This window comes from Billgrantia bachuensis, assembly GCF_011742165.1.
Lineage (GTDB): Bacteria > Pseudomonadota > Gammaproteobacteria > Pseudomonadales > Halomonadaceae > Halomonas > Halomonas bachuensis.
On sequence record NZ_JAAQTO010000054.1, the window covers coordinates 1 to 57671 of the forward strand.

A 57671-nucleotide genomic window follows, 5' to 3' on the forward strand; every position below is an offset into this window, starting at 1 on the left:
AATAGCTCAGTGGTAGAGCATCGCCTTGCCAAGGCGAGGGTCGGGAGTTCGAATCTCCTTTCCCGCTCCAAATTCTTACGTATCTCGAAGATGCCAAGGCTCGGGCCGGGAGCCGGGGCGCCGGACCGTCGAATCTCCTTTCCCGCTCCAATTTTCCTCCCCCCAAGCTTTCGATTGCCTTGCCCGTGGGCGAGGCATGCTGCGTTTTTCCTGGGCCAGGCTTGAAAAATTCCTTCGCGCCCTAATCTCTTGAACTCATTTTCGCTTCGCAAGGATGTCCCATGGCCGAACCGGCGCTGTCGATCCGTGGCCTGACCAAGGTCTACGGCAACGGCTTTCACGCCCTGAAGGGGATCGACCTCGACGTCGAGCAGGGCGACTTCTTCGCCCTGCTGGGGCCCAACGGGGCCGGCAAGTCCACCACCCTGGGCGTGGTCTGCTCGCTGGTTCAGAAGACCGCCGGCAAGGTCTCGATCTTCGGTATCGACATCGACCGCGACTTCGCGCGTGCCAAGTATCATCTGGGCGTGGTGCCCCAGGAGTTCAACTTCAACCAGTTCGAGAAGGTGCTCGACATCGTGCTGGCCCAGGCGGGCTACTACGGCATGCCGCGTCGCGAGGCGCTGCCGCGTGCCGAGCGACTGTTGAAGGATCTCGGCCTGTGGGACAAGCGCAACGGCAGCGCGCGCATGCTCTCCGGCGGCATGAAGCGCCGCCTGATGATCGCTCGAGCGCTGATGCATCGGCCCAAGCTGCTGATCCTCGACGAGCCTACCGCCGGCGTCGACATCGAACTGCGCCGCAGCATGTGGGAGTACATGCGCCGCATCAATCGCGAGGAGGGCACCACCATCATCCTCACCACCCACTATCTCGAGGAGGCCGAGAGCCTCTGTCGCAACGTGGCGATCATCAACCACGGCGAGATCGTGCGGAATACCAGCGTTCGTGGCCTGTTGGCCGAGCTCGACACCGAGACCTTCCTGCTCGACCTGGCGCATCCCGTGGAGCAGGCCCCTTATATCGAGGGTTTCGAGGTGAACAAAGTGGAGGGCGCCCAGCTAGCCGTGGTCGTGCACCGCGGGCAGCGCCTGAACGATGTGTTCACTGCCTTGGGTGAACAGGACATCGAGGTGGTCTCGATGCGCAACCGCGCCAATCGGCTGGAGGAAATGTTCGTATCGATGGTAGAGCAGGGCAACGATGAGCGTCGTGAGGCCGAACGGGTGGAGGTGGGTAAATGAGCGCCAGCCAGATCGCCATCGCACTCTGGACCCTGGTCTTCAAGGAGATCAAGCGCTTCACGCGGATCTGGCCGCAGACATTGCTGCCGCCTTCGATCACCATGGCGATGTACTTCATCATCTTCGGCAGCCTGATCGGCTCGCGCATCGGCGAGATGGATGGCTTCAGCTACATGGACTTCATCGTTCCCGGGCTGATCATGATGGCGGTGATCACCAACAGCTACTCCAACGTGGCCTCGAGCTTCTTCTCCAACAAGTTCCAGCGCAGCGTGGAGGAGATGATGGTATCGCCCATGCCCAACTGGGTGATCCTCACCGGCTTCGTGCTCGGCGGCATGGCGCGCGGGCTGGGCGTTGGCCTGATCGTGACGCTAGTGTCGCTGTTCTTTACCCGCATCAGCGTGGCTCATCCGCTGCTGACCATCGGCGTGGTGGTGCTCACAGCGGCGCTGTTCTCCATCGGCGGCTTCATCAACGCGCTGCTGGCCAACAAGTTCGACGACGTTTCCATCGTGCCGACCTTCGTGCTCACGCCGTTGACCTACCTGGGCGGAGTGTTCTACTCGATCTCCCTGCTGCCGACCTTCTGGCAGAATGCCTCGCTGCTGAACCCGATCCTGTACATGGTCAACGTGTTCCGTCACGGTTTTCTCGGTGTCTCCGACATTCCCGTGGGCTGGGCGCTGGCCGCCATCGTCGCTTTCATCGTCGTGCTCTTCACCGTCGCGCTATGGATGCTGGAGCGCGGCAAAGGTATTCGTTCATGAGCCACAGACCCGATACGCTTGAGCATGCCCCGCTGGGGCGCGAGTCCGCCTACCCCGAGCACTACGACGCCGGGCTACTCTATCCCATTCCCCGCGAGGCCAATCGCGCGCCACTGGGCATCGAGGAGGGTAGCCTGCCCTTCGTCGGCGAGGACGAGTGGCACGCCTTCGAGGTCAGCTGGCTCAACGCCCGCGGCAAGCCGCTGGTGGCCGTGGCGCGCTTCCGCCTGCCGGCCGAGTCGCCCAACCTGATCGAGTCGAAGTCGTGGAAGCTCTACCTCAACAGCTTCAACCAGACCCGCTTCGAAAGCCGCGAGCAGGTGATCGACGTACTCGAGCGCGACCTGGCCAAGGCGGCCGGGGCGCACGTCGCGGTGGAGCTGTTCGGTGTCGATGACACGGCGCTTGCCGCCTGCCGGCTGCCCGGCGAGTGCCTCGATGAGCTCGATATCGAGGTCGACGATTACACGCCGAGCGCTGAGCACCTGCAGGTCGGCGAGGAGATCGTCGAGGAAACGCTCTACTCGCATCTGCTCAAGTCCAACTGTCCGGTCACCGGCCAGCCCGACTGGGGCAGCGTGCTGATCCGCTATCGTGGCCCCAGGCTCGACCGCGAGGGCCTGCTGCGCTACCTGATCGGTTATCGCCAACATCAGGACTTCCACGAGCACTGTGTCGAGCACATCTTCACCGACCTGATGGCCCGTGCTCGCCCCGAGCGGCTGCTGGTGCTGGCACGCTACGTGCGCCGCGGTGGGCTCGATATCAGCCCCTGGCGCGCCACGCCGGGCGAACGCCCTCCGGAGCCCCTGCGCTTGGCAAGACAGTAGGCCTGGCGCGCAGGTCTATCGCAGTTAGCAATTTCACTCGGGGCTGATCCGTCGACAGGGCTACGAGGAGGCGCTGTGAACCCGTCCTTGGGCGCTACTTTTGCCATCCATGGCAAAAGACCTCCTCTTCGACCTATCCCCGGCGCCCCTCTTCATGTCCAGCTGCGATAGCCCTAGCCTGGCGCGCCAGTAGCGCCTTGGGTAGAGTGCCGAGAAAGACTCAAGAGGAGAGCAACATGGATGCGATGACCCTGCTGCACGAACGCAGCTCCATGGGCAAGTTGACCGGCCCGGCGCCCAGCCCCGAGCAGATGGAAGCGATCTACCGCGCCGCGCTACGAGCCCCCGATCACAAGGAGCTGCGCCCGTGGCGCTTCATCGAGTTTTCCGGTGAAGGGCTCGAGCGGTTGGGGGAACTCTTCGCCGAAGCCGAGTACCGCGAGGACCCGAGCATCGAGGACGCCGCCCTGGACGCCGCGCGCAAGAAGCCGCTGCGCGCGCCGATGATAGTGGCTGTCGTCGCCAAGGTCACGCCCGACGTGGAGAAGGTGCCCAAGATCGAGCAGGTGATCTCGGCCGGCTGCGCCGCCCATGGCATCCTGCTGGCCGCACACGCCCTCGGGCTGGGCGCCATGTGGCGCAGCGGCAAGTACGCCTTCGACCCCACCGTACGCAAGGGGCTCGGCCTGGAGGGGGAGGACGAACTGATCGCCTTCATCTACCTTGGCCAGCTCGCCGGGCGCCACAAGCCCATTGCCGAGCATCGCCTCAGTGACTTCGTCGAACGCTGGACCTGACGCCATGCGTGAAATCGGCGTTCCCCACCCGCGCCTGCCGCTGCCCGCATCCGGCGAGCGCGACGATCCGCGGGCCTTTCTTGCCTGGCTGAGTGACGCCATCCCCATGGTCGAGCACCTGGGCATCCGCGAGATGCGCCGGGAAGGGGAGAGCCTGGTGTGGGAGCTTTCGCTGGCGCCCAACCTCAACGACAAGGGCACGGGCTTCGGCGGTGGGCTCACCGCGCAGACCACCCTGCTGGGCTGGTGCTGGACCACCCTGTGGCTGCGCGAGCGCGGCCATGCCCGCGACGTCGTCGTGGCCGAGGCCAGCCAGCGCTTCCTGGCGCCGGTCACCGGTGATTACCGCTTGACCTGCACGCCTGAGCGCGCGCACGGCTCCGAAACGCTGGCGGAGCGCTTGGCGAGCCGCGGGCGCGGTCGTATCGCTCTCACGCAGCAGCTCTGGTGCGGCGATACTCTATGCTTGGAAGCCTGCGGCGACTACGCCGTGCTGCCCGCCAGCTGACGGTGCTAGAGCCGAAAACCGGCTTGCAAACGCGTACTTAAGCCGTTAGACTTTGCGCCGTTCTGACGCACAAGGCACGGCCAAAAGGCGTGAGGACCACAATGTGGAGGGGTGTCCGAGTGGTCGAAGGAGCACGCCTGGAAAGTGTGTAAGTCGCAAGGCTTCGAGGGTTCGAATCCCTCCCCCTCCGCCACAGATACCGAGAAACCCGGCTCAGCGAGCCGGGTTTTTTGTGCGCGTTCACTTGTCCGACTAGCGCATCGACTTGCGATGCTTCGAATCGCATCACACGAACGCAGGGGCGCGGCTCAACCGGTCGTCTCCCTGGTCATGCCTCATCACACCTACCACACTGGGAACCAGCATGCCGCTGCGGCGGCTTCTCCTTGCTCAAACCCTGGGAGGCCAGATGAAGAAGCGTTCCGTAGCCTCGGTTCACCCCGCGTATCGCGACGACATCGGTGACTTGCAGACGCGCCGACCCTTGCCGGGGCCGGGCGTGCCGCAGGTCGATCCGTTCCTGTTCCTCAATCATCACGGCCCGCAGGTCTACCCGCCCAACAATGCCGGTCTGCCCTTCGGTCCGCACCCGCACCGTGGCTTCGAGACGGTGACCTTCATTCTCGAGGGCAGCCTGGCGCACCATGATTCGGGCGGCCATGCGAGCGTGATCGAGGCGGGCGGCGTGCAGTGGATGACGGCGGGCTCGGGGCTCGTGCATGCCGAGATCTCGCCACCCGAATTCAAGAAGCGGGGCGGCGCGCTGGAGATCCTGCAACTGTGGGTCAACCTACCTTCACGGCTGAAGATGGTGTCGCCGCACTATGTGGGGGTGCAGCGCGATGCGATACCCACCGTGACTCTCGATGAGGGGCGCGGTTCGCTCGAGCTGATCGCGGGAAAGTACGGCGACGAGGTGGGGTCGGTCGAATCGCTGACGCAGGTATTCATGTCAGTGGTTCGCCTCGAGGCCGGCGGACGTGTCGAACTACCGGCCCCGGCGGGGCGCAACGTATTTCTCTATACGGTATCCGGCCAGGCCCGCGTCGCGGGCGAAAGGGTCGAGCCTTGGCACTTGGTCGAGTTGAGCGACGACGGGGACACGGTTCTCCTCGAGGCTGTGACGCCGTGCTGCTATCTCTTCGGCCATGCCGAACCTATCGGCGAGCCGGTCGTCGCCCATGGCCCCTTCGTCATGAACACGCAGGAAGAAATCTCCCAGGCGGTACGCGACTACCAGTCCGGAAAGTTCGGCTCGGGGTTGACAATGTGAGCGGTTCACGATGTCAGCCATGGGAGGTCACCTCGTCATCGATACCGTGGCGCAGGCGGGCAGGGCGCGGGCGGCATCCAGCAGGAACTGCAGGGCGAGCATCGTGAATCCGATGGGCAGCAGGGCGTAGGGGAAGATCATGGGCGTGCCTAGCGAACTCGAGACGCGCTCGCTGTACTCGAAGGCCTGCAAGGCCATTATACCGCCACGCCACACCATGATGCCGCAGAACACCGCACCGAGCAGGCCGGTGACGACGTCGATCGCGGCGCGGCTGCGTGGCGGCAGCTTGTCCTTGAAGAAGGTGATGCGGATGTGAGCGTCGTGGCGCTGGGCTTCGGCGGCACCGATAACGGCCAGATAGACCAGCAGGAAAGAGTTGATCTCCAGGCTCCAACTGGTCGGGGCGGCGAAGGCGTAGCGCATGATGGCGTCATAGCAGATCGACACCATCATGAACACCAGCACCGCCATAGACGTCCAGCGCAGGACGGCCAGCAGGCCGTCCCAACTGCGTGTGGTTGAAGCGCTCATGTGGCGCTCCTCATGCCTCGCCCAGGGCCAGTGCGATGGCACGGTTGCCGACTTCTTCGCCGACCTCGTCCTTCCAGTGGTCCCAGACCGCCTGGACGCCGGCGTTGAACGTCTCGATATCCTCCTCGCTGGGCTCGATGATCTCGATTCCGGCTTCCTCGACTTGCGGCCAGTACTCGTTGGGATAGATGTCGTTGTTGCAGTGCTCGATGAAGTTCTCGTCGTACCAGTCGGCGGCCTGTTGCAGCACACCGCGCACGTCTTCGTCGAGGTTGTCCCAGGTGTCGCGCAGCATGAAGGGTGCCACCGAGAAGCCGGTGATCGGCAGCTTGTAGCAGTATTTGAGCTGCTCCTGGAGGCTGCGCCCGATGATCGTCGATATGTTGAAGATGCCGGCATCCACGGTGCCGCGCTGCAGCGCCATGTAGGTTTCCGAGGAGGGGATGCGGGTCGCCCCCACGTTGTAGGGTTCGAAGGCCTGGGTGGCCTCGAAACCGACGATGCGAACCTTCTTGCCGCGTACCTCGTCGAGGCTGCGGATGGGGCTCTCCTCGGTGCTCCACAGGTACTCCGGCTCGAGGATGCCGCCGCCGGAAGTGAGCAGGTAGAGGTTCTCCTCGGCCAGCACCTCGTTGATCAGTTCCATGAGCGGGCTGCCCTGGCGCAATCGCTCCGGGTGCCGATAGAGTTCACCCACCACACCGGGCAGGCCGGTCACGCCGAGAATGGGAATCGAGCGGGTGATATAGGAGAAGGTGTGGAACATGAAATCGATACTGCGTGCGCGCAGCGCCGGCAGTTGTTCGTCCACCTTGAGCAGTTGGCCGGAGTCGTAGAATTCCACCGACAGTGCGTCACCGCCGTTCTCCTGGAGCATTTCCACGAAGCGGTTGGAGCCGTAGGTCAGTGCCTTGTAGGAGTCGGGCAGGTAGGTGACCCCGGTGAGGGTGGTGGCGGCATGGCTGCGTGGCGCCAGCAGGCTATGCGTGCCGAACAGAGTGGCGCCGGCGGTGGCGAAGGTGCCGTACTTGAGGACTTGGCGACGGGACAGAGTCATGGCGAATCTCCCTTTGTTGTTGTAGCGGTTTACTTCTTTGACGGTGCTGCCCCGGGGTTACATCAGCCCCGGTAACCACAGGCTGAGGCTGGGCATGAAGACGAACAGCATCAGCACGAGGAACTGCACGGCGACGAAGGGCAGGGCGCTCTTGATGATTTCCTCCACGGAGAGTTCGGGGCAGACCCCGCGCAGGGCGTAGAGGTTGAGGCCCACCGGTGGGGTAACCACGGCGATCTCCAAATTGAGCACCATGACGATGCCGAACCACAGCGGGTCATAGCCCAGGGCGATGACCAGCGGCAGCAGCACCGGGGTGGTCACCACGATCAACGAGACGGCATCGACGATCATGCCGAGCAGGATCAGCAGCAGCATGACCGCCAACAGGATCGCCCAGGCGGGCAGGCCGGTAGCGGTAAGCGCCTCGGTGAGCAACTGGGGCACACGCACCATGTTGAGGTAGTCGCCGAAGATCTTGGCGCAGCCGATGATCAGCAGGATGGCACCGCTGATCCGGGCGGTGGTGCCGAGGATCTCCAGGAACTTGGCCCAGCTGAGGCTGCGAAACACCAGGGTGGCGATCAGGAAGGCGCCGGCCGCGCCGATGCCGGCGGCCTCGCTTGGGGTGGCCAGGCCCGAGTAGATGGAGCCCAGCACGGCGACAACCAGCAGGGCGGCATGCCAGATGTTGGCCAGGCTTGCCCAGCGCTGTTTCCAGGTGAAGCGCTCCTCGCTGGCCGGCGCCTCGGCCGGGTTGAGGCGCACGCGAACGTAAATGAACAGCGACAGGGCCAGTGCCAGCACGATACCGGGCACGATGCCACCGATGAAGAGGTCGGCCACCGAGACGCTGGATACCGCACCGTAGATGATGAAGGGCACGCTGGGTGGAATCAGCATGGCCAGTGCGCCGGCACTGACCACGGCGCCTGCGGCCAGCGAGCGGCTGTAGCCGCGCTGAAGCATCTGCGGCACGGCGATCGAGCCCACGGCGGCGACACCGGCGAGGCTCACCCCGGAGACGGCGCCGAACATGGCCGAGGCGCCCACCGAAGAGATCGCCAGGCTGCCGCGTAACCAGTTGAGCCAGCGCACCGCGGCGGTGAACAGGCTGGAACCTACCGGTGTCGCTCCCAGGAAATTGCCCATCAGGATGAACAGCGGCAGGGCGATCAACTCGAAGGCGTTGAGCTGACCGAACAGCGACGACGGGGCGAAGAAGAAGGCCAGCGAGCCGCGGGCCATGTAGAGGCCGATCAGGCCCGATAATCCCAGGGCGAGGAAGATCGGAAAACCGATGACGATCAGTCCCACGAGCACGATCAGAACGATGACGGGATCCATGGCGACTTCCTCAGATCACACCGTCGGCGCGCAGTGCGTCGATGGCTTCGGCGGTGAGCCCGATCCAGTCGGAAAGCACGGCTTCGGTGTGCTCGCCCAGCGCCGGGCCCGCGTGATTCACTCGTCCCGGTGTTTCGGAAAGGCGCGGAAAAACGTTCTGCATGGGAAGCGGTTGGCCCTGGCGGTCGAGGACCTCGACGATCGACTCGCGGGCCTGGAAGTGGGGGTCGTCGAGCATGTCGGGGGCGCGATAGACGAGGCCTGCCGGTACCCCGGCATCGGCGAGGATATCGACGACCTGCTGGGCATCGTGCTGCCGGGTCCAGGCGGCGATCAGGTCGTCGATGGCCTGCTGGTTGTCGCCGCGCGCCCGGTGGGTGGCGTAGTCGGGATGATCGGCCAGGCGCGACTGGCCCATGGCCTCGCACAGGCGCCGGAAGACGCTGTCCTGGTTGGCGCCGATGATCACGTCACGCCCGTCGCGGGCCGGGTAGGCGTTCGACGGGGCGATCTTGGGCAGGAAGCTGCCGCTGCGCTCACGCACCTTGCCGGCGCGGGCATAGTCGGGGACCAGACTCTCCATCATCGCCAGCACCGACTCGAAGATCGAGCTGTCGACCACCTGGCCGCGGCCGCTGCGGTCACGCTGGTGCAGCGCCATCATGGCGCCCAGCGCGGCGTGCAGGCCGGCCAGCGTATCGCCCAGGGAGATGCCCACGCGCACAGGGGGGCGATCCGGATAGCCGCTCACATAGCGCAGCCCACCCATGGCCTCGCATACCGAGGCGAAGCCGGCGCGCGAGGCGTAGGGACCGTCCTGGCCGAAGCCGGTGACGCGCACCATCACCAGGCGAGGATTGCGACGTGAGAGCTCATCAAAGCCCAGCCCCCAGTGCTCCATGGTACCGGGACGAAAGTTCTCTATGACGACATCGGCCTGGCTGGCCAGTTCGCGCAGGAGTTCCTGCCCGCGCGGTTGGCGAAGGTCGAGGGTAACGGACTGCTTGTTGCGGCCGATGACGTTCCACCACAGGGGCTCGCCGCTGGTGGGGTCCGCCTCGCCCCACTGTCGCATGGCGTCGCCCTTGCCGGGCGGCTCGACCTTGATCACTTGGGCACCGAAGTCGGCCAGTACCTGGCCGCAGTAGGGGCCGGCGATCAACTGGCCCAGTTCGAGCACCTTGATGTCGTCAAGAGGTAGCGGGGATATGCTGTCATGCGCAGTCATTGTTGTTGTGTGCCTCTCTTGGAGTCCCTGGATCAGCCAGGAGATGTCTGTGGCTCGTCGGGCGAATCCGGAAAGCGTACATGCAAGGCCTGAGCGGCCAACAGATGAGAGCGCATCACGTTTTCCGCCCAGGTGGAGCTACCGGCGCTAATCGCCTCCAGGATTTCGCGATGGTGGCGCATGCTGCGGCGCAGGTTGGCGAGATCGTAGTTGCCGAAGTTGCGCCGGATCACCGAGGTCCGCACCACACCGTCCAGCACCGCGGCCAGGCGCTGGTTGTCGCTCGCGGCGATCAGCTCGCGGTGGAACTCATGATTGAGGAGGGCAATTTCGTTACGCACCTCCGGTTCACGCTCGATGCGCTCGACGAGTTCCTCCATGCGGCTGGCCAGTTCCTCGAGATGCGCCAGGTGTGTCCGATTCATGCGCTCGCTGGCAAGCCGTACGGCCATGGGCTCGAGTACCAGGCGCAGCTCGAAGACTTCGCGGGCGTCTCTCTCCGTCCAGGCCACTACCCGCGCACCATGATGTGGAATCGCTTCCAGCCAGCCTTCGGAGACCAGCTCCCGCAGCGCCTCGCGCACCGGGGTACGGCTCACGCCGAGTTCGCGGGCGATGCTCGCCTCGCGAACGTATTCCTGGGCCCGGTAGTGACCGTCGAGAATCCGCTGCTTGATCACGTTGTGGACTTCAGCGGTAGCGGTTCTCGCTATCCGGGGGAGTTCGGATATGGAGGGTTGATTCATCGGTGTCTCAAAGAATTGCATGCAATATGGACTATAGGTGCAGGTTCTCGTGGCTTCTAACTCGACCTTGGTCGAAAATTGCATGCAATGCGTTATACGATGCTCACCGGGCCGACCAAGTCTCCCAGGGGTTCACCTACGTAAGGAGTCACCTACGTTTTTTGTAGTGAATCTCTTACAAGTCTTTCTAACTTGGGTTAACTCACGACTTCTCTTCCTATGCCATGGTGTGGATATCGGGCATGGATAGCCCAACACGGAAGGCCGAGCGACGGAATGCTCATACCCAGGGATGCTTGGGCAGGAAGCCCAAGGTTGGTTGGATGGGAAGCGTCGACAGGAAGCCCGGCCCCAGTGGCCGGGCTTCTCTTTTGGCAGGCTTGGTTTGACGCTGTGCCGACACTGTTTTTGTCGTCTTGAACGTTCGAAACGACAAGGCCCGTTGCGAGAGATGCCTGCTCTTGCGTTCTCTTCGGGTTCGCCAAAATATCGCATCTCATCGCACCTGACCCCGGCAGTTGGTCGGGGTCTCTGTTGTCTTGCTTGTCTACACGCACTGGAGCCGAGCCGCTCGGGGTTTCTGGATGCCGGCAATCAGCGAGCTCGGTATTCGCATTGCAAGGATAATAGCGTTAGAAAACTCATGCTGCCGTCGTAGGAGATTTAACTACACCGCTTGTCAGCAATTTCCTACAGCGGTGCATATCCCACGTTAACAGCAATTTGCTGCACTACTGCCATGCTTGTCAGCAAGAGCAAGGAAGCTCCGCAAGGAAGCCGAGTCAGGACGACTCAACGACCATGGATACCCGGCCAGGATGACCGGGATAGGAGCAAGGAAGCATGAGTTAGCCCGGCCGCAAGGCCGGGCTCTTGCTTTGTGTGTCCCTCCTGTTGCGTACCCAGGCCCTCCTGAATCATCGGCCGTCGACTCACCGTATTCCAAGCCTGGAAAAGCCACCATATAAGGGCGGATTCTTTGCTTTCGCTTCATTACAACAGAGGTGATGATGGAAGGTCGGCTGCCATGGGAGCGAAGGGGCGGCGCCGGTAGAGCAGAGGAGCAACGATCAGCGACAGCGCTGGCATAGCCGGTTGCGCTTGATCAATTATTTTAGAATTATCTGCTATAGATAAGCGTATCCTTCAATGGGTGACGGGATGTCCAAATCTGACTGGCTGGTCAAGGCTCGTCGTTCCACATTCGCCGGGCTGTGGGCCGGCCTGTCGTCGGTTGCGTCTGCCTCCGCTGGAGCGGCCGTCATGCCTGCTGCTGGCTGGGGCGTGGTGCTGCTGGTCGTGGTGTCGGTTCTGGTCCTGGCAGGACTGGCCTATAGGCGCCGGCTTTTGAGCGATGTCGAAAGGTTGCGGGCCAGCCACGAAGAGCTGACGACCATCCTCGACAGCGTCGACGCCTGTATCTACGTCAAGTCGAGCGACTTTCGCTACCAGTATGTCAACCGCAAGGGCTGCGAGATCGTAGGCCTGCCGGCCGAGGCGGTCCTGGGCAAGACCGACAGTGATATCTTCGATTCGGTCACGGCAGCGGAGCTGCGCTTCAACGACCGGCGAGTCATGGAGCAAGGCGAGAAAGTCGTGGTGGAAGAGGGATATGTGAAGGCCCAGGACGAGACCGCCTTCACCTTTCTGTCGATCAAGCTGCCGCTGCTCAGAGCCGATGGCTCGATTCGTGCGCTCTGTGGCATCTCCACCGACGTCACCGAATATCGCGATATCCAGGAGAGCAAGCATCGGCTGACGTTCTACGATTCGTTGACGGGGCTGCCCAACCGGCGCCTGCTGCTCGATCGGTTGGAAATGGTGGTCAAGGGCACTCGTCGCTCAGAGCGCTATGCGGCCCTGCTGTTCATCGACCTGGACGACTTCAAGGTCGTCAACGAGACCCAGGGGTTGCAGCGGGGGGACCGTTTTCTGCGCCAGGTGGCACAGAAACTGGAAGAGGTAGTGCGCGAGAGCGATACCCTGGCGCGGCTGGGAGCCGATGAGTTCGTGCTGATGATTCACGACCTCGGCCTCGACGTGGAGCAGGCGGCTCATGCCGCTGAACGCGTGGCCGAGAAGCTGTTGGGGCAGATTGCGAGTGCCCAGACCGATGACGACCAGGCGCTGACCCTGCCCATCTCGGCGAGTATCGGCATCTCCTTGTTTGCCAACGGCCAGGCGAACGTCGACAGTGCCATGCAACAGGCGGACATCGCCCTGCAGCAGGCCAAGGCCGCGGGCGGCAACACCCTACGCTTCTTCAATGCCGACATGCAGGCCGACGTGATGGAGCGGGTGCATCTCGAGGCCGACCTGCATCAGGCGTTGGCGCGCGACGAGCTGCGCCTGCATTACCAGATCCAGGTGGACGATCACGCGAAAGTGACGGGCGTCGAGGCTTTGATACGCTGGGAACATCCGCGGCGTGGCTTGGTGTCTCCTGCGCTTTTCATTCCGCTCGCCGAGAAGAACCGGCTGATCCTGCCGATCGGCTACTGGGTGCTCGAGACCGCTTGCCGCCAATTGGCCGCATGGGCGCAGGAGAGCGGCAAGGAGAGACTGACGATCGCCGTCAACGTCAGCTCGGTGCAGTTCCACCAGCCCGACTTCGTGGCCCGTGTCCAGCATACACTGGAAGGAACGGGCGCCAATCCTGGCCGGCTGGTGCTGGAAGTCACCGAGAGCCTGCTGATGGAGGAGCCGGAGCGTGTGCGCAACATCATGCTGCGCCTGAGCAAGCTCGGCATACGTTTTTCCCTGGATGACTTCGGTACCGGCTATTCATCGCTGAACTACCTGAAGCGGCTCCCCTTGGATGAGCTCAAGATCGACAAGTCGTTCATCGATGGCGTGCTCGACGACCCGGTTGATGCCGCCATCGTCACCACCACCATCACCTTGGCGAACAGCTTGGGGCTCGAGGTCACGGCCGAGGGAGTCGAGACGGAGGCGCAGCACCGCTGGCTGCTGGAACATGGCTGCGAGGCCTTCCAGGGCTATCTGTTCGGCCGTCCGCTGGCCCTGGAAGAACTGGCATTGCCCGAGCAGGCTTGCTCCATTTCCTCCTGATAAAGGGAGTTCGTGCCGAGCTTCCTCCTTTTCCTGGCGTCGCTGGGGTAAGCTGAGCGTGTCATGTCGCCGAGAAGCTCGCTTCTCTGTCATGTTTACCACTACAACGGAGCCTTTCATGCCATTTCGTTCCTTGCTTGCCGCCGCCGTGCTGATCCTTCCGCTTACGGCCATGGCCGAGTCGCCCAACATCGTGCCGGGTCAGTGGCAGTTTTCCAGCACTACGTCCGTCAAGGGCGATGTGCCGATTCCCGATCAGTCCGACAGCTACCAGGAGTGCATCGTCCAGGGCGATCTGGACGACGCCGATTTCCAATTTCTCGAAGTGGAAGAAGGCTGTGAGCTGCTCGAGCACAACGTCTCGGCGGATGGTGTCGATTACAAGATGGTCTGTCATGCCGAGGGTGGCGAAGCCAATATCGACGGGCGCATGGGGTTCCTGGGTGAACGCGTCGAGGGTAACGTGAACATCGATACCGAATCGCCGATGGGGCAGATGCAACTGGAAACTACCATCGAGGGTGAACGTCTCGGCGACTGTTGAGGGTATTCCGGACAGGAACGTCACGAGGGCCACCCTTTGGGGTGGCCCTCATTGTATGGCCTCGTCGGATCGGGACGATGCGAGCTAGTAAGTTCACTGCGTTGGCTGGGTGGATGCGCTCAGTTCATGAATGAGAAAAATCTCCTCGGCATGGCGCGCGGCGCCCTCATAGTCGGGAAACAGCGTGGCCGCAGAATGCCCATGGCGGTCGCACTCGCGCATCAGCGCGGGAATGTCGCGTACCGACAGGCTGTGTCGGGTCAGGAAGTGCGCCGCTTCGGGCTGCTCCTCCAGGCATAAGTTGGGCACTCTGCGACCCTTGATCAGGGTGAAGATGCCGCGCTGGGCGGGCAGGTGGGCGCTCACGCTGCCAGGAGCCCGCTTGATCTCGAAGTCACTTCGATAGCGTGCCGATGCGTCGATATCGAGCTCCCAGATGGCCAGCTTGCGCGAGAGCGGGTCGTCGTAGAGCCCCTCCCCCTTCTCAGTGCAGCCGCGGCGGCAAAGTAGGCGGCGATGAGCGGAGCCGTGGTCCAGTCGAGCAGGCGCGTGGGAACTCCGTAGTGCTGGGCTTGAGCCATCAGCGAAAGCATCTCGTTGCTATCGCCCGGCCATTGGCTGGCCTGCGCAGAAGAGACGTTTCTCTGATCCCTGTCGACAAGACTCGGGTCGTCCAGGAAATTGCGCAGCTTTTCGCTATCGCCGGAAACGGGCAGGCCGGCTTTGTCGCAGGCATTGACGAAGAGCAGCAAGAAGTGATTCTCCAGGCGCATGGAGTCGTGCTCGGTATCCAGCCCGCTCAGTCGGGTCTGCGCCTGATAACGTCGATTGCGCACGATGGAGGGCTCGAGCCGCCAGGTCGAATTGCCATGCCCCCGGTAAGCCCTGGCGCCTGGTGCGGTGTCGGTCAGCGCACGTATCAAGCTGTCGACGTCTTCGTGTTCGATTTCGCGGGGTTCCATCATTGCTCCTCCTCGTACCGCTTGGCTTGCCGAAGCAGTGGCGCAATCGCTGCCGGGAGCCCAACGGATGACGATGGTGTCGTTTCGATCTCGACCATGGCGTTTCTCCACTTCCTTGTCGCTCGTTGGGTGGCCTTGGCTCAACGCCCTTCGTCGCTGCGTTCCTGTGCCGGCCCCTTGTGGTCCGGCATATCCTTGCTGAGGTTGTGGGCGCTGTTGATCAGCCCTACGTGGGAGAAAGCCTGCGGGAAATTGCCCAGCTGGCAACGCGCAATGGGATGATACTCCTCGGCGAGAAGACCGAGATCGTTGCGTACGCTGAGCAGCTTGTCGAAGAGATCGCGCGCCTCGTCGTGGCGACCGAGCAGCTCAAGCGTATCCACCAGCCAGAAGCTGCAGACCAGAAAGGCGCCTTCTCCCTCCGTCAGATGACGATCCTCGTCGCCGTGGGAGTAGCGGTAGACGAAGCCGTCATGCACCAGCTCGGCCTGTATGGCTTCGATCGTGCCGAGAATGCGCGGATCCTCGATGGGAAGAAAGCCGACCTGCGGCAGCAGCAACAGCGAGGCGTCCAACGCGTCCGCGCCATAAGACTGGACGAAGCTGTTGCGCTCGCGATTGAAGCCGTGAGTACAGACGTCGTCATGGATGCGCTGGCGCAGCGCTCGCCAGCGCTGAACGTCGCCATCGAGGCCGAAATGCTCGGCGCCCTTGATGACGCGATCCACCGCGACCCAGGCCATGACCTTGGAGTGGGTGTAGTGACGTGGGGGCTCGCGACTCTCCCACAGGCCGGCTCCTTTCTCGCTCCAATGCTGTTCGAGAAAATCGATCATCTTGCACTGGATGTCCCACATGTTGTGGGAGGGCTCGATATGGTGGACGCGAGCGAGGTGCAGACCATCCATCACTTCGCCATAGACGTCGAGCTGGTTTTGCCGGAAGGCATCGTTGCCGATGCGCACCGGTCGGCAGCCATTGAAGCCCTCCAGCCATTCGATCTCATGCTCGTAGAGTCGCCGCTCCCCGGCCAGGCCGTACAGCGGCTGTAGCTTGCCGGGGTCACCGGCCACCGCACGCAGCAGCCATTCACGCCAGGCGTAAGCCTCATCCCGGTAGCCCGAGGAGAGCAGGGCATAGAGCGTGAACGTGGCATCGCGCAGCCAAGTATAGCGATAGTCCCAGTTGAGGCCGGCACCGGGTTGCTCGGGCAGGGATGTGGTAGGGGCGCCCACCATGCCGCCGGTTTCGATGTGAGTGAGCGCCTTGAGCGTGATCAAGGATCTCACCACCGGCTCACGGTAGCGATCGGCAACCTGACAGCGTGAACTCCATTCGCGCCACCAGCATTCGGTTTCTTCGAGCGAGCGCAGCGCATCCCGATGGCTGGGGACGTTGCGAAAAGGGGTGTACCAGGTCAGTACGAACGGGACTTGCTCACCGGCACGAACCTCAAAGGAGGCAATGATGTCGCTGCCTCGAGTTTCCAGTCCGATGGGGGCTGCCATACGCAACCCATCGGGGCCCGCCACGGCGGAAATACAGTCTTCATCCTGGCTTAGCCAGGGCATCAAGCGACCGTATCCGAAACGAAAGGCAGCATGGCAACGCATTGGCACGCAACCGCTACGGCCTTCGACGATACGCATCACGTCCTCTTCGTTGTCGCCCTTGCTGGCAACCGGCATGAAGTCGATCACGGCGACACTGCCTTGGGCCGTCTCGAAGAGCGTCTCGAGCACAAGCGTCTCGCCGCGGTAGCGACGCGAGCGGCTCCTTACCGCTTCGGAGGGCTGGATACACCAATGGCCATTGTTCTCATCCCCAAGCAGCGCCGCGCAGCAGGCATCCGAATCGAACCGTGGCAGGCACAGCCAACTGATCGAGGCGTCGCGATCGATGAGCGCGGCCGTACGCATGTTGCCGATGAATCCGTAGTCCTCGATCTTCCGTGTCGCTTGATCCACTTCGATTCCCTCCTGTGCGCTTCCCTGTCGTTATGAACTACGACGTCTTGAGTGGTACGAGTCGAGCCATGATGGCAAAAAAGAACAAAAAACCGCTTTTCTTTACATCGCGGAGAGGCGATTAAATAGCTTTTTCATTCTCTTCCTCTGCACGTTTTGTCCCGTTAGAGGATCGCTGTGTAACGCCTTCTTGTCGAAAGAGAAGTAAGGCCCGTATTTGCTTTAACTAACTGCTATTAAAGTAAGTTCTAGAATTATCGGCACGGGCAAGCGAAGCGAAACCGTTATTGTCGAGTCACATTGACCATCCTAATACAGATGACTATAGCTCTAGTGATTTCCATGGAAAGAGTGTGCTTGGGAGCGTCGAATCCGAGCACTGACGAATGCTATGGGAGAGCAAACATGAGCGAGCAAGTCGGCGACTTCATCATCAGGCGCCTGGGCGAATGGGGCGTCAAGCGTATCTACGGCTACCCGGGCGATGGCAGCAACGGCATCATGGGGGCCTTGAACCGTGCGGACGATCGCTTCGAGTTCATCCAGACGCGTCACGAGGAGATGGCGGCCTTCATGGCCTGTGCCCATGCCAAGTTCACCGGTGAGGTGGGGGTCTGTACCGCCACTTCGGGGCCTGGCGCCATCCACCTGCTCAATGGGCTCTATGATGCCAAGAAGGATCATCAGCCCGTCGTGGCCATCGTCGGTCAGCAGGCGCGAGCTGCCATGGGCGGCGAGTATCAGCAGGAGGTGGATCTCGTCTCGCTGTTCAAGGACGTCGCTCACGAATTCGTCCACATGGCGACCAGCCCCGCTCAGGTTCGCCACTTGATCGACCGTGCGATCCGCATTGCGCTTTCCGAGCGCACCGTGACCGCCGTGATCGTGCCCAACGACCTGCAGAGTCAGCCGGCGGTGGAAAAACCGCCTCACGCCCACGGTACGGTTCACTCGGGGGTCGGCTATGCGCGTCCGCGGGTGGTGCCCCATGAAGAGGAGCTGCGCCGGGCCGCCGCCGTGCTCAACGAGGGTGAGCGAGTCGCAATCCTGGTCGGCGCCGGGGCGCTGGGTGCGGCCGATGAGGTGATCCAGGTTGCCGAACGACTCGGCGCGGGTGTGGCCAAGGCACTGCTCGGACGCGCGGTGCTGCCCGACGACTTGCCTTTCGTGACCGGTTCGATCGGCCTGCTGGGCACCAACGCGAGCTGGGAGCTGATGGCAAACTGCGACACGTTGCTGATGATCGGTTCGGGGTTCCCTTATTCCGAGTTCCTGCCCGAGGAGGGGCAGGCTCGCGGCGTGCAGATCGATATCGACCCGCGCATGCTCAGCATCCGCTATCCGATGGAGGTGAGCCTGGTCGGGGATAGTGCAGGCACGCTGCAGGCGCTTCTGCCTCATCTCAAGCAGAAGGCCGACCATGACTGGCGCGAGCACATCGAGAAAAGCATTGCCCAATGGTGGAAAGTTCTCGAGGAGCGCGCCATGGCCGATGCCGATCCGGTCAACCCGCAACGCGTGTTCTGGGAGCTGTCGCCGAAGCTGCCCGACAACTGCATTCTGACCAGCGATTCCGGCTCCGCCGCCAACTGGTATGCGCGCGACCTCAAGCTGCGCCGCGGCATGATGGCTTCGCTCTCCGGTGGGTTGGCCACCATGGGCAACGGTGTGCCCTACGCCATCGCCGCCAAGTTCGCCCACCCGGAGCGAGTCGCCATCGCCCTGGTGGGCGACGGCGCCATGCAGATGAACGGCAACGCCGAGCTTGTGACCATTGCCAAGTATTGGCAGCGCTGGACCGACCCACGCCTGATCATCATGGTGCTCAATAACCAGGATCTCAATCAGGTGACCTGGGAAATGCGCGTGATGGAAGGCGACCCAAAGTACGAGGCATCGCAGAATATTCCCGACTTTCCATACGCGGACTATGCCGAGCTGATCGGGCTCAAGGGCATCAAGGTCACCGAGCCCGAGGCGCTGGCAGGGGCCTGGGATCGAGCCCTGACGGCTGATCGCCCGGTGGTACTGGAGGTCGTCGCCGACCCGGACGTTCCGCCCATACCGCCGCACATCAAGCGCGAGCAGGCGCAGGCCTATATGTCGGCGCTACTGCATGGCGACCCGGATGCGCTGGGCACCATCAAGGCCTCCTTCAAGCAGTTCGCTCGGGAGTTCGTGCCCAAGGTGCGCAAGCACTGAGCCTCGTTCGGGAGAGGAGGAGCTGCGATGTTGGAGCCATACATCCCCATCGAAGCCCTGGAAGTCTCGGCTTACGAGATTTCCACCGATGCGCCGGAGTCCGACGGCACGCTGCAGTGGGATTCCACCACCTTGGTGCTGGTCGAACTACGTGCGGCTGGCAAGAGCGGGCTCGGCTACACCTACGGGCACCGGGCCTGCGCCACGCTGATCCGCGACAAGCTGGCCGGCATAATCGAAGGGCATGATGCACTTGCGGTGCGGGGAGGGTGGCTGAAGATGGTGGATGCGATCCGCAATTTCGGTCGGCCGGGAGTCAGCTCGATGGCGATCGCTGCCGTCGACGTGGCGATGTGGGATCTCAAGGCGCGCCTGCTCGATATTCCGCTGGTGACGCTGCTGGGCGCGGTACGTCAGGCAGTACCGGTGTATGGCAGCGGTGGTTTCACCTCCTATCCCCACGAGCGGCTTCAGGAGCAACTGTCCGGCTGGGTCGAAGCGGGCATGCGACGGGTCAAGATGAAGATCGGTCGCCAGCCCGAATGCGACCTGGAGCGTATCCGCCTGGCACGCGAGGCGATCGGGCCCTTAGCCGAACTGTACGTCGATGCCAACGGGGCGTATGACCGCAAGCAGGCACTGGCCATGGCCGAAGCCTTCCACATCCATGGGGTCAGCTGGTATGAGGAGCCGGTAACCTCGGACGATTTGGCGGGGCTGCGTCTGCTGCGCGATCGCGCGCCTGCTGGGATAGAGATCTCTGCTGGCGAGTATGGCTATGACCTGCCTTATTTCCGGCGCATGCTCGAGGCTGAGGCAGTGGACGTGCTGCAGGCCGACCTGACGCGCTGCGCCGGAATTACCGGCTTCCTCGATGTCGCCGCGCTGTGCGAGGCCCACCAGCTTCCTCTCTCCTCCCATACCGCACCGGCGCTGCATCTGCATCCCGCCTGCAGTACGGCGCCGCTACGTCATCTTGAATACTTCCACGATCACGCACGGATCGAAGCGATGCTGTTCGAGGGGGGCGTCGTTCCTGATGGCAAGGGAAACCTGCAACCGGACCTCACGCAGCCCGGCCTGGGGCTGAAGTTCAAGCACAAGGAGGCGGAGCGCTACCGTTTGGGCTGACCTCTTTGGCTCTTATCCCCACAATGCGCAGGGATTGGCAATGAACGACATGATCAGTACATCTCGCTCGCAATACCGTGACGAGGCAGGGGCGTACCGCCAACTGGCTCGGGAGCTAGCCGAGGCGATCGAAGGGGAAGTGCGCTTCGACGATGGCAGCCGGGCGCTCTACGCCAACGACGCCTCGAACTATCGTCAGCCGCCGATCGGCGTCACCATCCCCCGCTCGGTGGACGACATCGTTGCCATTCACCGCATTTGTCACGCGCATGGCGTGCCCATCCTGTCGCGCGGTGCCGGTACCAGCCTGTCGGGGGAAACCGTCAACCATGCGGTGGTGATCGACCACTCCAAGTACCTGGATCGCATCGTCGATATCGATACCGTGAATCAGCGGGTCAGGGTGGAGGCGGGGGCGATCAACGACAAGGTCAACCAGGCGCTGGGTCCCTATAACCTGGTATTTCCGCCCGATCCCTCCACCCACGAGTGGTGCACCATCGGCGGCAATGTCGGCAACAACTCCTGTGGGGTGCATTCGGTCCAGGCGCAGTGCTACGGCCACGGGCCTCGCACCTGCGACAACGTGCATTCGCTGGACATTCTCACCTATGACGGTGAGCGCATGACGCTCAAGGATGGCTACAGCGAGGAGGAGATCGACGCCATCATCGCCGCAGGCGGACGCCGAGGTGAAATCTTCCTCAGGCTCAAGAAGCTTCGCGATCGCTACAGCGAACAAATTCGCCAGTGCTACCCGCAGATCGAGCACATGCCGCGTCGTGTCTCCGGCTACAACCTCGACGATCTGTTGCCGGAGCGCGGCTTCAACCTGGCAAGCGCCCTGTGCGGCACCGAGGGCACCTGCATGACGGTACTGCATGCCACGCTCAAGCTGACCGTCAATACCCGGCACCGGACACTGATGGTGGTGGGCTTCGACAGCATCGAGATCGCCGGCGATTATGTACCGACTATCATCGACGCAGCACCGATCGCGCTGGAGGCCATCGACAGGCGGCTGTTTCAGCACGAAGTCGATCAGCATATGCACGAGGAGACCCTCGCCAGGATGCCGGAGGGCAGTGCTTTCCTACTGGTCGAGTTCGGCGGGGAAGATGCCGAGGACACCTGTGCCCAGGCGAGGCGCTTGGTCGAAAAGCTGCAGCGCTCCGATAGCGCGCCGACGGCTTACCGCATCGTCGACGACGGGGACGAAGCCAACCACATCTGGGAAGTGCGCAAGGCCGGGTTGGGGGCGACGGCGTTCCCGCCGCCCAAGAAAGCGCCGCATTGGCCCGGCTGGGAAGACTCGGCAGTACCTCCGGAGCGCGTCGGCGACTACGTGCGCGACCTCAAGGCGCTGTACAGGAAGCACGGCTATGTCGGGGCCATGTACGGTCACTTCGGGCAGGGCTGTATCCACTCACGTATCGACTTCGACCTGCAGAGCGAGGAGGGGGTACGCCAGTATCGCGTCTTCGTGAAGGAGGCCGCCGACCTGGTGGTCGCCTACGGCGGTTCGCTCTCGGGAGAGCATGGCGACGGTCAGGCGCGCGGCGAACTGCTGGAGAGAATGTACGGCCCCGAACTGATCGAGGCGTTTCGTGAGTTCAAGCGCATCTGGGATCCGCAGTGGAAGATGAATCCCGGCAAGGTCATCGATCCCTATCGGCTCGACGAGAACCTGCGTCTGGTCAACTACCGGCCGGAGCCGGTCGCGACTCACTTTCGCTTTCCCGAGGACGAGCGTAGTTTCGGGCGGGTCGCCTTTCGCTGCGTCGGGGTCGGTAAATGTCGCAGCGACAATGGCACCATGTGTCCGAGCTACATGGTGACCCGCGAAGAGAAACACACCACGCGCGGTCGGGCGCGCCTGCTGTTCGAGATGATGAACGGCGAGGTGATTCGCGATGGCTGGCAGTCGGAAGCGGTGCGCGAGTCGCTCGACCTGTGCCTGGCCTGCAAGGGCTGCGTCCACGACTGTCCGGTCAACGTCGACATGGCCACCTACAAGGCCGAGTTCCTGTCGCATTACTATGAAGAGCATCGGCGCCCGCTCAACCACTACGCCTTCGGCTTCATCGACCGCTGGTCGCGGCTGGCGTCGAAGATGCCTGCGCTGGTCAACTTCGTTACTCAAACGTCGCCGGTGAGCAACGTTGTCAAGGCCGTCACCACCATGCCTCAGCAGCGCCAGGCGCCGGTCTATGCTCCCGAAACCTTCAAGGCCTGGTTCGCCAAGCGCCCCATCGTCAACGAACGCGCCCAGCCGGTGATGCTGTGGGCGGACACCTTTACCAATCACTTCTATCCCGACACTGCCCAGGCTGCCACCGAGGTGCTCGAGGCGGCGGGTTATCGCGTCGTGATACCTCCAGAAGGGCTGTGCTGCGGGCGGCCGTTGTACGATTTCGGCATGCTCGACGACGCCAAGGCATACCTTCGGCGAGTGATGGCTACGCTGGGCTCGGCCATCGAGATGAACATGCCGATTATCGGCCTGGAGCCGTCGTGCATTGCGGTGTTTCGCGACGAGCTGATCAACCTCTTTCCGGACGAAGCCCGGGCGCGGCGTTTGAGTGCAAACAGCCTGATGCTCAGCGAGTTCCTGGTGCAGCGTGCCGAGCACTATCAACCTCCACGCTTCGCACGCAAGGCGCTGGTTCATGGCCACTGTCATCACAAGGCCATCATGCACCTGGATGCCGAGAAGACGCTGATGGCGAGGATGGGACTGGAGTACGAAATTCCCGATTCCGGCTGCTGCGGCATGTCCGGCTCGTTCGGCTTCGAGCGCGACAAATACGATGTATCGATTGCCGCCGGGGAACGGGTTTTGCTACCGCAGGTGCGCGAAGCCGAGGCGAGCACCCTGATCATCACCAACGGATTCAGCTGCCGCCAGCAGATTGCCGATACCACCGATAGGCACGCTTTGCATATCGCCGACGTGCTGCGCATGGCCATGGACACTCGGCAGGAATCGCCCAGCGAACTAGCGGAACAGCGCATTGTACGGCGCCGTGCCCTGGCTCAGCGTCGGGCCAATCGGCGTACCGCCGCCGTGGCTGGCGCTCTGGTCGCGGGCGGCTTGGCGGCTTGGGGTTGGCAGCGCCGAGCCAGACGATAGGCAACGATGCCGAAGCAGGCAAGGCAAAGGAGGTGCATATGCAAGACCATCAGGAAGTGGTCGTCGTCACCGGCGCAGGCGCCGGGTTGGGGCGTGCCGTGGCGCGGGAATTCGCTCGTCATGGGGCCGCAGTGGGGCTGATCTCGCGCAGCCCGGGCCGGCTGGAGGCCGTGAAGAGCGAGATCGAGGCGCTCGGGGCACGTGCCGTGACGATGAGCGTCGACGTGGCCGATGCGACCCAGGTCGAACGTGCCGCCGAGCGCATCGAGGCCGAGCTCGGCCCCATCGACATCTGGATCAACGGTGTCATGACCACCGTATTCTCACCTTTGCACGAGATGAGTCCGGACGAGTTTCGCCGCGTGACCGAGGTCACCTACCTGGGCTACGTGCATGGCACGATGGCAGCGCTCAAGCGCATGCCTCGGCGCAACCGCGGCACCATCGTGCAGGTCGGCTCGGCCCTGGCCTATCGTTCGATTCCGTTGCAAAGCGCCTACTGCGGTGCCAAGCACGCCATCAAGGGAATGACCGAGGCGCTGCGCTGCGAACTGATGCATGAGGGCAGTAGCGTACATGTCACCTTGGTCGAGATGCCGGCGCTCAATACGCCCCAGTTCGACTGGTGTCGCAATCGCATGCCCCGGCGCGCCCGTCCCATGGCACCCGTGTTTCAGCCCGAGGTGGGGGCAAGAGCCGTCTACTGGGCCGCGCACGAGCGTCGGCGCGAGCTCCATGTCGGGCTATCGACCGCGGTCACGATCTGGGGGAATCGCCTTTTTCCTGCGCTCATGGACCGGTGGCTGGCGCGCTCTGCCGTCGACGGACAGCAGACCGCCGAGAAGGAGGACCCTGAGCGCCCCGACAACCTGTGGCAGCCGGTCAGGGGCGACATGGGGGCCCGCGGCCGCTTTGGCCGCGAGTCGAAGAGCCGCAGCGAACAGTTCTGGCTGACGACGCACCGTGACCAGGTTGGGCTGATTGCCGGGTCACTGCTGTTGGCCGGGGCCGCTATGCTGTGCACCGCCAAACGGCAACAGCGCCCGACGACGTCACGGCTGCCGGCGCCGCGTTAGCGATCGGCTCCCGTGGACGTCGATTCGCTGTTCGCCTGTGCCATTTCGTCCTCCAGGCGTCGGCGAACGTCGCCGGGCGAGCCGGTGTGGCGCGCCAGCAGATCGTAGGCCACCGGCACCACGAACAGGGTGAAGAGAGTGGCGGCAGCGACCCCGGCGAGAATCACGGTGCCGATCACCATGCGCGATTCGGCGCCGGCGCCGGTCGAGACGATCAGCGGGATGGAGCCGGCCATGGTGGTGACCGCCGTCATCAGGATCGGCCGCAGGCGCGTCACGGAGGCCTCCAGCAGGGCATCGCGGAAGGCGATGCCCTCGTCGCGCAGCTGGTTGGTATACTCCACGATCAGGATGCCGTTCTTCGACGCCAGGCCCATCAACATCACCAGGCCCACCTGACTGTAGATATTGAGCGACTGCCCGGTGAGGTAGAGCCCCAACATGGCGCCGCTCATGGCCAGGGGCACGGTGAGCATGATCACGAAGGGATGAACGAAGCTCTCGAACTGGGCCGCCAAGACCAGGAAGACCACCAGGCCGCCCAGGATCAGCAGGTACAGGGTGGCGCCGCTGGCACGATCGTAGTCGCGTGAAGCGCCGCTGACGTCGGTCTGGGCCTGGCCCGGCAGGACCTCGTCGGCTGCCGCTTCCAGATACTCCAGCGCATCGCCCAGCGCGTAGCCGTCGGCCAGGTTGGCCTCGATGGTGATGGCGCGCAGGCGATTGAAGCGATTGAGCGTGCTGGCGCCGGCCTCGTCGGAGAAGCTCACCAGGCTGGCCAGCGGAATCAGTTCCCCGGTACGCGCCGAGCGTACCTGGATGTTGTCCAGGGCGCGCGGACTCGACTGGTTGGCGCGGTCGCCCTCGAGGATCACGTCATACTCCTGGCCATTGTCGAGGTAGCGGGTCACGTTGCGCCCGCCCAGCATGACCTCGAGGGTCCGGCCGATCTCGGTCACGGTGACGCCCAGGTCGGCGGCCCGCGTATAATCGATCTCGACGCGCAACTGCGGCTGGGTCTCCTTGTAGTTGCTGTCCAGGCCGATCAGGCGCGGATTGTCCTCGCGAATATGCGTCACCAACAGGTCGCGCCACTCGGCGAGTTCTTCATAGGTGCCGCCGCCCAGCACGAATTCAACTGGCTTGCTGATGCGCTGGCCGAAACCCTGGCGCATCACCGGGAAGGCCTGCACACCGGGAAGATCGGCGAGCATGCGCCGCACGTCGTTCATGATCGACCAGGCGTCGCGACGCTCTCCCCAGTCGGCCATGCTGACGATCACGAAGCCGTTGTTGAAGTTCTCGATATTGCCGAATCCTCGTGGTGCCCGGATCACGACCCGCTGCAGATCACCGCTGTCGATCAGCGAGGAGAGGCGCGTCTCGATCTCGTCCATGTAATCCATGGTGTAGTCGAACGTCGCCCCCTCCGGCCCGTTGACCAGAACGATGAAACTGCCGCGGTCCTCCTGCGGGGTGTATTCGCTGGGTAGACGGTCGGCGAGCCATGCGGTGGCGGCGATCAGTCCGATGAATACCGCCAGCACCAGCAACCGGGCCTTGAGCACGCCGACCAGCAGCGTGCGGTAGAGGCGCTGCGAGAACTCCAGCAGCCACTGCACGCCGTGGGCGATATGGCCATCGTGCATGGAGGGCTTGAGGATCTTCGATGCCATCATCGGCGTCAGCGACAGGGCCAGCACGCTGGAGATCACCACCGCAGCGGCCATGGTCAGGGCGAACTCGGAGAACAGGCGGCCTACGTTGCCCTGCAGGAAGCCCAGCGGTACGAATACCGCGACCAACACCAGGGTGGTGGCAATGACGGCGAAGGCGATCTGACGGCTGCCGCGAAAGGCTGCGACCAGCGGCGTCTCGCCATAGTCGTGCATGCGCCGATGAATGTTCTCGAGCACCACGATGGCGTCGTCGACGATCAGGCCGATCGCCAGTACCAGGGCCAGCAGGGTGAGCAGATTGATCGAGAAGCCCATCAGCGCCAGTGCCATGAAAGAGCCGATGATGGCGATCGGTACGGTAACGGCGGGAATCAGCGTGGTGCGCACGTTGCCGAGGAACAGGAAGATCACCACCACGACCAATCCCATGGCGATGAACAGGGTGAGCACGACCTGTTCGATGGCGCCCGAGACGAACACCGAGGCATCATAGTTGAGGCGCAGCGACATGCCGTCGGGCAGGCTGTTCTGTACTCGCTCAAGCTCCGCCTGGACTCCCTGCGATACCTCGAGTACGTTCGCGGTGGATTGCTTCATGATGCCCAGGCCCACCATCGGCACACCGTTGGCGCGGAAGATCGAGCGATCCTCCACCGAGCCGATCTCCACCCGTGCCACATCGCCCAGGCGCACCAGGTAGCCGTCGCCGCCGCGGGCCAGGGCCAGGCGCTCGAAGTCCCCTGGCTCGGCGAAACTGCGCGGCAGGCGTACCACGAACTGCCGATCATTTGATTCGATGGCGCCCGCGGGAAGTTCGACGTTCTCGGCGCGCAGGGCGCTCTCCACATCCCCGACGGTCAGATCGCGGGCGGCCAAAGCGTTGCGGTCGAGCCACACACGCATGGCGTATTCACTACCGCCGCCCACGCGCACGCGCGCCACTCCGGGTTGCACGGAGAAGCCATCCACCAAGTAACGCTCGGCGTAATCGGTCAGTTCGGAAATGGTATAGCCGGCGCCGGAGAGGGACAGCCACAGCACCACCTCTTCGCTCGAATCGGTTTTCTGCACCTCCGGCGGGTCGGCTTCGTCGGGCAGGTTGCGCAGCGCCCCCGAGATGCGGTCACGCACGTCGTTGGCCGCCGCATCGATATCCATGTCGAGGCGAAACTCGATGTCGATGCGCGACTGGCCATCCTCGCTGGTCGAGGTGATCAGTTCGATGCCCTCGACCCCGGCGATGCGATCCTCCAGCACCTGGGTAATGCGGGTCTCCACCACGCTGGCCGAGGCGCCGGGGTAGCGAGTCTCGATGCTGACCACCGGCGGGTCGATGGAGGGGTATTCCTGCAGCGGCAGTCGCTGCAGGGCCAGCAGGCCGAAGGCGACGATCAACAGGGCCAGTACGGTAGCGAGCACCGGGCGCTGGACGGAGATATCCGAGAGCCGCATCAGGCGTCTTCCTCGTGACGGTTGGCCTCGAGGATCTCGCGGACCGAGGTGTCGTCGTCGGCAATGCCTAGAATCCGCACCCGATCGCCTTCGTGGGCACGCTGCAGGCCGTGGCTGACCAGCAGCTCACCGCCTGCGAGCCCTTCGAGAATCTCGGCCTGACCGGTACGGCGTTCGCCGACTCTCACCTGACGTCGCACCAGGCGATTATCGTCGCCTTCGTCGATCACCAGCACGTACTGCCTGTCGCCGCTGGGAACCAGCACCGACTCGGGCACCACCACCGCCTGGCGCGGATTGCGCCGCAGCACCACCTCCATCAGCATGCCGGGGCGCAGGCGCAGCTCGGGGTTGTCGAGCTTCGCCCGCACCGCGACGCTGCGACTGACCGGATCGACCCGAGAACCGATGCTGGCCACCTCGCCCTCGAAGCGCTCGTCGGGAAAGGCCGCACTGCGGGCAGTCAGTGGCAAGCCAGGTTCGAGAATCGACAGGAAGGACTCCGGCACGCTGAAATCGAGCTTCATCTCGTCGAGCTTGTCCAGCGTGACCAGTTCCGTGCCGGGCGTGACCAGGCTGCCCAGGCTGATGTTGCGAAACCCCACCCGGCCGGCGAACGGCGCGCGAATCCGGTAGTTGGTCAGCCGTGCCTCCAGAGCCTGAACCTCGGCCTCGACCTGGCGCAGCTGCGCCTGGCTGTCCTCGACGTCGGCGCGCGGCGCCATGTTGCGGCTCTGCAACTGGCTCAAGCGGTCGACCGTGCCGCGGCGCTCGTCGCGCAGCGCCTGGGTGGCACGCAACTGGGCGCGTTCCTCGCTGTCATCCAGGCGGATCAGCAGCTGCCCCGCTTCCACCATCTCACCATCCTGAAAGTTCAGTTCCGCCACCAGCTCGGTGACCGTGGCCGAGAGCGTCACGCTCTCGTCGGCACGTAGCGTCCCCAATGCCTCCAACGGGTCGGACCAGGGCTCGACGCTGGCGCGGGCGCCGATTACCGCCGGATGCTCCTGGGCGGCAACGAGCGTGTGGGGGGCAAGCACGAGGCCTGCGATCAGGGCAAGGGCCAGACAGAGCGGGCCGGTCAGCGTGGCCAGGCATCGGGCCAGCGCGAGGGGGTAGGGGCGCGTTGGTTTCATGAGGGCTCGTTATCGTGGTTCGGCAGGCGCGAGAGGGCGCCACGTCCCTGGGCGCTTCCTTGACAGCCTACTCATCTTGTCGGCATCGAATGTGACAATAAATTAGCAATATCCATTCTACCTCGGGTTTTCAACTGTATAGCTCTTGTATAGGGAAATCAATTTGTGCCCTAGCGCGCACCTCATTCCTCTCTTTTGCAAGATCCTTCCATTGCTTTGCAAGATTCTCCAAGCGTAACCGTTTTGTAACGGCGATGATCAAGTCGTGAGCCGGGGCCAGAGGCACCGGTTCCCGACAGCAGCAAGCTTGAATAAAAACCTGATTGGGAGAAAGACCATGAGCAAGCTGATGCAGGGTATCGAGCGCTTCTGGCGCGAAGAAGAGGGTACAGAGGTGGTGGAGTGGGCCTTGGTTGGAGGGCTCGTTGTGGCAATTGGTGCAGCTGTTTTTGTCACTATCGGAACAGATGCGAAAACTCAACTTGATAAGATTGCTGCGGCAATTCCAGACACCTGATTAGTGTAGAGAGTGCTAAGGCGCCGGTAGAAATGCCGGCGCCATTTAAAAGTTAAATGAATAAAAAAGCTGGAGAGGAAGAGAATGAATCAATACGTTTCAATAATTCTTCTTTCGCTGCTTCTTGTATGGTGCGCAGCAGCTTGGGACATACGCACGCACCGTATCCCCAACCTTCTCGTTCTGGCCGGGGCCGCCGTGGGTTTTCTGCTGCAGGGATGGGCAGCAGGAATCGGTGGTGTCCTGGCCGCCATCTACGGACTTCTGGTTGGGTTGGCCATCCTGCTTCCCGGCTACTTGATGGGATTTACCGGTGCCGGCGATGTCAAGTTTATGGCGGCAATAGGCACCTTTCTGGGTCCGATGGGAGTGTTCCATGCTGCCATTGTTAGCGTGTTTATTGGTGGAATTATTGCCCTTGGGTTTGCCTTGAGTGCATTCGTATTTCGCCATTCTATTTCTCCCTGGGGGCGCTATGGATTGATGTTTCGCACCCTGGTGATTACCGGTCGTCCGCTCTATATCCCACCTGAAGAGGGTGAGGTCATGAGTCGTAAATTCCCCTTTGCCATTTCTATTGCTCTGGGAACCACTGCCTGGATCACCTGGCAGTGGCAACTGGCATAGGTCGAAAAAGTTTTGGGAGGTGGCGGCGTGGATACAAAAAATAACACCAAATACATCGGTGGCCCTGAGCAGCGGAATCTGCCGGAGAATGCTCGCGCCGAGGCCTTGCCGCCGCGTCCCACCAGCGTCGAGGAGACCGGCCTCTCGCCGCTCTATCTCGCCGACCTGCTTTCGAAGCAGCTGTTCGAGCAGGGTGTACTCGACCTGCGTCAGTTGAGCCGCAGCGCGGCCTTGGCCGGCAGCGTGGTGGAAGCCATCTGCCATCAGCTGCGCCGCGAGGGGCGCGCCGAGGTGCGCGGCCAGGCCGACAGCGGCGCGCTGCGCTTCGGCCTCACCGAGCTGGGCCGCGCCGCCGCCCTGGAGGCGCTGGCCCGCGACGGCTACGCCGGGCCCGCGCCGGTGCCGCTGGAAGCCTATACCGCCCGGGTGCGAGCCCAGGCCCTGAGCGATGCCGGCATCAGCCGCGACCGGGTGATGTCGGCCTTCGCCGATACCGTGATCGACTCGATGCTGCTCGACCAGCTCGGCCCCGGGCTGCACTCGGGGCGGGCCATGTTCATTCATGGCGAGCCGGGCACCGGCAAGAGCTATGTCGCCCGCCGCCTGGCGCGCCTGCTGCCCGGCGAGGTACTCATCCCCTACGCCGTCCTGGCGGGGGGCAAGGCCGTGCGCTGCTTCGACCCCGCGGTACACAGCCCGCTGGCACCGCTGGACGAGCCGGCCGAGGCCGCCTCGACGCTACTGCTGGCCGAGGGCCACGACCCGCGCTTCGTGCGCTGCCGGCGCCCCTGCGTGGCCGCCGGCGGTGAGCTGACCATGGAGCGCCTGGAGATCCAGTACGATGCTGCCACCCACATCCACCAGGCGCCGGTCCAGCTGCTGGCCAACAACGGCATGCTGATCATCGACGACCTGGGCCGGCAGCGGATGCCGCCGATGGAGCTGTTCAATCGCTGGATCGTGCCGCTCGAGGAGCGCCGCGATTTCCTGGCGCTGGCCAGCGGCTACCACTTCAGCGTGCCCTTCGACGTGGCACTGGTGTTCTCCACCAACCTCGACCCGCTGTCGCTGGCCGATGCCGCCTTCCTGCGCCGCATCGGCTACAAGATTCGCTTCGCACCGCTGGATCCGGACGCCTACCGGCGGATCTGGGCCCTGCAGTGTCGCGAGAACGGCATTCCCTTCGATCCCGCCCTGGTCGACTTCGTGATCTATGAGCTGCATGCGCGCTTCGGCGCGCCGCTGCTGGCCTGCCACCCACGCGACCTGCTGGGGCTGGCGGCGGATCACCTGCGTTACTGGGGCGGCGAGGCACCCGACCGGGAGGTGCTCGCCTGGGCCTGGCAGACCTATTTCGGCGATTTCTCGGATGGCGACCGCGCAGGCGGTGACGGCAATACGAGCGGGAGGAACGCATCATGAAGAAGAAAGGCGTTGTCACGATGTTCGGTGTCTCGCTGCTGATGGCCGGCGGTGCGGCGCTGATCGCCATGAGCTGGATGCAGGAGCAGAACCGGGAGCACGACTCCCTGGCCGAGGCTGGCCAGGTGGTGGTGGCGGCCCTGCAGATTCCCTTCGGCACCACGGTGCAGGCCAGCGACTTGAAGATGCTGCGGCTGCCACCGGACTCGGTGCCGCCCGGCAGCTTCAACGACATCGAGAACGTGGTGGGGCGGGTCAGCAATCAGGTGATCTATGCCGGCGAGATCCTCCATGAGGGCCGCGTGGCCGAACACCTCGGCGGCAGCGCCCTGGCCGCGCTGCTCGACCAGGGCAAGCGGGCCATGAGCGTGCGCGTCGACGACGTGGTCGGGGTAGCCGGCTTCCTGCTGCCGGGCAATCGCGTCGACGTGGTGTCCAGCAAGCGCAACGGCAGCCGCGACAGCGTCGAGTCGAAGACGGTCTTGCGCAACCTCAAGGTGCTGGCAGTGGACCAGATCGCCTCCCAGGAGCGTGACGGGCCGGTAATCGTGCGGGCCGTGACGCTGGAGGTTGACCCCACCCAGGCGGAAACCCTGGTCAAGGCTACCCAGGAGGGCAAGGTACAGCTGACCCTGCGCAATCCGCTGGATGACGAGGTGCCCGACCTGCTTGCCACCCAGCGCGAACTGCTCAACGTTGAGCCGCCCCGCGTGCGCAGCGAGCCGACGCCACAGCGAACCACCGTCGCCCAGGTACAGCGCCGCGTGACGGTCATTCGCGGCACCGAGGCCAGCACAGTGAACGTACGCAACTGAAGCTCGAGCGAGAGTCGGATTGCGGCATCAGGGCTGACTGCCGGGGCGGTTCGGCCAAATAGAACAGGGGCAGGGGAGAAGCGTCATGAGCATTCAAGGTGCGCAGTGGAAGGGGCTGATGTTGGCCGGGTTCGCCGCCCTGGCCCTGGGCTGGGCGGCCACGCTGGAAGCGCAGGAGAGCACTCGCAGCGTGGCCATGCCGGTGGAGGGCCGGGCGGTGTCGGTAGCGGTGGAGCTGAACAAGGCCCAGGTGCTGCAATTCCCGAGGGCGGTACGGGTGGTGTCGGTGGGCAACCCCGAGATCGCCGACCTGGTGGTGATGGGCTCGCGCCAGCTCTACGTGCTGGGCAAGTCCACCGGCACCACCAACGTGGTGCTGTGGGACCAGTCGGAGAACATCCAGGGCACGCTCAACGTCACCGTGACCCATGATCTCGAGGCGCTCAAGGGCCACCTGCACGCGCTGCTGCCGGACGAGAATATCCAGGTGCGTTCGGCCCAGGACAGCATCGTGCTCAGCGGCGAGGTTTCCAGCGCCGAGCGGCTCGATACCGCGCTGCGACTGGCGACTCGCTTCGCCGGCGGCGGCGAGGATGCGGTACTCAACCTGATGCAGGTGGGTGGGGCCAACCAGGTGATGCTCGACGTGCGCGTGGCGGAGGTCTCGCGCTCGTTGGTCAAGCGGCTGGAAGCCAACTTCAACGTCTTCCACATTGGCTCGTCGGCGCTGCGTGGCGGGGCGGTCAGCGGCGGGGCGACCTTCCCCGATGCGATCTTTGAAGGAGTCGATGGTCTGGAAGGTCGCGTGCCCGTATTTGGCGGAAGTCCTACGATTGGTCCCGTCATTGATGAGTTTGCACCGGCTACCGCCACCATCGAGGATACCGGCATCTTCGCCAGCTACCAGCGCAGCGACTATCTGCTCAATCTGGTGCTCGATGCGGCCAGCCGCGAGGGGGTGGCCAAGATCCTCGCCGAGCCCAATCTCACCACTCTGACCGGCCAGCAGGCGCGCTTCCTTGCCGGCGGTGAGTTTCCCATTCCGGTGCCCCAGGGCGACGGCCAGGTTGCCATCGAGCACAAGGAGTTCGGCGTCGGCCTGAGCTTCCTGCCGGTGGTGCTGGATTCCGGCTCGATCAACCTGCAGGTCGATGTCTCCGTCTCCGACCTGGTGCCCGCCAACAGCCTGCGCATCGGCGTCGGCGATCAGGTGGCGTCGCAGTTCTTCGTCCCGGCGCTGGTCAAGCGCAGCGCCAGCTCGAGCTTGGAGCTGGCCTCGGGCCAGACCATCGCCATCGCCGGCATGCTCAACGAGAGCCTGCGCGAGAACGTCTCCAAGCTCCCGGGTCTGGGCGAACTGCCAGTGCTTGGCGCGCTGTTCCGCAGCCAGGAGTACATCAAGGAGCAAACCGAGCTGGTGATCTTCGTCACCCCGCGGCTGGCGCGCTCCTTCGCACCGGAGCAGGCCCGGCTGCCCACCGGGTCGTTCGTGCCCCCCAGTGACCTGGAATTCTACCTGCTCGGCCGCTACCAGGCCGGCGGCGACGAGGGCGGCTCGCGGCCGCGCCCCAGTAGCCTGGACCTGGAGTTGATGTCGAGCCGTCGCGCGGGCGGCACCGAGGGCCGCTTCGGCCACGACCTGTGAACCGATCACCATGACGGGAGTGCCACATCATGTCCTCATTACCTGCATTCCAACACCTTGCCGCCGTGTCGCTCGGGCGCTACGCCTGGCGGGTGTCGCTCGTCGTCACCCTGGGGCTGGCCGGCTGCGTAGCGCCAAAGCCGGGAGCCGACCTGCCCCCCTTTGGTGACACGGTGAACCACACCAAGCAGCTGCAGACCTATTCGCCCGGTGACGATGCCCCGCCGCTGGGGGGCGCCAAGGCGGCCGAAGCGATGCGCGGCTATCGCGGTGCCGAATCGGGCGGGCAGCAGACGGTTCCCATGACCTCCAGCTCGCTGCCCTGAAGCGACGAGACGCCGCAAACGGAACGGCGGCACGAGTGCCGGTGGCTTGCCACCGGCGAAACAGAGCGACGATCAACGGGTGTATTACCATGCTGACACGGCTCGAGATACGGCTGGTAGGGCGCGCACGGGTGGACATGGAGGCGCTGGAGGCCCTGCTGCGCAGCCAGGGTGACATCAACGTCACCCAGCGGCTGCTCTACAACGGCAGCGTCGATCCCCTGGAAGGCGTCGAGACGCTGCCCGATGCCCTGGTACTGATGGTGGGGGAAAACTGGGAAGCGGAGCTGATGGCGCTGTGCGAACGCCCCGTCGGCGAGCGCCCGCCGCTGCTGGTGGTGGGGCCCAAGGGCAACGTGGAGCTGATCCGCCTGGCCATGCGGGCCGGTGCCCGCGACTTTTTCTCGCCCCCCGTCGACGACGGCGAGATCAGTCGCTTCCTGCGCGAGATCGTCCGCGATCGGCGCGAGGAGCTGGCGCGCCCCGCCGCGACCCTGACCGCCGTGATCAATGCCAAAGGCGGTTCAGGCGCCAGCCTGGTGGCGGCCAACCTGGCCCATCGCCTGGTGGTGGAAGGCAAGGAGTGCGCCCTGGTGGACCTGGACGTGCAGTTCGGTTCGCTGCCGCTCTACTTCAACCTGACCCCGGACCATGGGCTGGTGCAGGCGCTGGAAGCCGCCGACAGCCTCGACACCTTGGCCATGTCGGCCTACATCCAGCGTCACGAGAGCGGCCTCGGTCTGCTCGCCTCGTCGCCCGAGGATCGTGCCAGCCTCGCCGAGGTGCCCGAGATCCGGGTCGAGCAACTGCTCCACGTGCTGGGCCAGGACCACGACGAGGTGGTGGTCGACCTGCCGCGCTGGATCAACGGCGCCACGGCCTGCGTGCTGGAGCGCGCCGACCGCGTGCTGATGGTCATGCAGCAAAGCGTTGCTCACTTGCATGACGCCCAGCGCCTGCGCGACATCCTGGTGCATGAGCTGGGCCTGCCGCCGTCGCGTATCGCGGTGGTGGTCAACCGCTTCGACAAGCGCAACGACGTATCCCTCGGCGCCATCGGCGATGCCCTGCCGAAGCTGCCGTTGCACACCCTGCCCAACGACTATCGCCACGCCAGCCAGAGCATCAACGTTGGTAGCCCGCTGATCGACCTGGCGCGCAAGGCCGCGTTGACCCGCTCGCTCAAGGCCCTGGCGCTCACGCTCGTGACACCGCGTGTAGCTCCGGCACGGACGCGGCGCTGGTCGCTAAGGCTGTGGAATCGTACCCAACACTGACGCTGACCGGAGACAGGCTCATGAATTTCCGTGAACGCATGACGGCAGGAGAGGAAGATCGGACCTGGGGCGGCCGCGCGCTGGCGGGGACCAGCCTGTCGCCGGCCGAGCAGGAGTTCAAGCAGCGCCTGTTCCGCCAGCTGGTCAAGGTAATGGACCTGGCGCTGCTCAGCACGCTGGACGAACGCGAGGCGCGCAGCCAGGTGCAGCAGGTGTGCGAGGCGCTGATAGGCAGGGAGACGCTGCCGTTCAACGCGGCCGTGCGCCAGCGCATCGTCAGCGAACTGCAGGACGAGGTGCTGGGCCTGGGGCCGCTGGAGACCCTGCTCGCCGACAAGACGGTCTCGGACATCCTGGTCAACGGCACCAAACCCATCTACGTCGAGCGTCGCGGCAAGCTGGAGCGGACGGTGCTGCGCTTCGACAGCGACCAGCACCTGATGACCATCATCGACCGCATCGTGTCGAGCGTGGGGCGGCGTGTCGACGAATCCTCGCCGATGGTCGATGCCCGGCTCAAGGATGGCTCGCGGGTCAACGCGGTGATACCGCCGCTGGCCATCGACGGGCCGATGCTGTCGATCCGGCGTTTCGCCGTGGATCGCCTGACGGTGGAGAACCTGATCGCCCACGGCAGCCTCTCACCGGTCATCGCCCAAGTACTGGAGAAGGTGGTCAAGGCACGGCTCAACGTGCTGGTTTCGGGCGGCACCGGTGCCGGCAAGACCACTCTGCTCAACGTGCTGTCGGGCTTCATCCCGCCTGACGAGCGCATTGTCACCATCGAGGACTCCGCCGAGCTGCAGCTGCAGCAGCCCCATGTCGGCCGCCTGGAGACGCGCCCGCCCAACATCGAGGGGCGCGGCGAGGTGTCCCAGCGCGATCTGGTGCGCAACAGTCTGCGCATGCGCCCCGACCGCATCATCGTCGGCGAGGTGCGCGGCGGCGAGGCCTTCGACATGCTGCAGGCGATGAACACCGGCCACGACGGCTCCCTGACCACCATCCACGCCAATACGCCGCGCGATGCCCTGACGCGGATCGAGAACATGGTGGCGATGAGCGGCTTCCAGCTGCCGCCGCGCGCGCTGCGCTCGCAGATCGCTTCGGCCATCGACCTGGTGGTGCAGGTAGAGCGCCAGGAAGATGGCGTCCGGCGCCTGGTCAGCGTACAGGAGGTCAACGGCCAGGAAGGTGAGATCATCACCATGTCGGAGCTGTTCCGCTTCGAGCGCGAAGGCCTCGATGAGCACGGCCGCGTGGTGGGGCAGTACCAGGCCACCGGTGTGGTGCCGGGCTTCTACGACCATCTCAAGCGGCGCGGGCTCGACCCGGGGCTGGAAGTCTTCCAACTGGGCGGAGGGCAGCGGCCATGGGCGTGAATCTCAATCTCTCCGACGAGACGATCTTCATCGGCATGATCTTCATCGCCGCCTTCCTGCTGATGCAGAGCTTCCTGGTACCGGCGTTCGGTGAGAACCGCAAGGCGCAGAAGCGGCTCAAGAAGCGACTGCACGCCATCTCGGCCGGGGCGGAGCGCGGTCAGGCCTCGCTGGTGCGGCGCAAGTACCTGCGCCAGCTGTCGCCGCTGGAGCGGGGGCTGGAGGCGCTGCCCGGCATGGCACGGGTCGAGCGGCTGATCGAGCAGGCGGGGCGCGAGACGCCGGCCTACCGGGTGGTGCTGCAGAGCGTCTGCCTGGGGGGCATGTTCGGCGTGGCCGGCTTCTATCTGCTGCCCCAGCCCCTGCTGGGCGTGCTGATGGGGGTTGGCGTGGCGGTGCTGCCGTTCATGCACCTGCAGCGGCTGCGCAGCAGGCGCCTGGCGCGCTTCGAGGAACAGCTGCCCGATGCCTTGATCATCATGGCGCGGGCGCTGCGGGCGGGGCACCCCTTCAGCGACGCCATGCACCTGGTGGCCGAGGAGATGGCGGATCCCATCGCCGGCGAGTTCCGCACCACCTTCATGGAGATCAACTACGGCGGCGAGGTGCGCAGCGCCATGCTGGGCATGCTGGAGCGGGTGCCGAGCGTGACCGTGATGGTGTTCGCGACCTCGGTGCTGATCCAGAAGGAGAGCGGCGGCAACCTGGCCGAGCTGCTCGATGGCCTGGCCTCGGTGGTGCGCGACCGCTTCCGCTTCCAGCGCAAGGTACGCACGCTCTCGGCCCAGGGGCGCATGGCGGCCTGGATCCTCTCGCTGCTGCCGTTTGCCCTGGCCGGCATTCTCACCCTGGTGTCGCCGAAGTTCCTGCCCATGCTCACCCAGGATCCGGTGGGCCGGCAGATGATCGTGGCGGCGTTCGTCATGATCGTGATCGGTATCTTGTGGATGCGCCGCATCGTGCGCATCGACGTCTGAGGAGGGCGCGCTGATGGACGCGGTGACAGCTTGGCTCGACAGGTTCGATGCCTTCACGCAGGACCCCCAGGCCATGCAGCTCGGCTTTGCCGCCTTGCTGGGCCTTGCCGTCTTCGCCCTGATGGTGGCGCTGATGCTGCTGGTAATAGGGCTGTCGGACCCACTGCGGCGGCGCCTCCAGCACCTCGAAGCCAGCGCCGGGACAGCGGCGGGGAATGGCATGGCGGAGGCGGGCGGCGTGGTCCAGTGGCTGGGCCCGATGGGCGAGAAGCTGGTGCCCGGGAAAGAAGAGGTGCGTAGCCGTATCGCCACGGAACTGCGCCATGCCGGCAAGCGCTCGCCGTCGGCGGTCAGCCTGTTCTATGGCATCCGCCTGCTGCTTGCCGTGGTGCCGCCGTTACTGCTGCTGCTGCTCCTTCCGTTGGTGCGCATTCCCTCCGCGATCGCGATCCTGCTGGTCATCTTCGTGGCCATCTTCGGCTACCTGCTGCCGCGCTTCTGGCTGGAGCGCGCGATCAAGCGGCGCACCACGTTGCTGCGCCGCGGCCTGCCCGACGCCCTCGACCTGCTGGTGGTGTGCAGCGAGGCGGGGTTGGGCCTGGGCGCGGCCATCCAGCGGGTGGCGCGCGACCTGGAGGTGAGCCACCCGGAGCTGGCCGACGAACTGCACCTGTTCGGCATGCAGACCCGTGCCGGTATGGACAACAAGACCGCCCTGCGCGACCTCGAGGAGCGCACCGGGGTCGAGGACATCCGCGGCCTGGTCACGACCCTGCTGCAGAGCATGCGCTTCGGCACCAGCATCGCCATGACCCTGCGTCTATTCGCCGTGGAACTGCGCGACAAGCGCACCCAGGAGGCCGAGGAGAAGGCCGCCAAGGTCAGCACCAAAATGCTGTTTCCACTCATCTTCTGTGTCTTTCCCAGCTTCTTCGTGGTGGCCCTGGGGCCGCCGCTGCTGGGGGCGGCCGCCGCCCTGGCGGGGCGCTGAGCCATCCAACGTCGTACTGGAGGGGTTGTCATGAATAACGTCATCAGAACTGCCATGGGCCTGCGCACCGTCTGGGCCGCTGCCACGCTATCCCTGGTGCTGGGCGGTTGCGCCGCCACCGGGGGCCCGCCCCCGGAGGGTGACGTCTACGGGTCGCTGAGCGACGGCGGATCGTCGGTGGCCTACAGCACCGCCTTTCCGGTGGGCTCGCCCGAGGAGGCCTACCGCAATGGCGATGCCGCGCTGCGGGCCGGCGACGCCGACCGGGCGCTGTTCGAGTACCTGCGCGGGCTGCGTATGGAGGCACGGCCCAAGGCCGATCCGCTCTATCGGGTGGGGATCATCCATCATGGGCGCGGCAATCATGAGCTTGCGGGCACCGCCTATCGCTGGGTGCTGGACATCGAGCCGAACCATGCCGGAGCGGGTACGGCGCTTGGCATCATCCTGATACAGCAGCGCGACTACGAGCAGGCCGAGCGGTTCCTGGCGCCCATCGCGGCACGCCGCCAGGCACCCTGGCAGGCTCACAACGCCCTGGGAGTGATCGCCGACATCAACAGCGATCACGCCACGGCCCAGAGCCACTATGCACGCGCCCTGGAGGTGAATCCGAGAACGCCGCTGGTGCTCAACAACCAGGGCTACTCGCGCTACCTGGCCGGCGACCTGTCGGGCGCCCGCCAGGCGCTGCGCCAGGCGGTAAGTGTCAACCCCGACTACGACCTGGCCTGGCGCAACCTGGGACTCGTGCATGCCCGCGAAGGAGACTACGACACTGCCATCGAGGCGGTGGCTCGCAGCGGCGACCGCGCCAAGGCCTACAACGACATCGGCTATATCTCGATGCTCGAAGGACGCTATCAGGATGCCATGGGCTTCTTCGAGGAGGCGATGCGCCTGTCGCCGGCCTACTACGTCACCGCCAGCGAGAATGCCCGCAGCCTGGACCAGCTGATTCGTCGTCACGGTGGTGAAACCGTCAACTGATGGGCACGACCCCCGGCGCCACAAGCGCGGGGCAGCATGAACGAGGAGGGCTAGGCATGAAAGCGATACGCTCGGTGCATTGTCAGCGCGGCTCCGAGGTCGTGGAGTTCGCCATCTCGGCGTCGCTGCTGTTCATTCTGCTGTTCGGCATCATCGAGTTCAGCGTCGCGCTGTTCGACAAGGCGACGCTGACCAATGCCAGCCGCGAAGGGGCGAGAACCGGCATTCTGTACCGCCCGGAACCGCGTGACACGGCAACTGAGGATGCCGCCATCGAACAGGCGATTCGCGACTACGCCGAGCAATACCTGATTTCCCTGGGGGGGCCGGCCGCAATGGAGATCACCATTCAACGCCCCAATGGTGGGACCCTGCAGGCCGGGGACAGTCTGGTCGTGACGGTCGACTATCCCTATCAGTTCCTGCTGCTACCCGCCTTCGTCGGCACCCTGGGCGATGTGCTGGAACTCAGCGCCACCACCGTGATGAGGGCCGAATGACATGAACGCAAACATCGCCAAGCGTGGCCGCTACGGTTCGCCGCAACGCCAACGTGGGGTCTCCATCGTCCTGTTGGCCGTCGGCCTCTTCATGCTGCTGGCCTTTACCGCCCTGACCGTGGACGGGGGCAATCTCTACGTGGCCAAAAACGAACTGCACAATGCCGCCGACGCCGGCTCTCTGGCGGGCGCCCGGGTGCTCTATACCGCCGATGGCAGTTCGGTCAATCCGAATGCGAACCAGGTCGCCACGGATGCGGCCATGGACAACGACAGCCAGAACGAGGCGGTGGAGGTCGTGCGCGCCTTGCGCGGGCACTGGAGCTTCGGCACCCGGACCTTCACCCCGGACGAGTCCCTTGATCCTGTCGACCTGTTCAACAAGTCGACGGCCGAGCTCGACACCTATGACCCGCTGGAACCCTTCATCAATGCCGTGGAGGTGGTCACGGCTCGTCAGCAGACCCAGGTGGAGGCCTTCTTCGGAAGAATCTTCGGGTTTCCGGGCTACGACGTGACGGCGCGCTCGGTGGCCTACATCGGCTTTGCCGGCAACCTGCGCCCGGAGGACGTCGACCAGCCCATCGCCCTGTGCCGGCAGGCGCTTGTGGATCCCTCGGGGAATTACTCCTGCAGCACGGGCCGCTTCATCCCCGAGGGCGACCAGACCGGCGGCTGGACCAATTTCCAGCACGACGACAGCGGGGCGTCCAATGCCAACGAACTCAGGAACCTGGTTTGCGGCGACGGCAATCCCGACGAAATGCGCTTCGGTGAGGACATCTCCACTAACAACGGCCAGGTGCAGTCGGCCTTCAGCGACCTCTACGACTGCTGGGTGGAGAAGACCGGCAAGGAAGTTATCTGGACCTTGACCCTGCCGGTGATCGACTGCGAGGAGGGCGTTGCGCCGAGCAACCCGCTGGTAGGTGCCGTGACCGTCAATATCGTGTGGATCATCGACCAGGCCAACAACATCGACGATCGTGCGCCGCGACAGATGGAACTGCCGCCCGAAGACAGCGACAGCGATTCGCCGGGTACCTGGAACCATGACGGCACCAGCGGTGCGGAGCGCTGGGACAGCTTCGTCGATACCTTCAATCTGCAGAAAGAGAATGGCGATCCCGCCTATTGGAGCTCCGACCCGCAAGAGTCGGGTTGGCGACAGAAGAGCATTTACTTCCTGCCCAGTTGCAGCTATCACGACCCCAAAGGACAGACGGGAGGCGAAAATTTCGGAATTCTGGCGCAGATACCCGTGCTGGTGGATTAGGCTCCGAGCGAAAGTCGGCGGGCGCTGGTCGAATCTCTCTGCCAGCGCCCTTTCTTGTTTGGCGATGCGCTAAGAGTAAGCCGCTCAGGTCGAAGCCCTGAGGCTGAGGGGGGCGGCACCGTCGGAGCCGTCAATGTCGAATGCGGACTTGCCGACAGGTGCCGTCGCTTCTCCACATGGCTTGGCCGGCTCCTTGGGCGGTGCGACCGGAGCGGCGGTGGCTGTGTGCGGGTTCAGTGATTGCCGATAGAGCGTCGGCGTGTGGCCGACGTGCTTTTGAAAAGTGCGAGTGAAGTAGGAGAGGTCGCGAAAACCGACGCTGAAGCAGACGTCCGTCACCGACATCCGCGGATTGGCCAGCAGCCGCTTGGCTTCAGCGATACGCCGTTCAAGCAGATAACCCTGGAAGGTATTGTCGGTGAGCTTGCGGAACAGACGGCTGAGCTGGAAGGGGGTGATACCGCACTGCTCGGCGACGTCGGCCTGAGCCACTTTCTGGTGCAGGTGCTGTTCGATATAGCTGATGGCGCGATCCAGCTGCACGCGCTGATGGCTCGATGCAAGACAGTGATGCCGTGCTTCAGGAGGAATTTGATTGCTTAATTCCGCCGCCTGTCTCCTCACCTGAGTGCCTGCGTTGGCCGATCTCAACTGGTAAAGGCTTCCCATCACCGCCATGAACCGGGTGAGATCGACCGGCTGAACGAAGTAATCCCATACGCGGGTGCGGAAGGCCCATACCGCCAGGCTTTCTGAATGCGCCTGAGTGATCATGAGCAGGGGCACCGAGGCCGCACGCTGCTTGGCCTGCCTGAGATCGGTCAGGCCCTGTAGGTCGGGATAATCGTATTCGAAACAGGCGGCGATGGGGGGGCGGGAGAGCAGGATGGGAAGGGGATCCTGCTCATTGGACACGAATTCAACCGTATAGCCCTTTTTACGCAGAGCGTGTACATAATTTTTTTCTACTGGGTTATCGATAGTACGTAGCACGACGAGCACATAAGCATGAGTGGACATAAGCAGTGTCCCTCCGTGAATCCCTTGCGTGATAACGCTTTATAAGATCTATTTATTGGGTCTTTCTAATTGTAAAAGTTTGTTAATTGGGAATGAGTTAACGTAATCTTTTGTGATGGGTATGTCTTATCCACTGTAATTGAAGGTGGCGAAATAGCTGGGTTATATTTCTCATCCTTTAGTCGTAGATATTTAACGAAAAAGCTGTATTAGGAATATGTGATTATGCTTGCAGCCATCAGGAAGGCCAGGCAGTTACGGCACTACGACTTGGCTGCGCGGACGAGAGTTCTGCTAGAATCGGCTCCTTTTCCACCAACGGACAAGCCATGCCGTCTCCAGGATTCGATGTCGTGATCGTCGGCGCGGGCGCTGCCGGGCTGATGTGTGCCCTCACGGCGGGCTATGTTGGGCGGCGCGTGCTGGTGCTCGACCATGCCAACAAGCCCGGCAAGAAGATCCTGATGTCGGGGGGAGGGCGCTGCAACTTCACCAACTTGGCCACCGGGCCTGCCAACTTCTTCTCTGGCAATCCGCATTTCTGCATCTCGGCGCTGAAGCGCTACCGTCCGGAACATTTCGTCGAGCTGGTGGAGCGGCATGGCGTCGACTATGTCGAGAAGGCACCGGGTCAGCTGTTCTGCGCCCACTCCGCCAAGGAGCTGCTCGACGTGCTGCTCACCGAATGCGAATGGGCCGGGGTGGAGCTGCGCCTGAAGACAGCCGTCGAACGTATCGAGCCAGTAGGTGAGGCCATGCGACTCGTTACCTCCACAGGGCGCATCGAGGCCGGTGCGGTGGTGATCGCCACCGGCGGGCTTTCGATACCCACCATGGGGGCTACCGGCTTTGGTTACGACATCGCTCGCCAGTTCGGCCTGGAGGTGACCGAGACGCGCCCGGCACTGGTGCCTTTCACGTTGACCTCCCAGTGGAAGGCACGCGTCGCCGACCTGGCCGGTGTGGCCTGTGACGTGGCGGTAAGCGCCGTGCGTGCCGGCCAGCGCCTGGGGCCGGGTCGCGAACGTCGCTATCGCGAGCCGATGCTGTTCACCCACCGTGGTCTGTCCGGCCCGGGCATGCTGCAGATTTCGAGCTACTGGCAGCCAGGCGACGAACTCGAGATCGATCTGTTGCCGAATATCTCGGTCGGTGAGGCGCTCGCGGCGGCGCGTCATGACACGCCACGCCGCCAGCTCTCCACCTGGCTTGGCGAATGTCTGCCTAGGCGCCTGGCCCAGGCGTTGACCGAGTGGCACGGCGAGGATCCCATCCTGGCTGAACTCTCCAATGCCCGCCTAGAGGCGTGGCACGAACGCCTCGGCCACTGGCGCCTCAAGCCTGCCGGCACCGAAGGCTGGCGTACCGCCGAGGTGACCTTGGGCGGTGTCGACACGGCTTCCATCTCGTCGAAGGACTTCAGCGTCGAGGGTTTGCCGCAGCTGCGTTTCATTGGCGAGGTGCTCGACGTCACCGGCGAGCTTGGCGGTTACAACTTCCAGTGGGCCTGGGCATCGGGCGTGGCGTGTGGAAATGCTCTGTAGGTAGCCTGGGCAGCCTGGAAACCGCCGCGTTGGCCAGGGTTTCGGGCATTCGTACGCGGGTGCTCTTCTGGCATTCGAATGACAAAACCTTACGGAGCGTAACCGGGCGCTTGGGGACGGATTGCTACGCTTGGGAGAATTGGTTCGCCACGGATGTGGTTCGTCACAGGAGTGTGCCATGCCCCCCCAAGCCCACCAATGGGAAAGCCCACATCAGTTGGAAACGCTCGATACCCTGCACACCAAGGAGTGGCTGAGACGCTACCAGCGCATTCGCCGAGCCTCCGAACAGCTCTGTGAGCCGCTCTGCACCGAGGACTACGTGATCCAGAGCATGGATGACGTCAGCCCGCCGAAGTGGCATCTCGCCCACGTTACCTGGTTCTTCGAAGCCTTCATTCTCACTCCCTTCCAGCCCCGCTACCGAACGCTCGACCCGGCCTACGATTTCCTTTTCAACTCCTACTACGAGACCCACGGTGTGCCTTTCCCACGGCCCCGACGCGGGACGCTGTCGCGCCCCACGGTAGCCAACGTCTACCGCTTTCGTGCCCATGTCGACGCAGCCATGGCGGAGTTGCTCGAATCGCCACCGCCCGAGCATGCCGAGGAGATCCTGCGGCGCGTGGAACTGGGGCTGCACCATGAGCAGCAGCATCAGGAGCTGCTGTTGATGGACATCAAGCACATCCTGGCGCAGAACCCGCTGTGCCCCGCCTATCGTGACGACCTGTCGCCGCCGGTGGAGGAGACGCCGCCCGGCGAACTGGCCTGGCTCGACCATGCCGCCGGTATACGTCCCGTTGGCCATGACCTGGCGTCCGGGTTCGCCTACGACAACGAAGGGCCGCCACATCGTCAGTTTCTCGAGGCGTTCCAACTCGCCAATCGTCCGGTAACCAACGGTGAGTTCCTGGCCTTCATTGAGGATGGTGGCTATACGCGTCCCGAGCTGTGGCTCTCCGATGGCTGGCAGCAGGTCGGCCAGGCCGGATGGCAGGCACCGCTCTACTGGGTGAAGCGCGATGACGACTGGCATCACTTCACCCTGGGCGGACTGCGCCGGGTAGATTTGCAGGCGCCTGTGGCTCACGTGAGCTTCTTCGAGGCGGATGCCTATGCCCGCTGGGCCGGGGCGCGCCTGCCCAGCGAGGCGGAATGGGAGGTGGCCGCTCGCGACGTGGCCGTGAGCGGCAATTTCGTCGAGAGTGACCACCTGCAGCCGGTGGCCGCTGCGACCCTGGCACCGGCCTCGAGCCAGCTGTTCGGCGACGTCTGGGAGTGGACCGGCAGCGCCTACCGTCCTTATCCGGGGTTTCGCACCTTGCCGGGCACGCTAGGCGAGTACAACGGCAAGTTCATGTCCGGGCAGATGGTGCTGCGTGGCGGCTGCTGTGCCACGCCGGCCGATCATGTTCGCCCGACCTACCGCAACTTCTTTCCGCCCCACGCCCGCTGGGCGTTCTCCGGTTTTCGGCTCGCCAGGGAGGCATGACATGGACTCGCTCGTACGCTTTCACGACCAGCACCCTCCGGAGGTGGCGGGTTCGCTTTGCGAAGAGCTGTTGGCCGGGCTCAGCGCAACACCCAAGTTCACTTCGCCAAAGTTTTTTTACGACCGTCGCGGCTCCGAACTGTTCGACGCCATCTGCGTGCAGCCCGAGTACTATCCGACCCGTACCGAGGAGGCAATCTTGCGTGCCGCCGCCGCCGACATTGCCGAGGTGGTCGGCCGCGATGCTACGCTCATCGAGCTGGGCAGCGGTGCCAGCCGCAAGGTGCGGCTGCTGCTCGAGGCGCTGCATCCGGCTTGTTACCTGGGCGTGGATATCTCTCGCGACTTCCTGCTCGAGAGTACTCGTCGCCTGGCAGCAGACTACCCCTGGCTCGAAGTGCATGCCGCCTGCGCCGACTTCTCGCGCCCCATGGCCTGGCCGGACGGCCTGGCAGGTGAACGTCCGGTGGCCTTCTTTCCCGGCTCGAGCATCGGCAATTTCACGCCCGAGGAGGCCGAAGGCTTCCTCAAGGGATTGACGAGACTGCTTCCCGTCGGTGGGGGGCTGCTCATTGGAGTCGACCTGATCAAGGATCGGGCGATTCTCGATGCCGCCTACAACGACGCCGCAGGCGTCACAGCGGCATTCAACCTCAACCTGCTGCAGCGCCTCCGTCACGAGTTCGAGGCCGAGGTGGAGCCTCATGAGTTTCGTCACCAGGCTTTCTACAACGAGGTCGACTCACGCATCGAGATGCACCTGGTGAGCCTGCGCGACCAGGCCATCCGCGTGGCAGGGGAGCGGATCGACTTCGAAGAGGGCGAGTGCCTGCATACCGAGAACTCCTACAAGTACAGTGTCGCTGGCTTCCGCGAGCTGTCCGGCCGCGCCGGGTTCGAACCGAGGGCTCACTGGATCGACTGCGACTCGCTGTTTTGCATCCATTACCTGGAGCGTGCCGCCTGATGGCCTTGAGGGTAATCCGGTCTATGCTGCATGACAGAACCACGCTGGAAGCAGAGGGGCCCCGCCATGACCATGATTGCGATTCAGGATTCTGCCGAATCCGAGGTGTCTCCGTTCGCCGACCGTATCGTCGACGAAGCCGTGCGCCAAGCCGAAGAGCGGGGCTGGCAGGCAGTCCGCCTCTCCGAGGTCGCGCATAGCCTCGGGCTGCCGATGTCCGTTGTGCTGGAGCGCTTTCGCGACAGGGATGACGTGGCCAATGCCTGGTTTCAGCGTGGCTGGCGCGCCATGCTAGCGACGAAGCCCGATACCTTCGACGACTGGCCGGAGCGGGTGCGCATCGAACACTGCCTGCAGGCCTGGTTCGACACCTTCGCCGCCCATCGGCGGGTCACCGTGCAGATGTTGAGATCCAAGGCACACCTGCCGCATCCGCATACGTGGGTGCCGATGGTCTTCGACCTGTCGCGTACCGTCCAGTGGCTGCGCGAGGCGGCCCGGCTCGAGGCGCGCTACGGTACTCGCCGTGCCCAGGTGGAGGAGATGGCGTTGACCAGCCTGTTCCTGGCGGCGCTGGCGGTATGGTCTTCCGACACCAGCGAAGGCCAGCGTCGCACCCGGCGCTTCATCGAGAAACGTCTCAAGCGCGGCGAGAGCTGGATGAAATGGGTGCCGGGAGTCGCCCACCGGCGGCATCATGCGGAGGCACAGCTGTAAGGCGGCAGCCCCAGGGCCCTCGTCGAAGTCAGCGGACCTGCTGCAGGAGGCGCAGTGCGCGATTGAGCAGCAGGCCGCTGGCAGCGAGTCGTTTTACCACGCGGATGAGCGAGCTGGGGTGGCGTGCGCTGCCGATCAGCAGGGCACCGCCGGCCAGGTATACCACCCCGCGATAGCGCTTGAGGCGTTGCCAGCCCGCATCGAGGGAGGCGGAGGCGTGCTGCCAGCGATCCGCCGCGACCAGGATGTCGATGCGCTGCTGCTCTATGGTGGCGACGAGCTCGGCCTTGCGTTGCGCGCGGGACGGCGCGTGGCTCCGGTCACGGGTGGCGCGGTGTCTCACGGTGCTCCTCCACCAAGTGGCGGTCCAGGGCGAGCTGGGCCAGCGTTTCCTTGAGCAGGGTGTGGCGGCGGGCCAGGCGCAGTGCCATCAGGGCGGTCAGACTGCCGCCGGCCAGTAGCGTGGCGGCGCAGAGGAGAATGGCGGCCAGGCGGTGGGTATCCCAGAACATAACCACCACCAATAGTGCCAGCATGCCCAGCCCCAGCAGCATCAGTACCAGGCTCAGGCCCAACAGCAGCAGCAGGGTGACGAGGCGAGCGCGCTCCTCCTCGAGTTCAAGCACGGCGAGGCGCAGACGCGTCTCGCCGGTGGCCACCAGGCTTGCCAGCAGGCGCTTGCCGATTTCGAACAGACGCTGTACCGGACCTTCACTCGACGCCATCAGCGACGCCCGATGAGCATGCCGATAACGACGCCCATCGCGGCGCCAATGCCGATGCTGGTCCAGGGATTGTCGTGCACGTAGCGGTCGCAGGCATCGGCCTGGTGGTGCAGGGTATCGCGTGCTTCGCCGTAGAGTCGTTCACCGCGGGCTTCGATTCGCTCGCGGGTATCCTTCAGCCGCTTCTCGGCGCGCTCGCGGAGTTCCTTGATGTTGCTTCGCGAATCGTCGGCCGTGGCACTCACCAGTTCCTCGATGGTGCGGCTCAGCTGATGCAAGTCCTCCTTCAGCTGCCGGGTGGTTTCGTCGGTATGCGGGGTGCGAGATGCCATGGCAGTCTTCCTATGACGTGAATGAGATCACAGGCTCAGCATAGCATTAGCGACTGCGACTTCAACGTCGCTTCGCTGCATGATTGACCGAAGTCACTCCGGGATCAGGGTGCTGCTGCCCGAGAAGATGGGGTTGAGGCTGACGCCAATACCGATGCGTTGGGTGCGATGATCGTAGTCGATCATACTGTCGCCGTAACCGTAGAAGTACTGAATGTGGCCGCGAACATTGCCGTGCAACGGCCAGGAGTAATCCAGGCGGGTTCCCATGTGCCCGGCGCTGGGATTGCCGTGCCACTGGACGGCCACTTCGTTGTCGCCCATGCGATGGGCAACGGTGACCTCGCCATAGCCCAGGTAGCGTTCGATATCCGGGTTGTCGTCGTCGCCCGCCGACTCCGGCACTCGCCAATGAGGGGCGACGCTGACCAGCCAGTCGTCCTTGAGAAAGGTCGACTCGAGAATGATCCGATTCCAGCTGCGTGACATGTCGCCCGAACGTCCGTTGGATTGGTGATTGAAGCTCACACGGTTGTTGATGTTGGTCCAGCCCAGCAGCGACCAGCGATTCTCGAAGTCGATGAAGAACTCCGGTTCGTAGTTGGTCTCGCGGAACGGCGAAGAGGAATCGGCATTGTAAGCCTGCCACCAGCTACGCTGGGTGTAGGCGAAGTAGAGATCGCCGCCGTGGTCGCCGAAGAGCCGCTCGATCAGGTTGAACTTGGCGCTGAACTGGAATTTGACCTCGGCGCGGTCGGGTGTCCCGTCCTTGTCGACATCACCGAAGACCGCCTCATTGGGGCGACGGTCGTAATTCAGCGGCAGCAGGTAGTTGCGACGGTGAGTGGTGATTGCAAAGGGATTGCGCGAAGACTCACGCTCGAGTTGGCGGCGTTCTTCCACGGGTTGGAGCTCCTGCTCCGAGGCGATGGTGATCACCTCGCCCAGGCCGAGCCGGTCTTCGCCGGATTGCAACTGATCCTGGGTCAACCGCTGGCGCAGCGAATCCAACTCCTGGCCGAGCGTTTCGATGCGCGCTTCTATCGCCGCGCGCTCTTCTGCGGTGAGCTGGCCCTCTTGGGCAGTGACACTGCTGGTGGCCCCGGCCAGCAGCAACGCAAGAAGTGCCTGAGAAGACGAACGACGAAGCATCATGGCAGCGGGACCGAAGGAAGCGTGACTGTGAACGCCGTTTCTACCATGTTCGGGCCTTAAGTCAACCATGAGCCGAGCCGTCCCCGCCAATCATGGACGGAATGGGAAGAGAAACAGCTTCCCATTGCCTTGCGCTGCTGCGGGGCCGAGAATCAGCACGAAGCCGCAAGGTACCTCCCACGGAAGCAAGAGTGAAAGAATTGGCTTATCAAGTGCACCGTCGTCGCTGCCGGGCTGGCCGACCGGCCTGGCGCCTTCCCGCATGGTTCGTCCTGCTGCTGCTGTTGTTGCTTGCATGTGGGCGTGTAGTGGCTCAGGACGCCCTGCCCGAGCGAGGGGCAGTGGAAGAACGCCTGGCCGAACTCCGCCCCGAGGAGGGCGTGAGCGTAACCGACGCCGAACAGCGAGATATCGACGCCTTGCAGGCTACGCTGAGCGCCCTCGAGCAGTTGCAGGGGGTGGAGGAACGGCTCGAGGCTCTGGAGAAGCGGCTCGAGGAGGCGCCTGCCGAACTGTTGCGCCTGGAGCGGGAGCTGCTTCAGGAGGAGGAGGCGGCTCTCGATCGCACGATCGACGAGCTCGATGACGTCCCGCTGGATGAGCTGGAGTATCGCCAGCAGGAGGCGGTATTCGAGCTGCAGCAGCAGCAGGATCGTCTGGCTGACGTCAATGCCCAACTGCTTTCCGCCCAGACCCTGCCGGAGCGTGCCCAGCAGGCCATTGCCGAAGCGATGCAGGAAGCCGAGCGTACGCGTCGCGAGCTCGACGCGCTGGAGGGCCAGGGCGTCAGCGAAGATTCACCGCAGCTGTGGCAGCTCATGGTCGAGCGGCGCCTGGCCGAGCGGACGCTGCGCCTGCGTCAGCGCGAATTGGGCAGCAACACGCGATTGCGCGAATTGGCGCAGCAACGGCGCGACCTGCTGACACAGCAGATCGCGCGCCAGGAAGCCGAGCTTTCGCTGCTGCAGAGCGTGATCGACCGTCAGCGCCGCATGGCCACGGAACAGGCGATTGCCGATGCCGCGCGTGACGACCCGCTGCTCGAGGCCGGCCATCCTGTGCTGGAGCGCGCCCAGCAGGTCAATCGCGATCTCAGCCTCGAACTGTTGCGGGCCAACGATCGTTACAACGGACTGGTGCGCGAGAGCTTGGCGACTCGCAGTCAGCTCGATCATGTACGCCAGCTCGAGCGTAGCCTCAACGAGCAGATAGAAGCGATACGCGGCAGCCTGCTGCTGTCGCGTATCCTGCGAGAGCAGCGCCGCTCGCTGCCCCAGGTCGATGCCAGGCGCAACCTGCACGACGAGATCGCCGACCTGCGCCTGCGTCAGTTCGATCTGGTGCGCCAGCGCGATGCCCTGCGCCAGAGCGAACGCTTGGCCAATCAGCGCCTCGAGGAGGCCGGGGTCGAGGTCAGCGAAGCGCTGGTGGAGTCACTGCAGGGCCTCTACCATTCGCGCCGTCAATTGGTCGATCAGCTCGAGCAGACCTACGGCAGCCTGCTGAGCGCAGCCATCGAGCTGCAACTCAACCAGCAGCAGCTGTTGGAAACCTCGCTCGAGCTGCGCACTACCATCGACGAGCAGCTGTTCTGGATTGCCAACACACGACCGCTGGATCTAGCCTGGTTCCGTCAGCTTCCGACCAACCTCGTCACCGAATGGCAGCAGGGTGAGTGGCGTGGGGTGCTGCCGGTGCACTGGCGTATCCCCGGGGCAGAAGCATTGGCAGGTGCCCCTCTCCTGTTGGTGGCAGGGTTGCTGTTGGGGCTACGACGTCGCATACAGCGCCGATTGGCGATGCTGCACGAGCAGATCGGCCGGTTGCGCAGCGATTCCCAGGCGCATACGCCTCTGGCGGTCGCCCTCAACGCCTTGCTGGCCTTACCAGGGCCGCTGACCCTGGCCGGCATTGGCGCCTCATTGACCAGCATCGAAGCAGGCATTGCGTCGGGCCTGGGCCAGGCCTTCCTGCATCTGGCCCTGGCCTGGGCCTTCATCGCTTGGTCGCGACGCCTGCTGGTACGCGACGGGGTGGCAACCAAGCACTTCTACTGGCCCTCGGGGTATGCCTCGCGGCTGCGTTGGCTGCTCGGCTGGCTCGGCGTGACACTGATACCCGTATTGCTGATTTCCGCGCTGGCCCGCGATGGCGAAATCAGCCTGACCACGCGTCCCATCGCACTGACGCTGCTGCTGGCCGGTATGGTGGCCATGAGCGTTCTGCTGGCACGCCTCATTCTTGCCCATACGCCATTCTTCGGCGTCAAGCTGTTTCGCCTGGTACTGGGCCTGATCATGGCGGCAGTACCGCTGGTACTGGTGGGGCTGATCGTTTCCGGTTTCGAATACACCGCGCTGAGCCTGATCGGCCGCTTCGTCATCACGCTCTACCTGTTGGCGATGTGGATCCTGGTCGAGGCATCGGTGGTGCGCGGCCTGGCAGTGGCGGCCCGTCGTCTGGCATTCAAACGCGCGTTGACGCGGCGTCGTGCCCAGGCTCAAGAGGGTGCTGAGGGCGGACTCGAAGTGGTGGAGGAGCCGCCACTGGACATGGAGCAGATCAACCAGCAGTCGCTGCGTCTCTCCAAGCTGTTCCTGTTGATCGGCTTCGCCCTGCTGTTCTACCTGGTGTGGTCCGACCTGCTCACGGTGTTGGGCTATCTGAAGGATGTTGCGATCTGGGATGCGGGAGAAGAAGGGGGAGCAGAGCTCGTCACCAGCGCGCTGTCGGTTGCCGATATCTTTGCCGCAGTGTTGATATTCGTGCTGACCCTGGTGATGGCGCGCAATCTGCCGGGCTTGCTCGAAGTCATGGTGCTATCGCGGCTGGAGCTCAAGCAGGGCAGCGCCTATGCCATCTCGACGCTGCTTTCCTACACCATCGTCGGAACAGGGCTGGTCGTGGCACTGGCCACCCTGGGTGTTGCCTGGAGCCAGCTGCAGTGGCTGGTGGCGGCGCTGGGCGTGGGCCTGGGTTTCGGCCTGCAGGAGATTTTCGCCAATTTCGTCTCGGGACTGATCATCCTGTTCGAGCGGCCGGTGCGCATCGGCGACACCATCACCCTGGGCAACCTCACCGGTACGGTGAGTCGGATTCGCATCCGAGCCACCACGGTGACCGACTTCGACCGCAAGGAGATCATCATCCCCAACAAGACCTTCATCACCGACCAACTGATCAACTGGTCGCTGTCGGACACCATCACCCGGGTCGTACTCAGCTTCGGTGTCGCTTACGGTTCGGACCAGCGTCTGGTACACCGCTTGCTACGTCATGTCGCCGACGAGAATCCTCGGGTGCTGGGAGACCCCGAGCCGCAGGTATTCTTCATGAGTTATGGTGAGAGCACGCTCACCTTTGAGCTGCGCATCTTCGTCAACTCGCTGGGCGACCGGCTATTCGCCACTGACGAGATCAACTGTCGGGTCGGCGAGTTGTTCGCCGAGTATGGCATCGACATCGCTTTCAACCAGCTCGACGTCTGGCTGCACCGTGCAGATGACGGGGCGAAAAAGAAGGTGCAGACGCTGACGCCTTCGGACGATTGCGGGGAACTGTTTCCACCTCCCGGAGCGGGCGGCGATCCGGGAGATATCGATATCGGTGGCGGCGATGGAGGTGATGGCGGACGTTGATCGGCCGCTAATGCTTCACGGCGTGCAGCAGGAACTCCCGATTGCCATCGCCCCCGGTGATCGGACTTTCCTGCCAGTGGCGGATCGCCAGGCCCAGTTCGGCGCAGCAGGCGCGGATGGTGTCTTCCACTTCTGCGTAGCGCATCGGGTCGGCCACGATGCCGCGTGAGTTGACGCCGCCCGGTCCTACCTCGAACTGTGGCTTGACCAGGCTCAGAAGTTCGCCGCCGGGGCGTAGCAGGGCGGAGATTTCCGGCAGGATCAGCGTCTGCGAGATGAACGAGACGTCCATTACCGCGATGTCGGGTGCCTCGGCCGCCTGGGCGGCCAGGGCCTCATGCAGGCGGGGCTCGGTGGCCATGGTCCGAGCATTGAGCCCCTCCAGGCAGGTCACACGGGAGTCGCCGCGCAGCTCCGGATCGAGCTGGCCGTGGCCCACCTCGACGCCGATCGCGTGGCGCGCGCCGAAGGCCAGGGCGCAGTCGGTGAAGCCGCCGGTGGACTGGCCCACGTCGAGTACCAGCTTTCCCTTCAGGTCGAGCCCTAGCACCTCGATCAGTGCCTCGAGTTTCAATCCCGCCCGCGAGACATAGCGCTCCTCTGGGTCTTCGGTGACCGTGAGGCGGCAATCCTCGGCCAGTTTCTCGCTCGGTTTGTCGAGCACCCGGCCGCTGCTGGCAACGCTGACTCGGCCATGACGAATCAGCCGCTGGGCGCGCGTGCGCGAACGGGCCAGGCCCTGGGAAACGAGCAGTTGATCGAGGCGGGGCATGGCATGACTCCGGCAGCCAGAAGCGGGTTGGGCATTATGGCATAATCGTTTAGTTAGCCGGTTAATAGAAGGGGGCCGCGTGGGTCGAGACATGGGCAGGGCGTTGGCCAGGTCGCTGGCCTTCGGTGCCGTGGGTGGGCTGGTTTTCCAGTTCATCGGGATGCCGCTGGCATGGATGCTGGGCCCTTTGACGGCCAACCTGATCGTCTCGGCGACGGGTGTCGACGTGCGCATACCCGAGCCGCTGCGTGAAGTCTTCCTCGGCGTGCTCGGCCTGGTGCTGGGTAGCCAAGTGACACCACAGCTAGCCGAGCGGGTACTCGACTGGCCGCTTTCCGCCATGCTGCTGCTGCTCGGTGTGGCCGTCTCGACGGCGGCAGCGGCGGCCTGGTACCGACGTTGCGGCTTCGACTCGGTGAGCGCCTGGTTCGCCTCGGCGCCCGGTGCCATGACGGCCATGATCTTGATGGGCGAGAAGTGCGGTGGTGACCCGCGGCGTATTGCCGTGGCCCAGTCGCTACGCGTAGTGCTGGTAATAATGATCCTGCCGCCGCTGTTCTGGTTCTACGAGGGGGCGAGCAGTGACGAGGTGGCTGCCGCCGTGGATCGCGAACTCTCCTCGCCCTGGCTGCTGCTGGTCCTGCCGTTGCTCTTGCCGCTAGGGCGCCGCTTGCGGCTTCCCACTCCCTCGCTGCTTACCCCGCTGCTCTTCGCCGGCGTGCTCTCCGGTTTCGGCATCGCCAGCCTGAGCCTGCCGGATTGGGGGATGAACCTGATGTTGTGGGTGCTCGGCTGCGCCATAGGCTCGCGCTTCCGTGGGCTCTCCTCGGCGCGGCTGTGGCGCTATCTCGGCGAGGCCTTCGTCGCTACCCTAGTGGCGCTGGCGGTGCTGGCCGGCTTTGCCGAGCTGATCCATCGCCTGGTGGACGTACCGCGGGACGTTGCCCTGCTGGCACTGGCACCCGGCGGCATCGGAGAAATGGCGATACTGGCGGTGGCGCTGGACCTCGATCCCGTCTTCGTCGCCTTCCACCACCTGCTGCGCATGGTGGCGCTGATGTTGTTCGCCCCGTTCTGGGCGCGCTGGCTGTTACGGCGCCTCGATCAGTAATCCTGCGGCTGTGGACCGGCATCGGCCTGCAGATCGGCCGGGGGAATACGATCGGCCCCCCAACTGCGATGGATGTATTGCGTCACCCGGTCGAGTTCCTCCTGGCTGATTCGGGCCAGCTCGCCGCGCTCCAGCGGGTCGTAATGGAAGATGTACAGGCGTGAGGCGAACTGCTCGAAGGGCAGGGATGCCTCTCCGAATCGCTCGGCATTGCCGGCGGTGCTGACCTGCACGCCATCGCCCCAGTCCTGCCCGCTGTCGTTGTTGGGATTGAAGAAGTAGACCCGCATCACATCCGAGGGGTCCAGCGATACCCGCAGGATGGTGATGGCGTGCCAGCCGATGAAGCGCGCCGCGCTGTCGGTGACGGCAATCCCGGCCGGCTGCGGGTGTATGAGGGGCTGGTTGCCGTTGTAGTAGGGATGATAGCTAGCATAGAAATGGCGCAGGAAGGCGTCCAGTTCGTGCAACTGCCCGGTGGCGACGTCGACATTGATGCGAAAGCCACGGCCCGCCCACCAGCCGTGGAATTCCGGATTCACCCAGCGATGCGGATCGCCCTCGCGGCCGATGCAGCGCCGCCCCATCTCGGCATAGATGCGATCCAGGTGCGGGACCACGATCAGCGAGACCGGATCCAGATCCATGGGCAGGGTCTGGGCCACCCCGGAGAGGCTCGCCATGGAGGAGAGCGGCATGCCTTCGAAGTGCATGATGATCTCGTCGTCGCGTGCCGCCCAGGCCACCATCTGCAGCAGGTAATCGGGGTCGTTGTAGGCCCACATGGAGAGTGCCCGTGCCGACTGGCAGGTCGGGTTGTTGCCCTGGCCCACTCCCAGCGGCAACCCGAGCATGCACAGCACGCCTTCCAGCAGGCGCGCCCGTGGCGAAACGGCATCTCCGAAGGCCAGGATCAAGCGTTGTTGCGACCATTCCGAAAGCGACAGACCCAGTTGCCGCCACATGGCGGGCGCCACGGGCGGCTGGTAGAGAATGCCGCGCTCCAACGTCAACGTCAGGCCATAGACGGCTTGCGGCGTGGCGGGATGGACCGCCCCCCGGATCAGCGCACGAGCCAGCTCACGGTAGCACAGCAGACAATCGCGACCGGTCGACGAGAGCCCCAGGGCCTCGGCCAAAAGGTGGTCACCGTGATCGAGCAGGTGGCGCAGCAGCACCGGATGGTAGGGCGATACCAGCCCGGTATCGTGCATGGCGCGTGCGAAGCCAGTGGCCTCTCCCTGCAAGGCGCTGTTGTCCATGCTCGACAGACGTTCACGATAGATCTCGATGCCGGGATCCTCGCGGCTGGCCCGGGTAGGGCCGAACAAGGAGCTGACCAAGCGGTCGGCTCCCTGGCCGCTGGCGCCCAGGTCGATATTGGGATCGGCATGGCAGATGGCAATCTGAGTGATCATCTGCTTGACGCTTTCCACCTGGATCGGGCGTTGCTGAAGGATGCGCCAGATCTCCTCGATCAACTTGTCGATGATGTGCTCGTAGCCGATTCGCTCGGCCAGGTGGCGAAACAGATGACGGGGAATCTGCGCCAGCCGCCCCTGGGTCTCCCGTTCGGCCTCGCTGGGCGCACTGAACAGCAGCCACAGGTTGAGCGCCATCACCTGGGTCAGGTAATGGTGGGCCTGCTCGGCGGAAACCAGGGAATGCGGATAGTCGCCCTTGGCCACGGCGAGCAGGCGCAGCTCGCTCAGTGCCTCGATCACCACGGTATTGGCATCTGCGCTCTTGAGTGAATAGGTCGTCAGGTAGGGCAGCAGGTACTGCGGCGTGGCCCAGTCCGAACCGAGAAATACACCCGCTTCCTCCAGAGCCCTGGCACGGTTTTCCAGCGCGGCAGCGCCGCCCGGCTGAAGCAGCACCCGGCGTGCCGTATCCAGCACACGGGAAAGCTTGCCCGGCTTGGCAAAGTCGCGCGCTTCGCCAAGCAGGGCGGTCGCTTCGTCGAGGTGCACCAGCAGGCCCTGGAGCTTGTCGTCACTCGGCGGGAACTGGCCGGTATCCTGCATGTCTCGGTTGGTGGCCACGCCGACTCCTTGCTGATCGATCTGTCGTGTTCATGACGCCTTGTTCAGACATAGAAATCAAGCTCTTCCTGATGCTTGAGCATGTCCCGCAGGCGATTGGGATCCTCGCCCTTGAAGTAGATCAGCCCCCAGTGGGTGCCGAAGGCGGTGCGTTTGGTTACGGTTTCTTCCATGGGAGGCGTGAGTTCATGGGATTCGAAGTATGGATCGTCCTCGACCTCCTCGGGAATCTCCAGGCGACTCACCACGCGACGACGCGGATAGACGCCGAAGCAGCCTGCATAGCACTTGGCATCTTCCACTTCCCGCGGGAAGAAGGCCTTGACCTCATCCGGGGTGGTCTTGGGGTCGAATACCAGCATGCTGGCCTGGTAGGCATTGAACCCGTAGACGCGTTCGAGCAGCTCGAACACCTTGAAGCCCGGCGGGCGGTAGGCGACCTCGCCGAAGTACATCTCGCCGTCGCTGGTGACGAAGTACTCGGGATGGATCAGCCCGAAGTCGATATCGAATGCCTTGATCAGCTTCTCGATCTGGGCGGTGATCTGGGGACGATACTGCTCGAGTTCCGGTGAGGCGGGAACGAACACCGAATAGCCCAGGGTGACGTACTCCGAAATGTTGAGGAAGGCGATCTTGCCGTTGTGGATCCAGGCCTCGACGGCAAACTCCCAACCGTCCAGGTGCGACTCCATCAGCACCGGGAACTCCTCGTCG

At 64.0% G+C, this 57671-nt stretch carries 49 protein-coding genes and 1 tRNA gene (1 of these 50 running past the window's edge); 32 read left to right on the forward strand and 18 right to left on the reverse strand.

Going from position 1 to position 57671, the window contains the following annotated elements:
* Positions 1-281: 281 nt before the first annotated feature.
* The 7 genes from HBJ55_RS19015 to HBJ55_RS19045 all read left to right on the forward strand — a co-directional run bounded on the left by HBJ55_RS19015 (position 282) and on the right by HBJ55_RS19045 (position 5422).
* Positions 282-1244 (forward strand): ABC transporter ATP-binding protein, encoded by a 963-nt coding sequence (locus HBJ55_RS19015; protein WP_167118799.1) that lies wholly within the window; start codon positions 282-284, stop codon positions 1242-1244.
* A complete protein-coding gene (locus tag HBJ55_RS19020; protein ID WP_167118802.1) occupies positions 1241-2014 on the forward strand; it encodes an ABC transporter permease in 774 nt (257 codons plus the stop codon). The genes HBJ55_RS19015 and HBJ55_RS19020 overlap by 4 nt, the downstream gene beginning before the upstream one ends.
* Positions 2011-2844 carry an NADPH-dependent 7-cyano-7-deazaguanine reductase QueF gene (gene queF, locus HBJ55_RS19025; RefSeq protein ID WP_167118804.1) on the forward strand — a complete coding sequence of 278 codons (834 nt, stop codon included), beginning with the start codon at positions 2011-2013 and terminating at the stop codon, positions 2842-2844. Before HBJ55_RS19020 ends, queF begins: the two co-directional genes overlap by 4 nt.
* Before the next feature lie 236 nt (positions 2845-3080).
* A complete protein-coding gene (locus HBJ55_RS19030; RefSeq protein WP_167118806.1) occupies positions 3081-3641 on the forward strand; it encodes a nitroreductase family protein in 561 nt (186 codons plus the stop codon).
* 4 nt (positions 3642-3645) lie between these two features.
* Positions 3646-4149 carry a YiiD C-terminal domain-containing protein gene (locus tag HBJ55_RS19035; protein WP_167118808.1) on the forward strand — a complete coding sequence of 168 codons (504 nt, stop codon included), beginning with the start codon at positions 3646-3648 and terminating at the stop codon, positions 4147-4149.
* Between the two features lie 105 nt (positions 4150-4254).
* Positions 4255-4342, forward strand: a tRNA-Ser gene (locus HBJ55_RS19040).
* 216 nt (positions 4343-4558) lie between these two features.
* Positions 4559-5422 (forward strand): pirin family protein, encoded by an 864-nt coding sequence (locus HBJ55_RS19045; protein ID WP_167118810.1) that lies wholly within the window; start codon positions 4559-4561, stop codon positions 5420-5422.
* 27 nt (positions 5423-5449) lie between these two features.
* Here HBJ55_RS19045 and HBJ55_RS19050 read toward each other — a convergent pair whose 3' ends face one another.
* The 5 genes from HBJ55_RS19050 to HBJ55_RS19070 are packed head-to-tail and all read right to left on the reverse strand — an operon-like array spanning position 5450 to position 10334.
* Positions 5450-5956: a TRAP transporter small permease subunit gene (locus tag HBJ55_RS19050; protein ID WP_167118812.1), complete on the reverse strand. Its 507-nt coding sequence runs from the start codon at positions 5954-5956 to the stop codon at positions 5450-5452.
* A gap of 10 nt (positions 5957-5966) precedes the next feature.
* A complete protein-coding gene (locus tag HBJ55_RS19055) occupies positions 5967-7013 on the reverse strand; it encodes a TRAP transporter substrate-binding protein (protein ID WP_167118815.1) in 1047 nt (348 codons plus the stop codon).
* 57 nt (positions 7014-7070) lie between these two features.
* Complete coding sequence (locus tag HBJ55_RS19060; protein ID WP_167118817.1) at positions 7071-8360, reverse strand: TRAP transporter large permease; 1290 nt, start codon at positions 8358-8360, stop codon at positions 7071-7073.
* 10 nt (positions 8361-8370) lie between these two features.
* On the reverse strand, positions 8371-9588 hold the full coding sequence (locus HBJ55_RS19065) for a CaiB/BaiF CoA transferase family protein (RefSeq protein ID WP_167118820.1): 1218 nt from the start codon (positions 9586-9588) through the stop codon (positions 8371-8373).
* Positions 9589-9620: 32 nt separating this feature from the next.
* Complete coding sequence (locus HBJ55_RS19070; RefSeq protein ID WP_167118822.1) at positions 9621-10334, reverse strand: GntR family transcriptional regulator; 714 nt, start codon at positions 10332-10334, stop codon at positions 9621-9623.
* Positions 10335-11495: 1161 nt separating this feature from the next.
* On the opposite strand from HBJ55_RS19070, the gene HBJ55_RS19075 reads away from it, so the two are divergent.
* Together HBJ55_RS19075 and HBJ55_RS19080 are read left to right on the forward strand one after the other, a co-directional pair.
* Entirely contained in the window at positions 11496-13406 is a 1911-nt protein-coding gene (locus tag HBJ55_RS19075) for a putative bifunctional diguanylate cyclase/phosphodiesterase (RefSeq protein WP_240936199.1), read from the forward strand.
* Positions 13407-13524: 118 nt separating this feature from the next.
* Positions 13525-13950: a DUF3617 domain-containing protein gene (locus HBJ55_RS19080; RefSeq protein ID WP_167118824.1), complete on the forward strand. Its 426-nt coding sequence runs from the start codon at positions 13525-13527 to the stop codon at positions 13948-13950.
* A 93-nt stretch (positions 13951-14043) separates the two neighbouring features.
* Here the strand turns inward: HBJ55_RS19080 and HBJ55_RS19085 are convergent, their stop codons facing one another.
* From HBJ55_RS19085 to HBJ55_RS19095, 3 genes are all read right to left on the reverse strand, one after another.
* Positions 14044-14316, reverse strand: a complete 273-nt coding sequence (locus tag HBJ55_RS19085; protein ID WP_167118827.1) for a hypothetical protein — start codon at positions 14314-14316, stop codon at positions 14044-14046.
* Positions 14313-14915 (reverse strand): FRG domain-containing protein, encoded by a 603-nt coding sequence (locus HBJ55_RS19090; protein WP_167118829.1) that lies wholly within the window; start codon positions 14913-14915, stop codon positions 14313-14315. The genes HBJ55_RS19085 and HBJ55_RS19090 overlap by 4 nt, the downstream gene beginning before the upstream one ends.
* Positions 14916-15052: 137 nt before the next feature.
* Positions 15053-16879 carry a glycoside hydrolase family 15 protein gene (locus tag HBJ55_RS19095; RefSeq protein ID WP_338072052.1) on the reverse strand — a complete coding sequence of 609 codons (1827 nt, stop codon included), beginning with the start codon at positions 16877-16879 and terminating at the stop codon, positions 15053-15055.
* A 405-nt stretch (positions 16880-17284) separates the two neighbouring features.
* Here HBJ55_RS19095 and HBJ55_RS19100 point away from each other — a divergent pair, with 405 nt between their 5' ends.
* Genes HBJ55_RS19100 through HBJ55_RS19115 form a run of 4 tightly spaced genes read left to right on the forward strand, consistent with a single transcriptional unit; the run spans position 17285 to position 24421 of the window.
* Complete coding sequence (locus HBJ55_RS19100) at positions 17285-19081, forward strand: thiamine pyrophosphate-requiring protein (protein ID WP_167118832.1); 1797 nt, start codon at positions 17285-17287, stop codon at positions 19079-19081.
* A 27-nt stretch (positions 19082-19108) separates the two neighbouring features.
* Entirely contained in the window at positions 19109-20212 is a 1104-nt protein-coding gene (locus tag HBJ55_RS19105; RefSeq protein ID WP_167118834.1) for an enolase C-terminal domain-like protein, read from the forward strand.
* Between the two features lie 40 nt (positions 20213-20252).
* Positions 20253-23345 (forward strand): FAD-binding and (Fe-S)-binding domain-containing protein, encoded by a 3093-nt coding sequence (locus tag HBJ55_RS19110; protein ID WP_206022769.1) that lies wholly within the window; start codon positions 20253-20255, stop codon positions 23343-23345.
* Positions 23346-23383: 38 nt separating this feature from the next.
* Positions 23384-24421 carry an SDR family oxidoreductase gene (locus HBJ55_RS19115; RefSeq protein ID WP_167118837.1) on the forward strand — a complete coding sequence of 346 codons (1038 nt, stop codon included), beginning with the start codon at positions 23384-23386 and terminating at the stop codon, positions 24419-24421.
* Here HBJ55_RS19115 and HBJ55_RS19120 read toward each other — a convergent pair.
* Complete coding sequence (locus tag HBJ55_RS19120) at positions 24418-27552, reverse strand: efflux RND transporter permease subunit (protein WP_167118839.1); 3135 nt, start codon at positions 27550-27552, stop codon at positions 24418-24420. The genes HBJ55_RS19115 and HBJ55_RS19120 overlap by 4 nt on opposite strands.
* Entirely contained in the window at positions 27552-28688 is a 1137-nt protein-coding gene (locus HBJ55_RS19125) for an efflux RND transporter periplasmic adaptor subunit (RefSeq protein WP_167118841.1), read from the reverse strand. The genes HBJ55_RS19120 and HBJ55_RS19125 overlap by 1 nt, the downstream gene beginning before the upstream one ends.
* Before the next feature lie 337 nt (positions 28689-29025).
* Between HBJ55_RS19125 and HBJ55_RS19130 the strand changes: the two genes are divergently transcribed.
* The 13 genes from HBJ55_RS19130 (at position 29026) to HBJ55_RS19190 (ending at position 41433) form a co-directional block, all read left to right on the forward strand.
* Positions 29026-29205, forward strand: coding sequence for a Flp family type IVb pilin (locus HBJ55_RS19130; protein ID WP_167118844.1), 180 nt, complete (start codon positions 29026-29028; stop codon positions 29203-29205).
* A gap of 84 nt (positions 29206-29289) precedes the next feature.
* Positions 29290-29832 carry an A24 family peptidase gene (locus tag HBJ55_RS19135; RefSeq protein ID WP_167118847.1) on the forward strand — a complete coding sequence of 181 codons (543 nt, stop codon included), beginning with the start codon at positions 29290-29292 and terminating at the stop codon, positions 29830-29832.
* A gap of 27 nt (positions 29833-29859) precedes the next feature.
* Complete coding sequence (locus HBJ55_RS19140) at positions 29860-31254, forward strand: DUF8689 domain-containing protein (protein ID WP_206022770.1); 1395 nt, start codon at positions 29860-29862, stop codon at positions 31252-31254.
* Positions 31251-32069, forward strand: coding sequence for a Flp pilus assembly protein CpaB (cpaB, locus tag HBJ55_RS19145; RefSeq protein ID WP_167118850.1), 819 nt, complete (start codon positions 31251-31253; stop codon positions 32067-32069). The genes HBJ55_RS19140 and cpaB overlap by 4 nt, the downstream gene beginning before the upstream one ends.
* Positions 32070-32154: 85 nt before the next feature.
* Positions 32155-33714, forward strand: coding sequence for a type II and III secretion system protein family protein (locus HBJ55_RS19150; protein WP_167118853.1), 1560 nt, complete (start codon positions 32155-32157; stop codon positions 33712-33714).
* A gap of 29 nt (positions 33715-33743) precedes the next feature.
* Positions 33744-34040 (forward strand): hypothetical protein, encoded by a 297-nt coding sequence (locus HBJ55_RS19155; RefSeq protein ID WP_167118856.1) that lies wholly within the window; start codon positions 33744-33746, stop codon positions 34038-34040.
* 89 nt (positions 34041-34129) lie between these two features.
* Positions 34130-35317, forward strand: a complete 1188-nt coding sequence (locus HBJ55_RS19160) for a CpaE/TadZ family protein (protein ID WP_167118859.1) — start codon at positions 34130-34132, stop codon at positions 35315-35317.
* Positions 35318-35337: 20 nt separating this feature from the next.
* On the forward strand, positions 35338-36699 hold the full coding sequence (locus HBJ55_RS19165) for a TadA family conjugal transfer-associated ATPase (protein ID WP_167118862.1): 1362 nt from the start codon (positions 35338-35340) through the stop codon (positions 36697-36699).
* Complete coding sequence (locus HBJ55_RS19170; protein WP_167118865.1) at positions 36690-37676, forward strand: type II secretion system F family protein; 987 nt, start codon at positions 36690-36692, stop codon at positions 37674-37676. Before HBJ55_RS19165 ends, HBJ55_RS19170 begins: the two co-directional genes overlap by 10 nt.
* Before the next feature lie 13 nt (positions 37677-37689).
* Complete coding sequence (locus HBJ55_RS19175) at positions 37690-38667, forward strand: type II secretion system F family protein (protein ID WP_167118868.1); 978 nt, start codon at positions 37690-37692, stop codon at positions 38665-38667.
* Between the two features lie 30 nt (positions 38668-38697).
* A complete protein-coding gene (locus HBJ55_RS19180) occupies positions 38698-39657 on the forward strand; it encodes a tetratricopeptide repeat protein (protein ID WP_240936200.1) in 960 nt (319 codons plus the stop codon).
* 56 nt (positions 39658-39713) lie between these two features.
* The gene (locus tag HBJ55_RS19185; RefSeq protein ID WP_167118871.1) at positions 39714-40157 is read left to right on the forward strand and encodes a TadE/TadG family type IV pilus assembly protein; all 444 of its coding nucleotides are present in this window, start codon (positions 39714-39716) and stop codon (positions 40155-40157) included.
* A gap of 1 nt (position 40158) precedes the next feature.
* Positions 40159-41433 carry a pilus assembly protein TadG-related protein gene (locus HBJ55_RS19190; protein WP_167118874.1) on the forward strand — a complete coding sequence of 425 codons (1275 nt, stop codon included), beginning with the start codon at positions 40159-40161 and terminating at the stop codon, positions 41431-41433.
* Positions 41434-41517: 84 nt separating this feature from the next.
* Here HBJ55_RS19190 and HBJ55_RS19195 read toward each other — a convergent pair whose 3' ends face one another.
* Positions 41518-42453: a helix-turn-helix transcriptional regulator gene (locus HBJ55_RS19195; RefSeq protein ID WP_167118877.1), complete on the reverse strand. Its 936-nt coding sequence runs from the start codon at positions 42451-42453 to the stop codon at positions 41518-41520.
* Between the two features lie 329 nt (positions 42454-42782).
* Here HBJ55_RS19195 and HBJ55_RS19200 point away from each other — a divergent pair, with 329 nt between their 5' ends.
* The 4 genes from HBJ55_RS19200 to HBJ55_RS19215 all read left to right on the forward strand — a co-directional run bounded on the left by HBJ55_RS19200 (position 42783) and on the right by HBJ55_RS19215 (position 47176).
* Complete coding sequence (locus HBJ55_RS19200; protein WP_167118880.1) at positions 42783-43997, forward strand: BaiN/RdsA family NAD(P)/FAD-dependent oxidoreductase; 1215 nt, start codon at positions 42783-42785, stop codon at positions 43995-43997.
* Between the two features lie 178 nt (positions 43998-44175).
* Positions 44176-45492, forward strand: a complete 1317-nt coding sequence (gene egtB / locus HBJ55_RS19205; RefSeq protein ID WP_167118882.1) for an ergothioneine biosynthesis protein EgtB — start codon at positions 44176-44178, stop codon at positions 45490-45492.
* A gap of 1 nt (position 45493) precedes the next feature.
* Entirely contained in the window at positions 45494-46459 is a 966-nt protein-coding gene (gene egtD / locus HBJ55_RS19210; RefSeq protein WP_167118885.1) for an L-histidine N(alpha)-methyltransferase, read from the forward strand.
* Positions 46460-46525: 66 nt separating this feature from the next.
* A complete protein-coding gene (locus HBJ55_RS19215) occupies positions 46526-47176 on the forward strand; it encodes a TetR/AcrR family transcriptional regulator (RefSeq protein WP_167118888.1) in 651 nt (216 codons plus the stop codon).
* Positions 47177-47204: 28 nt separating this feature from the next.
* Here the strand turns inward: HBJ55_RS19215 and HBJ55_RS19220 are convergent, their stop codons facing one another.
* The 4 genes from HBJ55_RS19220 to HBJ55_RS19235 form a co-directional block, all read right to left on the reverse strand.
* Positions 47205-47519, reverse strand: coding sequence for a YqjK family protein (locus HBJ55_RS19220; RefSeq protein ID WP_167118891.1), 315 nt, complete (start codon positions 47517-47519; stop codon positions 47205-47207).
* The gene (locus HBJ55_RS19225; RefSeq protein ID WP_167118894.1) at positions 47497-47901 is read right to left on the reverse strand and encodes a phage holin family protein; all 405 of its coding nucleotides are present in this window, start codon (positions 47899-47901) and stop codon (positions 47497-47499) included. The genes HBJ55_RS19220 and HBJ55_RS19225 overlap by 23 nt, the downstream gene beginning before the upstream one ends.
* Positions 47901-48233 (reverse strand): ElaB/YgaM/YqjD family protein, encoded by a 333-nt coding sequence (locus tag HBJ55_RS19230; protein ID WP_167118897.1) that lies wholly within the window; start codon positions 48231-48233, stop codon positions 47901-47903. The genes HBJ55_RS19225 and HBJ55_RS19230 overlap by 1 nt, the downstream gene beginning before the upstream one ends.
* Before the next feature lie 93 nt (positions 48234-48326).
* The gene (locus tag HBJ55_RS19235; RefSeq protein WP_167118899.1) at positions 48327-49388 is read right to left on the reverse strand and encodes a phospholipase A; all 1062 of its coding nucleotides are present in this window, start codon (positions 49386-49388) and stop codon (positions 48327-48329) included.
* Between the two features lie 272 nt (positions 49389-49660).
* Here HBJ55_RS19235 and mscK point away from each other — a divergent pair, with 272 nt between their 5' ends.
* On the forward strand, positions 49661-53026 hold the full coding sequence (gene mscK / locus HBJ55_RS19240; protein ID WP_167119036.1) for a mechanosensitive channel MscK: 3366 nt from the start codon (positions 49661-49663) through the stop codon (positions 53024-53026).
* 7 nt (positions 53027-53033) lie between these two features.
* On the opposite strand, the gene HBJ55_RS19245 is transcribed toward mscK, so the two are convergent.
* Entirely contained in the window at positions 53034-53798 is a 765-nt protein-coding gene (locus HBJ55_RS19245; RefSeq protein ID WP_167118901.1) for a TlyA family RNA methyltransferase, read from the reverse strand.
* 91 nt (positions 53799-53889) lie between these two features.
* Between HBJ55_RS19245 and HBJ55_RS19250 the strand changes: the two genes are divergently transcribed.
* Complete coding sequence (locus HBJ55_RS19250) at positions 53890-54909, forward strand: AbrB family transcriptional regulator (RefSeq protein WP_167119039.1); 1020 nt, start codon at positions 53890-53892, stop codon at positions 54907-54909.
* Here the strand turns inward: HBJ55_RS19250 and HBJ55_RS19255 are convergent.
* Complete coding sequence (locus HBJ55_RS19255) at positions 54903-56936, reverse strand: hypothetical protein (RefSeq protein ID WP_167119042.1); 2034 nt, start codon at positions 56934-56936, stop codon at positions 54903-54905. The two genes, HBJ55_RS19250 and HBJ55_RS19255, sit on opposite strands and share 7 nt — an antisense overlap.
* 62 nt (positions 56937-56998) lie before the next feature.
* Positions 56999-57671: the 3' portion of an ATP-grasp domain-containing protein gene (locus HBJ55_RS19260; protein ID WP_167118904.1), read on the reverse strand. It continues 551 nt past the right edge of the window; the window shows 673 of its 1224 coding nt (coding positions 552-1224); the start codon falls outside the window, past its right edge; its stop codon occupies positions 56999-57001.

Bases quoted from the DNA above. Each gene is read 5' to 3' on its own strand.
- HBJ55_RS19190 (WP_167118874.1), top strand. From the start codon at position 40,159: ATGAACGCAAACATCGCCAAGCGTGGCCGCTACGGTTCGCCGCAACGC.
- HBJ55_RS19055 (WP_167118815.1), bottom strand. From the start codon at position 7,013: ATGACTCTGTCCCGTCGCCAAGTCCTCAAGTACGGCACCTTCGCCACC.
- HBJ55_RS19070 (WP_167118822.1), bottom strand. From the start codon at position 10,334: ATGAATCAACCCTCCATATCCGAACTCCCCCGGATAGCGAGAACCGCT.
- HBJ55_RS19255 (WP_167119042.1), bottom strand. From the start codon at position 56,936: ATGCAGGATACCGGCCAGTTCCCGCCGAGTGACGACAAGCTCCAGGGC.
- egtB (WP_167118882.1), top strand. From the start codon at position 44,176: ATGCCCCCCCAAGCCCACCAATGGGAAAGCCCACATCAGTTGGAAACG.
- HBJ55_RS19165 (WP_167118862.1), top strand. From the start codon at position 35,338: ATGAATTTCCGTGAACGCATGACGGCAGGAGAGGAAGATCGGACCTGG.
- HBJ55_RS19100 (WP_167118832.1), top strand. From the start codon at position 17,285: ATGAGCGAGCAAGTCGGCGACTTCATCATCAGGCGCCTGGGCGAATGG.
- HBJ55_RS19035 (WP_167118808.1), top strand. From the start codon at position 3,646: ATGCGTGAAATCGGCGTTCCCCACCCGCGCCTGCCGCTGCCCGCATCC.
- HBJ55_RS19160 (WP_167118859.1), top strand. From the start codon at position 34,130: ATGCTGACACGGCTCGAGATACGGCTGGTAGGGCGCGCACGGGTGGAC.
- HBJ55_RS19200 (WP_167118880.1), top strand. From the start codon at position 42,783: ATGCCGTCTCCAGGATTCGATGTCGTGATCGTCGGCGCGGGCGCTGCC.
- HBJ55_RS19105 (WP_167118834.1), top strand. From the start codon at position 19,109: ATGTTGGAGCCATACATCCCCATCGAAGCCCTGGAAGTCTCGGCTTAC.
- HBJ55_RS19135 (WP_167118847.1), top strand. From the start codon at position 29,290: ATGAATCAATACGTTTCAATAATTCTTCTTTCGCTGCTTCTTGTATGG.
- HBJ55_RS19130 (WP_167118844.1), top strand. From the start codon at position 29,026: ATGAGCAAGCTGATGCAGGGTATCGAGCGCTTCTGGCGCGAAGAAGAG.
- HBJ55_RS19050 (WP_167118812.1), bottom strand. From the start codon at position 5,956: ATGAGCGCTTCAACCACACGCAGTTGGGACGGCCTGCTGGCCGTCCTG.
- HBJ55_RS19125 (WP_167118841.1), bottom strand. From the start codon at position 28,688: ATGAAACCAACGCGCCCCTACCCCCTCGCGCTGGCCCGATGCCTGGCC.
- queF (WP_167118804.1), top strand. From the start codon at position 2,011: ATGAGCCACAGACCCGATACGCTTGAGCATGCCCCGCTGGGGCGCGAG.
- HBJ55_RS19015 (WP_167118799.1), top strand. From the start codon at position 282: ATGGCCGAACCGGCGCTGTCGATCCGTGGCCTGACCAAGGTCTACGGC.
- HBJ55_RS19195 (WP_167118877.1), bottom strand. From the start codon at position 42,453: ATGTCCACTCATGCTTATGTGCTCGTCGTGCTACGTACTATCGATAAC.
- HBJ55_RS19225 (WP_167118894.1), bottom strand. From the start codon at position 47,901: ATGGCGTCGAGTGAAGGTCCGGTACAGCGTCTGTTCGAAATCGGCAAG.
- HBJ55_RS19180 (WP_240936200.1), top strand. From the start codon at position 38,698: ATGAATAACGTCATCAGAACTGCCATGGGCCTGCGCACCGTCTGGGCC.
- HBJ55_RS19020 (WP_167118802.1), top strand. From the start codon at position 1,241: ATGAGCGCCAGCCAGATCGCCATCGCACTCTGGACCCTGGTCTTCAAG.
- cpaB (WP_167118850.1), top strand. From the start codon at position 31,251: ATGAAGAAGAAAGGCGTTGTCACGATGTTCGGTGTCTCGCTGCTGATG.
- HBJ55_RS19250 (WP_167119039.1), top strand. From the start codon at position 53,890: ATGGGCAGGGCGTTGGCCAGGTCGCTGGCCTTCGGTGCCGTGGGTGGG.
- HBJ55_RS19245 (WP_167118901.1), bottom strand. From the start codon at position 53,798: ATGCCCCGCCTCGATCAACTGCTCGTTTCCCAGGGCCTGGCCCGTTCG.
- HBJ55_RS19060 (WP_167118817.1), bottom strand. From the start codon at position 8,360: ATGGATCCCGTCATCGTTCTGATCGTGCTCGTGGGACTGATCGTCATC.
- HBJ55_RS19075 (WP_240936199.1), top strand. From the start codon at position 11,496: ATGTCCAAATCTGACTGGCTGGTCAAGGCTCGTCGTTCCACATTCGCC.
- HBJ55_RS19215 (WP_167118888.1), top strand. From the start codon at position 46,526: ATGACCATGATTGCGATTCAGGATTCTGCCGAATCCGAGGTGTCTCCG.
- HBJ55_RS19065 (WP_167118820.1), bottom strand. From the start codon at position 9,588: ATGACTGCGCATGACAGCATATCCCCGCTACCTCTTGACGACATCAAG.
- HBJ55_RS19170 (WP_167118865.1), top strand. From the start codon at position 36,690: ATGGGCGTGAATCTCAATCTCTCCGACGAGACGATCTTCATCGGCATG.
- HBJ55_RS19230 (WP_167118897.1), bottom strand. From the start codon at position 48,233: ATGGCATCTCGCACCCCGCATACCGACGAAACCACCCGGCAGCTGAAG.
- HBJ55_RS19090 (WP_167118829.1), bottom strand. From the start codon at position 14,915: ATGATGGAACCCCGCGAAATCGAACACGAAGACGTCGACAGCTTGATA.
- HBJ55_RS19155 (WP_167118856.1), top strand. From the start codon at position 33,744: ATGTCCTCATTACCTGCATTCCAACACCTTGCCGCCGTGTCGCTCGGG.
- HBJ55_RS19080 (WP_167118824.1), top strand. From the start codon at position 13,525: ATGCCATTTCGTTCCTTGCTTGCCGCCGCCGTGCTGATCCTTCCGCTT.
- HBJ55_RS19235 (WP_167118899.1), bottom strand. From the start codon at position 49,388: ATGATGCTTCGTCGTTCGTCTTCTCAGGCACTTCTTGCGTTGCTGCTG.
- HBJ55_RS19175 (WP_167118868.1), top strand. From the start codon at position 37,690: ATGGACGCGGTGACAGCTTGGCTCGACAGGTTCGATGCCTTCACGCAG.
- egtD (WP_167118885.1), top strand. From the start codon at position 45,494: ATGGACTCGCTCGTACGCTTTCACGACCAGCACCCTCCGGAGGTGGCG.
- HBJ55_RS19120 (WP_167118839.1), bottom strand. From the start codon at position 27,552: ATGCGGCTCTCGGATATCTCCGTCCAGCGCCCGGTGCTCGCTACCGTA.
- HBJ55_RS19110 (WP_206022769.1), top strand. From the start codon at position 20,253: ATGAACGACATGATCAGTACATCTCGCTCGCAATACCGTGACGAGGCA.
- HBJ55_RS19150 (WP_167118853.1), top strand. From the start codon at position 32,155: ATGAGCATTCAAGGTGCGCAGTGGAAGGGGCTGATGTTGGCCGGGTTC.
- HBJ55_RS19115 (WP_167118837.1), top strand. From the start codon at position 23,384: ATGCAAGACCATCAGGAAGTGGTCGTCGTCACCGGCGCAGGCGCCGGG.
- HBJ55_RS19045 (WP_167118810.1), top strand. From the start codon at position 4,559: ATGAAGAAGCGTTCCGTAGCCTCGGTTCACCCCGCGTATCGCGACGAC.
- HBJ55_RS19185 (WP_167118871.1), top strand. From the start codon at position 39,714: ATGAAAGCGATACGCTCGGTGCATTGTCAGCGCGGCTCCGAGGTCGTG.
- HBJ55_RS19030 (WP_167118806.1), top strand. From the start codon at position 3,081: ATGGATGCGATGACCCTGCTGCACGAACGCAGCTCCATGGGCAAGTTG.